This is a genomic window from Enhygromyxa salina (assembly GCF_002994635.1).
In the GTDB taxonomy this organism is placed as follows: Bacteria; Myxococcota_A; Polyangia; order Nannocystales; family Nannocystaceae; genus Plesiocystis; species Plesiocystis salina_B.
This window is the reverse complement of sequence record NZ_PVNL01000138.1, coordinates 230687-275760: the sequence shown is the minus strand read 5'-3', so window position 1 is coordinate 275760 and position 45074 is coordinate 230687. Positions and strand designations below refer to the sequence as shown.

General features: G+C 69.9%; 30 protein-coding genes and 1 riboswitch (1 of these 31 cut by a window edge). Of the genes, 10 read left to right on the top strand and 20 right to left on the bottom strand.

The genetic code is table 11. From position 1 onward, the window contains the following. The 3 genes from ENSA7_RS44645 to ENSA7_RS38050 form a co-directional block, all read right to left on the bottom strand. On the bottom strand, nt 1-4212 hold a 4212-nt coding region (locus ENSA7_RS44645; RefSeq protein ID WP_181234506.1), incomplete at its 3' end, for an Eco57I restriction-modification methylase domain-containing protein. A gap of 3 nt (nt 4213-4215) precedes the next feature. Further along, nucleotides 4216-7149 carry a helicase-related protein gene (locus ENSA7_RS38055; protein ID WP_106094329.1) on the bottom strand — a complete coding sequence of 978 codons (2934 nt, stop codon included), beginning with the start codon at nt 7147-7149 and terminating at the stop codon, nt 4216-4218. A 31-nt stretch (nt 7150-7180) separates the two neighbouring features. Continuing rightward, the gene (locus ENSA7_RS38050) at nt 7181-10399 is read right to left on the bottom strand and encodes a DNA-directed RNA polymerase subunit alpha C-terminal domain-containing protein (protein WP_106094328.1); all 3219 of its coding nucleotides are present in this window, start codon (nt 10397-10399) and stop codon (nt 7181-7183) included. Nucleotides 10400-10641: 242 nt separating this feature from the next. Continuing rightward, a riboswitch (cobalamin riboswitch) is annotated at nt 10642-10866 on the top strand. Nucleotides 10867-10933: 67 nt separating this feature from the next. Here ENSA7_RS38050 and ENSA7_RS38045 point away from each other — a divergent pair. From ENSA7_RS38045 to ENSA7_RS38035, 3 genes are read left to right on the top strand one after another with little or no spacing between them, the layout of a single operon-like run. Beyond that, complete coding sequence (locus ENSA7_RS38045; RefSeq protein ID WP_181234505.1) at nt 10934-11842, top strand: ABC transporter substrate-binding protein; 909 nt, start codon at nt 10934-10936, stop codon at nt 11840-11842. Beyond that, nucleotides 11832-12878: a FecCD family ABC transporter permease gene (locus tag ENSA7_RS38040; protein WP_106094327.1), complete on the top strand. Its 1047-nt coding sequence runs from the start codon at nt 11832-11834 to the stop codon at nt 12876-12878. Before ENSA7_RS38045 ends, ENSA7_RS38040 begins: the two co-directional genes overlap by 11 nt. After that, complete coding sequence (locus ENSA7_RS38035; protein ID WP_106094326.1) at nt 12875-13642, top strand: ABC transporter ATP-binding protein; 768 nt, start codon at nt 12875-12877, stop codon at nt 13640-13642. The genes ENSA7_RS38040 and ENSA7_RS38035 overlap by 4 nt, the downstream gene beginning before the upstream one ends. Here ENSA7_RS38035 and ENSA7_RS38030 read toward each other — a convergent pair. The 7 genes from ENSA7_RS38030 to ENSA7_RS38000 all read right to left on the bottom strand — a co-directional run bounded on the left by ENSA7_RS38030 (nt 13635) and on the right by ENSA7_RS38000 (nt 20264). Further along, nucleotides 13635-14519 carry a sensor histidine kinase gene (locus ENSA7_RS38030; RefSeq protein WP_181234504.1) on the bottom strand — a complete coding sequence of 295 codons (885 nt, stop codon included), beginning with the start codon at nt 14517-14519 and terminating at the stop codon, nt 13635-13637. The two genes, ENSA7_RS38035 and ENSA7_RS38030, sit on opposite strands and share 8 nt — an antisense overlap. 233 nt (nt 14520-14752) lie before the next feature. Continuing rightward, nucleotides 14753-15148 (bottom strand): response regulator, encoded by a 396-nt coding sequence (locus tag ENSA7_RS38025; RefSeq protein WP_106094324.1) that lies wholly within the window; start codon nt 15146-15148, stop codon nt 14753-14755. Further along, nucleotides 15145-16452, bottom strand: a complete 1308-nt coding sequence (locus ENSA7_RS38020) for a CheR family methyltransferase (protein ID WP_106094323.1) — start codon at nt 16450-16452, stop codon at nt 15145-15147. Before ENSA7_RS38020 ends, ENSA7_RS38025 begins: the two co-directional genes overlap by 4 nt. After that, nucleotides 16449-17486, bottom strand: a complete 1038-nt coding sequence (locus ENSA7_RS38015; protein ID WP_106094322.1) for a chemotaxis protein CheB — start codon at nt 17484-17486, stop codon at nt 16449-16451. The genes ENSA7_RS38020 and ENSA7_RS38015 overlap by 4 nt, the downstream gene beginning before the upstream one ends. Then, entirely contained in the window at nt 17483-19432 is a 1950-nt protein-coding gene (locus tag ENSA7_RS38010) for a hybrid sensor histidine kinase/response regulator (protein ID WP_106094321.1), read from the bottom strand. Before ENSA7_RS38010 ends, ENSA7_RS38015 begins: the two co-directional genes overlap by 4 nt. Beyond that, nucleotides 19429-19782 carry a hypothetical protein gene (locus tag ENSA7_RS38005; protein WP_106094320.1) on the bottom strand — a complete coding sequence of 118 codons (354 nt, stop codon included), beginning with the start codon at nt 19780-19782 and terminating at the stop codon, nt 19429-19431. The genes ENSA7_RS38010 and ENSA7_RS38005 overlap by 4 nt, the downstream gene beginning before the upstream one ends. Continuing rightward, nucleotides 19782-20264, bottom strand: a complete 483-nt coding sequence (locus tag ENSA7_RS38000) for a chemotaxis protein CheW (protein WP_181234503.1) — start codon at nt 20262-20264, stop codon at nt 19782-19784. Before ENSA7_RS38000 ends, ENSA7_RS38005 begins: the two co-directional genes overlap by 1 nt. Nucleotides 20265-20886: 622 nt before the next feature. Between ENSA7_RS38000 and ENSA7_RS37995 the strand changes: the two genes are divergently transcribed. Then, complete coding sequence (locus ENSA7_RS37995) at nt 20887-21681, top strand: catalase family protein (protein WP_106094318.1); 795 nt, start codon at nt 20887-20889, stop codon at nt 21679-21681. A gap of 334 nt (nt 21682-22015) precedes the next feature. Here ENSA7_RS37995 and ENSA7_RS37990 read toward each other — a convergent pair whose 3' ends face one another. The 4 genes from ENSA7_RS37990 to ENSA7_RS44640 form a co-directional block, all read right to left on the bottom strand. After that, complete coding sequence (locus ENSA7_RS37990; RefSeq protein ID WP_181234502.1) at nt 22016-23950, bottom strand: methyl-accepting chemotaxis protein; 1935 nt, start codon at nt 23948-23950, stop codon at nt 22016-22018. A gap of 101 nt (nt 23951-24051) precedes the next feature. Beyond that, nucleotides 24052-25329 carry a ferritin-like domain-containing protein gene (locus tag ENSA7_RS37985; RefSeq protein ID WP_181234501.1) on the bottom strand — a complete coding sequence of 426 codons (1278 nt, stop codon included), beginning with the start codon at nt 25327-25329 and terminating at the stop codon, nt 24052-24054. A gap of 98 nt (nt 25330-25427) precedes the next feature. Further along, a complete protein-coding gene (gene fmt, locus ENSA7_RS37980) occupies nt 25428-26387 on the bottom strand; it encodes a methionyl-tRNA formyltransferase (protein WP_244924046.1) in 960 nt (319 codons plus the stop codon). Further along, a complete protein-coding gene (locus ENSA7_RS44640; protein WP_181234500.1) occupies nt 26384-29065 on the bottom strand; it encodes a DUF4388 domain-containing protein in 2682 nt (893 codons plus the stop codon). Before ENSA7_RS44640 ends, fmt begins: the two co-directional genes overlap by 4 nt. Nucleotides 29066-29390: 325 nt before the next feature. Between ENSA7_RS44640 and ENSA7_RS37970 the strand changes: the two genes are divergently transcribed. Next, nucleotides 29391-29909: a hypothetical protein gene (locus ENSA7_RS37970; RefSeq protein ID WP_146158612.1), complete on the top strand. Its 519-nt coding sequence runs from the start codon at nt 29391-29393 to the stop codon at nt 29907-29909. A gap of 23 nt (nt 29910-29932) precedes the next feature. Here ENSA7_RS37970 and priA read toward each other — a convergent pair whose 3' ends face one another. Both priA and ENSA7_RS37960 read right to left on the bottom strand, forming a co-directional pair. Continuing rightward, on the bottom strand, nt 29933-32479 hold the full coding sequence (gene priA / locus ENSA7_RS37965; RefSeq protein WP_106094314.1) for a replication restart helicase PriA: 2547 nt from the start codon (nt 32477-32479) through the stop codon (nt 29933-29935). A 63-nt stretch (nt 32480-32542) separates the two neighbouring features. Next, nucleotides 32543-33166: a hypothetical protein gene (locus ENSA7_RS37960; protein ID WP_146158611.1), complete on the bottom strand. Its 624-nt coding sequence runs from the start codon at nt 33164-33166 to the stop codon at nt 32543-32545. Nucleotides 33167-33450: 284 nt separating this feature from the next. Between ENSA7_RS37960 and ENSA7_RS45945 the strand changes: the two genes are divergently transcribed. From ENSA7_RS45945 to ENSA7_RS37945, 3 genes are all read left to right on the top strand, one after another. After that, entirely contained in the window at nt 33451-37632 is a 4182-nt protein-coding gene (locus ENSA7_RS45945; RefSeq protein ID WP_106094312.1) for an FHA domain-containing protein, read from the top strand. A gap of 280 nt (nt 37633-37912) precedes the next feature. Beyond that, nucleotides 37913-38260, top strand: a complete 348-nt coding sequence (locus ENSA7_RS37950) for a hypothetical protein (RefSeq protein ID WP_106094311.1) — start codon at nt 37913-37915, stop codon at nt 38258-38260. A 56-nt stretch (nt 38261-38316) separates the two neighbouring features. Continuing rightward, a complete protein-coding gene (locus ENSA7_RS37945) occupies nt 38317-40797 on the top strand; it encodes an Eco57I restriction-modification methylase domain-containing protein (protein WP_106094310.1) in 2481 nt (826 codons plus the stop codon). On the opposite strand, the gene ENSA7_RS37940 is transcribed toward ENSA7_RS37945, so the two are convergent. Further along, nucleotides 40778-41200 carry a GFA family protein gene (locus ENSA7_RS37940; RefSeq protein ID WP_219908132.1) on the bottom strand — a complete coding sequence of 141 codons (423 nt, stop codon included), beginning with the start codon at nt 41198-41200 and terminating at the stop codon, nt 40778-40780. The genes ENSA7_RS37945 and ENSA7_RS37940 overlap by 20 nt on opposite strands. Before the next feature lie 212 nt (nt 41201-41412). Here ENSA7_RS37940 and ENSA7_RS37935 point away from each other — a divergent pair, with 212 nt between their 5' ends. Further along, nucleotides 41413-42960, top strand: a complete 1548-nt coding sequence (locus tag ENSA7_RS37935; protein WP_146158610.1) for a hypothetical protein — start codon at nt 41413-41415, stop codon at nt 42958-42960. Here ENSA7_RS37935 and ENSA7_RS37930 read toward each other — a convergent pair. Next, nucleotides 42957-43679, bottom strand: a complete 723-nt coding sequence (locus ENSA7_RS37930; protein WP_106094307.1) for a hypothetical protein — start codon at nt 43677-43679, stop codon at nt 42957-42959. The genes ENSA7_RS37935 and ENSA7_RS37930 overlap by 4 nt on opposite strands. Nucleotides 43680-43717: 38 nt before the next feature. Beyond that, entirely contained in the window at nt 43718-44377 is a 660-nt protein-coding gene (locus ENSA7_RS37925) for a hypothetical protein (RefSeq protein ID WP_106094306.1), read from the bottom strand. Between the two features lie 120 nt (nt 44378-44497). On the opposite strand from ENSA7_RS37925, the gene ENSA7_RS37920 reads away from it, so the two are divergent. Further along, complete coding sequence (locus ENSA7_RS37920; protein WP_244924045.1) at nt 44498-44869, top strand: phosphopantetheine-binding protein; 372 nt, start codon at nt 44498-44500, stop codon at nt 44867-44869. A 38-nt stretch (nt 44870-44907) separates the two neighbouring features. Here ENSA7_RS37920 and ENSA7_RS37915 read toward each other — a convergent pair whose 3' ends face one another. After that, nucleotides 44908-45074, bottom strand: the end of a protein-coding gene (locus ENSA7_RS37915; protein ID WP_146158609.1) for a lysophospholipid acyltransferase family protein. The gene runs 811 nt beyond the window's last position; 167 of the gene's 978 nt are visible here — the last part of the coding sequence; its start codon lies beyond the right edge, outside the window; its stop codon occupies nt 44908-44910.

Here is a 45074-nt window from a genome sequence, read left to right as displayed (position 1 = left end):
CTTGCGGGGGGACGTTTGCCAATTGGCGGTGCGGGGGTCGGGCTTGGCGGAGGGAAGGAGGGTCTTCGGGAGGTTGCGGTCCCACAGGGGGGCGTAGGCGGAGCTGAGCGCGTTCAGAAACAACGAGCGCGTTGTCATCGCATTGGCAATTTGGACGACTGGGAGCGGGATCAACGAGAGTGCTTCGGCGTAGAGGTCGTTCTTGCCAGTTGTCTTGAAGAAGAAATCGGCTGGCAAGCTGGCCCCCATGCCGGCGAGGAGCACGACCAGGGGTTCTTCCGCGGTTAGACTCAGCACCGTGTGCACATGGGCTGCGCCCGGAGGAACGAGCGCAGGTATGAGTGTTCGCTCACCTGTCGGCGCCAGCATTCGTCGGTGGACGTATCGAAAGTACTCGGTCACGGGCCGGCCGTTCCAGGTCGGTGTGCGCTTGCGATACTCGGCCGGCGAGCAGGCTGGGACGTAGTTGGTGCGGGGCAGGTAGTCTTCGCTGATCTGCGTCAGGTCGATGGCGCTGTAGTCTCCCTTGGTAGCACAACCCTCGTTGGGCGTCTTGTTGAACGGAGTGCCCACATAAATATGCGGTCCCGACACGACCCATTCTCCGAGTTTGTCGGGAAAGCGAACCTCCCGTCGAATCGTCCCGTCTCGCTGTCGGCCGGTCTCGTCGAAGCACACCGTACAAAAGTAATTGCCCGCTTCGTCTGACAGCTTTCGCGGCGCGTCGGCGAAGCGACGCAGCACCGAGAGCATCTCGCGGCTGTGAACCACGGGCAGCCGAGCCTGGGATGCAGGCGTCCCATGTGCGTCGTAGAGCTTGGCGAACAGCGCCAGCGCTTGCTCGTCGACCTTCACGAGCCGCGACGCATGAGGACGCAGATCCCAGTTGCCCTCGGTAGTCTTGAATCCTGGCACGGGGCCGTACCCGTCGTGCTCGAATGAGGATTCGAGAGTGGACGGGTGCAGCAAATTAGATACGAGGAGTACGCCTGGGCGAAACACTCCGCCCGATGTCGAGAACGCGTAAGGACGTTGGTGCCCGATCTCCGGGAAGAGCATTAATTCATTTCGGAGCCGAGCTAAAAGGAACCCACGTCCTGTGAGTTCCGTACGCAGTGCTCCCCCTTTGGGGTCATCGAAGACACCGGCCTGGTGAAACAACCCCTGAACCCCAGACGACGATAACCGCTCCCACCCCGCCGAGAGAAAGCACTTGTACAAGTTGGTCTGCACCCCCGCGAGCAGCGGATAGTTACCGACCGCGTTCAGGAACCCCAACCCCCCCATCATCTGACAAAATTCCGCCACGTACCCCGCCCGAGCCGCCGCCGACCCCAACGCCTCGTCCCGCTCATCCGCGACCTGCTTCGCGCTCAGCTTCCGCAGCTCCATCGTCGGCCGCAGATCCCCAAGGATCCCCGCCTCCTTCCACTCCAATTTAATCCAAGGCGGATTCCCCAAGATCACATCAAACCCACCCCGCCCCGCAAACACCTCCGCAAATTCCAGCTCCCAGTGCAGATACCGCCCCGCGATCACCGGCACCTCGCGCCCGGTCAGCATCGCCTCGACCTTGTCCGCCCACGCCTCACGGCTCGGCAGCCCCTTCACGTCATCGAGCGACCACGACCACAGCTCGCACCAATAATCCATGACCGCACGCAGCCGCCGCCCCGCGCTGCCGGCCCGCTGGGTCGCTTGCCCGATCAGCTCGCACTCCTCAATCGTCTTCCACCGGCTGTCCGGCCCCGCCTGGATCTCCGGCTGCCCCCACAGCTGGATCGGCTGCCGGACCCGCTCGAGCACGCTGCCGCGCTGCTCGACGTGGATTCCCCACAGCTGATCAATCGCATCACTCAGCGCCTGCAGCCGGGCGACCTCGCCCTTGCTAAACGGCTTGCACGCGGCCTTGCGCCACGCCTTGAGCTCGCCGATCTGCTCGCTCCACAGCTTCTTGACCACCTTGTCCTTCTCGTACGGGGCCATGGCCTCGTCGGGGACCAAGAAGTGATAGATGTGCCCGGCCGGCCGGGCCTCACCGGGGGCGACCCGCTTGGGCACGAGGCCCAGCCAGTTGACCGCGCCGGTCTTCTTGTTGGGCTTGCGCAGCAGATCCTCGGGCGCGTACACGGCCCGGCGCGCGCCGATCAAGCTGTTGCCAACCTTGATCCGCGGGTCCAGATACGGCGCCTCCACGCCAGGCTGCAGGACACCCAGCCACAGCGAGACCTTGCCCAGCTCGGCCGCGAGCGGGTTGAGGTCCACGCCGTAGCAGTTGTTGACCACGAAGTGATACTTCACCCGCAGCCACTCGCGCTGGTAGTCCTCGGCCGGGATCAGCTGGTCGAGCTCGGCCTGGCGGCGCTCGAGGTAGGCGTGGGCGAGCTGGCTGACGGCCTCGTTCAAGAACGCACCCGAGCCCATCGCTGGCTCGCACACGGTCAGCTGGAGGATCTCGGTGGCCGACAGCCCGGCAGACCCAGGCTCACCCGGGTCTGCGCTCGGGCCCGGGCCCGGCTGACCCAGGCGCTCTTTGAGCGTGTACTTGGTCAGGCACTTGGTCAGCACCTCGGGCGTGTAAAACGAGGCGCTCTTCTCTCGGTCGCGGCCGGCCAGGCGAAACAAGAAGGTGCCCTTGGGGTGGTGGATCTTCTTGCCGCTCTCGGTCTTGCGAAACTCGTCGTCGGCGTAGTCCCCGGCCGCGCTGCGGCCCACGTAGAACACCCGGGCGTCGTCGGCCTTGTCCTTGGGGTTTTGAACCTCGAAGGTGTCCTCTTGGGTGAAGAAGCCGGTGTACGAGAGCAGGCCCTCGTACACGGCGCCGAGCTGGTTGATCCCCAGCTGCGCGTAGCTGATCCGCCCGCGCTGGCCCCGGCCGCGGCTGGTGTCGCCCGGCTTGGACAGCGACAAGAGGGCGATGACCTGCTGCAAGACCACGTTGCGCAGCTTGACCGAGCTCAGGATCGGGGTGCGGTCGCGATCGAAGGGCGTGCGGGCCTGGTCGAACAGCGGGCTGCGCTGGGCGACCACGGTGAGGTCGACGGCGTCGGCGTAGGTGGCCTTGATGTCGCGCTGGCGCTTGACCGGCCAGCCCAGGTGCACGACCTCGAACAGCTTTTGCAGGCTGTGGTGAATGAAGAAGCCCTCGCGGGCGCGCTCGGTGTTGAGCGGGATCAGCTCGAGGTCGCGCAGCGACTCCACGCTCAGGCCCAGGCGGTAGGCGTCGGCGTTCATCGGCACGATGCCCATGTCGCCGCCGCGGGCCTCCACGTAGAACAAGAACAACAGCCGGTACAGGTAGGTGACGCAGTCGTTGGCCAGCTCGCTGGCCAGCTCGGGCCGGTCGTAGAGCTTCTCTTTGCTGACCTTGCCCTTGTAGTAGACGGCCTCGTTGCCGATCAGCTCGATCGCCTTCTGGACGCCAAACTTGAGATCCGTGCTGACCGCGAACGCGTGCTTGTGCGACTTCTCGTCGATCTGGTCGAGCAGCGAGCGGCCGCCCTCGGGCAGCAGGACCTCGCGGTGCAGGAGGCCAACCGCGGCCCGGAGCGCGGCGGCCTTGCGCTGGCCCAGCATCTCGCCCAGGGCAAAGTGGAGGTGCTGGCCCTGCGGCCACTTGTCGCGGTCGACCAAGAACACGTCGGGGCCGGCCAGCAGCAAGACCCAGCGGGGCGGCTCGTCCTGGCGCAGCAGCGGGCCGTCGAGCAGCTCGCGGATGCTGGCGCGGGGGGCCGACTGTTCGGGGTCGTCGGGTTCGTTGGGTTCCAGGCCGGCCAACCACGCGAGCGGCAGCGCGGCCAGGGGGTCGGCCTCGTCCTCGGACTCGGGGAACGGCAGCTCGATCACCCACAAGAACGGCCGGCCGTGCAGGTCAATGGCCAGGGTCAGCGGCAGCTCGGTGTCGTCGGGCAGGGCCCGGACCACGGGCGCGCGCTGGTAGCCCAGGGCCTCGAGCACCTGGGCGTGAAAGCTGGCGCAGACGCCCACGCGGGTGTCGGGGTCGTCGACGGCGCTCTGGAACGCGGCGAGGGCCTTGAAGTAGGGCTCGGCCAGGCGGGCCAGCAGCTTGGCGGGCGCTCGGGCGCCGCCGTCTTTTTCGCGGGCCGACCAGGCCGCGAACACCGGCTGCAGATCCTCGGGCAGGACCGCGTCGAGGTAGTGCTGCGAGTAGAAGTCGCCGACGTTGTGGACGTGGGTGGTGTCGATCGCCATGGCTCAGCTGCCTTTCACGAACACCGCGGCGATGCGCAGGTAGGGCTCGGCGTCGGTCGCGAGCGCTTCTTGAAACCATTGCTTGCGTTCGTGCTGAAGCCGCTCGACCCGGGCCTTTTCTTGCTCGAGCTGAGCGGCGCGCACGGCTCGCTTCTCGGCCGCGATGCGGTCGTCGAGCTGGTCGAGGCGGGCGTCGGCCCAGCTGTCGAGCCGGCGGATCTCGGCGCGGATCTTTGGCTTCAATTGTTTGGCCCGCGCGCTGCGGACCGCGGCCATGTGGGCCTTGGCCGCGTCGACGGCGAGCTCGCGCAGGCCCAGCAGCGGCGCGGTGTCGCGGGCCCGGCCGTCGTTGGCGAGCGGGCGATCCAGACCCAGCTGCGCGATCAGCTGGGCGGCCTCGATGACCGTGGGGGGCTGCTCGGCGGACGTGAAGCACAGCCCAAACCACTGGCTGATCGTCGGCTGACTGCGCTGGTTGGAGACCACGGCGTGGACCATGAAGCAGACCTGGCCGGGCTCGAGGCCCTGATCCACGCCGATCACCGGGGCCGCGTGCCGGGTCATGTGGGCGACCAGGCGATCGCACAGCCACTCGCTGATCGGGTTGAGCGGCCACAGCAGATCCCAGGCCGGCCAGTCGTGGCTGCGCTCGCGGGCCCGCTGGAACTCGCGCATGAGAAACTCGCGGTCGGTGGTGAGCTTGAACCGGCCGTCGCCGTCGCGCTGGAGCTCGGGCGGGAGCAGCTCGAACCGGCGGGCGAGGTCCGGCGGGGCCACGATCTCGAGCCCCGAAGCCTCGACGTGGGCGGTCGCGGGCTGAATGTCGTCGTAGGCCGAGGCGAGCTCGCCAAACGCGTCGAGGGTGAAGCTGAGGTCGTCGGGGTAGAGGCTGATCGACGGGGCGAGCTCGAGCTCCTGGGCCTCGCGCTCGCTCTGCGCCTGGGTGGCGGCGAGCTCGGCGAGAAAGTCGAGGCCGCTGAACGACTCGGTGGTGGCCGGATCGGGGACCTCGGGGATGATCTGCTCGGGGCTGTGGCCAGCGGCGACGCCCTCGAGCACGTGCTGCTCTTCGGAGGCGGCGTCTTGCAGGTGCAGCAGCGACTGCACGTCGCCCAGGTTCTTGTGGGCCTCGTGCTCTTTTTGGACCAGGCGATCGAGCACCTGCATGTCGGCGTCGATGCCTTCGCTGGCGGCCCGGGTCAGGAGGTAGTGGATCTGCGGCTGCTCGGTCTGGCCGTAGCGGTCGATTCGGCCGTTGCGCTGCTCGAGGGTGATCAGCGACCACGGGATGTCGTAGTGGACCAGGCGGTGGCAGTAAAAGTGGAGGTTGATGCCCTCGGCGGCGGCGTCGGAGCACAGCAGCACGCGGATCTTGCTGTCGCGGCTGCCGAAGTCCTTGACGGTCTGTTGCTGGCTGGTGTCGTCGAGGCTGCCCGAGAACAGCCGGATCGCCCCGTCGTCGAGGCCCAGCTCGCGGCCGAGCACGCGCTCGAGCATGTCGAGGGTGTGGATGCGCTCGGAGAACACGACCACACGATCGTCGCCAAAGCTGCGCAGCAGCTCGATCAGGCGGGCCAGCTTGGACGGCAGCTGCTGGGTGTCTTCGCCGGCCTGGGCCGACCTGGCCAGCTTGCTCAGCTGGCCGATGAGGGCGCGATCGTGGGCGGCCTCGGGCGAGCCGGCGCCCTTGTCTGGCTTGCTCAGGCGTGGGTGCTTGCTGCGCTCGGACAGCGTGCTCAGCAGCGCGTCGGCCGAGCTCAGCGCGGACTTCTTGAGCAAGGTCCGAAACAGCGCGCCGCTGCCCGCGAACTCGCCGGCCTTGCTCAGCCGGCCGATCGTCTTGAACTCGGCCGTGGCCAGGGCGGCGAGCAGGGCCTCTTCGGCCGGCGTCGCGCTGACGTGGTGGGGGACCAGCTGGCGATCTTGAAACGACTCGCTGACCTCGTGCTCGATGTCCTTCTTGAACCGGCGCACGTAGAGCCCGCCGATCTCCTCGTTGGTGAATTCCGACGGGTTGGTGACCGCGGTCGGATCCAGCAGGTTCATCAAGCTCGCGAAGCTCTCGGGCCGGCCGTCGTGGGGCGTGGCCGAGGTCAGGATCAGCGCGTCACAGGTCCGCGCGAGCCGCTGGGCCAGCTGGGCGCGCATGCTGGCCTGGCCCTTTTGGGTCGAGCGCTCGGCCACGTGCTGGCACTCGTCGATCACGATCGCGTCCCACCGACAGTCGTCCAAGAACCGGCGATACTTGGTGTCGCGCTTGAGGGTGTCGATCGAGATGATCACCCGCTCGTAGAAGTGGAAGGGGTTCATGTTCGCGGGGATCTGCTGCTGGACCCGCTGGATCCCGCGCGAGTCCAGGCGGACCAGCGGGATCGTGAACCGGGCCCACAGCTCGCCCTGAAACTGCTCGAGCACCGAGCGCAGCGCGACCACCAAGATCCGCCGGCCGCGGCCGCGGCGGATCAGCTCGGCGAGCAGGACCCCGACCTCGAGGGTCTTGCCCAGGCCGACGCCGTCGGCGATCAGGATCCGCGCGCGCGGCTGGGCCAGGGCCTTGGCCGCGGGGACCAGCTGATACTGGTTGACGTTCATGGCCCCGCGGTGGCCGATCGTCAGCGCGGCGCTGGTCGGCGGCGACTGCCGCAGCAGGCTCTCGAGGTACAGGCGGGTGCGTCGGTACTGCGGGGAGTCGTCGCCGACCAGCGCGGTCTCGCGGGGGTCGAGGACGGTGACCTGATCCAGGTCGTCCAGGAACATCGACTCGCGGCCCCGGACCAGGTCGCTGACGCCGACGACCCGCAGCGCGTGGCCGCCGGTGGCCGTGCCCTGGACGCTGCGGACCATCCACTCTTCGTCGCGGATCTCGACGCGGGCGCCGGCGGCGTAGCGGACCTCGGTGGCGGCAGGGGTGACGTTGGCAGCGGCGCGATCAGGCATGCGGCAGGCTGGAGCTTCGCACAGGTTCAGATCAGGTCAGGTCGAACGCGAGCTCGGCGAAGCCAAGGTGGCTGACGATCGCGTTGAACACGGCGACGTCGTCATCGAGGCCGCCGATCGTGAAGTCGAGCTCGCCGTCGTCGGCGATCTCGAAGTAGCGGGCGGCCACCCAGGCCAGGCGCAGCGCGACCGGATCACCGGAGGCTTGGGCGCGCTCGACCAGCAGGGGCAGGCCGGCGGCGAGCTTGCGGGCCTCGTTGACCGGCAGGAACTCATTGCGCTGGGTGAGCGCGGCAAACTGAGCCGCGTGAGCGTGGCAGCGCGCGAGCAGGCTGGCCCAGTCACCGGGGAGCTCCTGGGTGAGCTTGGTGTAGAGCTCGCGGGCGGCCCGGGGCAGCGCGAGGTCGCGGGCGCTGGGGAACTGGGGCGGCAGCGCCGTCGCGCTGGGGTGGCCGAGCGCGAGGGCAGCCGGCGCGGGGCTGAGGCTCGGAGCTGGCGTGGCTGCGCTGGGCTCTGAGGTGGGCTCGGGCTGCGAGCGGCGGCGCTCGATGGGCGGGATGAAGTCGTCGGCCAGGTCGGCCAGGACCACGAACTCGCCGCGGAGCCGAGCACCGACGAAGTTGGCGGTGCCAGCGATCGACGCGCGCTGGGGCTCGCGACCATGCAGCTCCCGCAGCGTCGCCAGGAACGCGTCGACCCTGGCCACGCCCTCGCCCGCGTTGAGCAGCTCGAGCAGCAGCTCGGCCTGCGTGGGGACCCGAACGCCATCCCATGAGTCCAGGCCGATCCCCGAGCGGTTGGCGATGATCGTGGGCCGGGCGCGGGCGACGACCGCGACCATTCCGGTGGTCCACTGCGCGTGTTCGGGGCTGAGCTGGCGCAGCTCGCCGAGCGCCTGATGATAGGACAGGCCGCGGCCGCGCTGACGCAGCACGACCTCGAGCAGCTCGCCGGCGAGCTGGATCGCATCGAGGCCGCCGGGAATGTCGCGCTCGATCAAGCCGAGGCGGCCATCGCCAAGCGGGAACACGGGGATCGAGGTGCGCAGCGTGTTGAAGGTGGCGTCGAGCACCTCGACCCGCTCACCGAGCCGCGCGCGGAGCTGGTCCTCGGGGATCGGGGCGCCGGCCCGGTCGAGGATCTCGACCGCCGCCGGGACCAGGTGCACACGCGTCTGCGGGACGCTGCCGCGCAGGGCGAAGCGTTGGCGGCCGAGATCTTCGACCTCCCCCGAGCGCCGGAGCATGCTGCTGAGCAGCCACGGCGTGATCCAGTCTGGCAGCCTGCCTTCTTCACCGGCGAGCTCGAGCAGGTCGTGCGCCATCCACTGGCGCTCGGGGCCTGCCCGCTCCATGAAGCGCTTCGCCAGCGGGACCAAGCGCCGCTCCCACAGCTCGAAGTCACGGAAGTGGCGCGGCAACGCGACGTGGCCGCGGGCGACGATCACACACTCGTCGGGCAGCGCGCCGCGACCAAACAGCTGGTGTAGCTCGCGCACGCTGACCGGGCCCTCGCGGGTGGTCAGGTACGCGAGCACCCGAGCGTCGCGCGAGTGGCCAAATCGCAGCACCTCCGACGGGTGATCGTCGTTGTCGACGGCCAAGCTGGCCTGCGCGCGCTGGATGAACAGGGGGCGAAGATCGGCCTCGTCCGCGAGCAGCTGCGCGCCGACCAGCTCGAGGAACGACGAGTAGGGGGCGGGCCACTCGGTGCGGCGCAGCGCCGCGGCCAGCTCCTCGTAGGCGACCTCGGGCTCGCGCTCGCGCTTGTGGGTGAGCAGGACGTCGTCTCGATCCCACGCGTAGGCGTGCCAGTCATCGGGGATCACGCGGTTGGCCAGGTAGCGAACGAACGCCGGCCGGTCGACCAGCGGCTGCAGGAAGCTGTCGTCCTCGAGGTCGCTCAGCCACAGGTAGCTGGCCTCGCCGCGGGCCGCGGTCAGCGTCGCGCGGATCCGGCTCATCCAGCTCTGCTCGGCCCGCAGGCGGGTGAGACCGCGCCCCTCGATCTGGCGGACGCGCTCGCGGGTGACGCCCAGGGTCTCGCTGATCGCCTCGAGCGTCTCGGCCTCGCCGACCGCACCGCTGCGGCGCAGGACCACCTGCGCGTCGCGGTCGGGCAGGTGCGAGAGCCGAGCCTCCCACAGCTCGAGCACCGTCGCGAACGCGCTGGGGTCGAAGCTGTGGGCGGGATCGGCCGAGGTGCCGGTCTGCAGGTGCGCGGGCGTGGGGTAGCGCTGCCAGGTCTGCAGCAGCTGCTCGAGCGACCTGGCGAGCGTGCCGGGGCCGACCCCTCGGGCCTCGCGAACCTCGGCCTTGGAGCGGGCGACCAGCTGACCGATCGTCTCGATGCCTTCGCTGTCGCAAAAGGTGTAGGTCCGGGTTGGAAGGTCGACCTGCTCGATGCTCAGCGCCAGGATGTGCGCGGGCAAGGTGGTGGCGAGCTGGTTCCAGCTGAGCTGGGTGAGGTCGATGAGCTCGGGGTCGACGGTGGCGGGGCTGGGCGCCGCGGCGGTGGCGGTGGCGGTGGCGGTGGCGGTGTCGAAGCCTGCGGGCCAGCTGACCTGACCGGCTGACAGCGCGGCCGCGAGCTCGTCGATCGTCTCACCCGGGGGCGCCTGGGACAGCAGCCCGTCGACTTCGCGCAGACAGATCTGACCGAACGAGCGCAGCTCGAGCAGACCGACGCTGGTCAGCGCGACGACCTGATGCACGAGCTCGAAGCCCGCCCGGCGAAACACGTTGGTGGTGCGCGCCGAGAGGTGAAAGCTCGAGAGCGGCCGGGCCAGCAGCTCGGCGCGCAGCTGCTCGACCGACGGCCCGCTGTGCTCGGGGGCGAGCTCGTGCCACCAGGTGCGCAGGGTCTTCGCCCGCCGCTCGGCGGTCGCGGGGGCCAGCTCGGTAGCGGTGGCCAAGAACGCCTCGGCCGAGTCGGGATCGAGACTCCACAGGCCACCCTTGCCAAACCGCGCCCAGGCGAGGCCGACCGCGCTGCGCTCGAAGCTTGCCCGGAGCAGCTCGAGCGGGTCGACGCCGCCGTGGACGAACTCGACGACCGTCGCGGTCGGCTGACCGGAGGCGTCGGTCAGGCCGAGGAGCTGGGCGGCGGCGCGATAGTACATCGCGTCACGCCCTCTATAGACGAGATCACGCAGGGCAAACTGCCGGTAGTGGAGCAGCACCGCGTACTCGAGCGCTCGCTCGATGCAGTCGGCCTGGGGGATCGCGGAGGACGGGAGTGGGTCGATCATCGGCGGCGGGGGGGACTGTTTTCAGCTCGGGCCAGCGCTTGTGGCCCGCTTGCGGATACGTTCGTAGGCTATCTGATCATCGGTCGCGAATGTCGGCGTTTGTCGCGAGGCTCGCTACCCAATTGGCGTCGCCGCGCGCGGATCCGATCCTCATCGTGGCCGATGAGATCTGCGTCTTTTGCGGGTCTACCGGTTCGCGCTGGTCCCGCGACGACGCGCTTGACCGGCCACGCTGGCCCGGCTAGTCCTGTCGCGCCGCCGGTTCGCCCCGAGTCACAACGAGGGGCGTCACAAGAGGGAATCTGGTGCGAATCCAGAGCTGCCCCCGCAGCGGTGAGCGGGAACGAGGTCCGCACGAAGGCACTGGGGATACCTGGGAAGCCGCGGGTCCAAGGAAGCCGACCAGCCACGAAGGTGGCGGCGAAGCGCCCGCGAGTCCGAAGACCTGCCGGCGGTCCGGACCTCGACACGACTCATCCCACACCTCGTCGGTCCGGGTGTATCCGCAGTCTCGTGGGGAGACGAAGGAGCATCGTGATCCCGCCCGCAATCCGTTCCCTGTTCGATCTGCTCAGCCGCCTGGTGCTGGCGCTGTCGCTCTCGTTGTCTGTGGTCGCGTGTCGCGGCAAACCCGACGAGCCAGCCGGCGCGAAGGGTCCAGCCAAGCGGATCGCCTCGCGCACCGTGTTCGCCGACGAGGTCCTGTGGGCGCTCGGCGACGAGGTCCAGGCGCGGGTCGTGGGCCTCAGCCCGATGGCCGACGATCCCCGCTACTCCACGGTCGCCGGGCGCTGGCCCGCGGGCACGCCTCGGGTCGGCCAAAACCCCGAAGAGCTGCTGGCGCTGGCGCCGGACCTGGTGATCGTCGCGAGCTTCAGCGCGCCCGAGTACCGCGCCGCGATCGACGACAAGGTTCGGGTGTTGGTGCTCGACGACTTCACGGGCTTCGCGGGCTACCTGACCAACCTCGCGCAGATCGGCGAGGCGATCGGCGCGAGCGAGGAGGCCGGGCGCATGCGTGATCGCTTCGTCGCGCGTCGGACCGAGCTCGAGGCCGCCCGGCCGCCCGTCGATCAGCGACCCACCGTCATCGCCTGGGACTACGGCTACGTGCCGGGCGCCCACACCAGCTTCGACGACGCCGCGACCACGGCCGGGTTCGTGAACCTGGCCGCGCGTGAGGGCTTAGACGGGCACCAGCGCCTCGACGCCGAGCAGCTGGTCGCGTGGGACCCGGCCTGGATCGTGGTTGGGTGCGGCGAGCAGCCCTGCGCCGAGGCGCGGACCAAGCTGGCGGCGCAGCCGGGACTGGGCAAGCTCGCCGCGGTCGCGTCGGGCCGGATCATCACGATCCCGGCCCCGTACCTGGCGACGACCGGCGAGGACATGCTGGAGCTGGCCGCGCGCATGCAGGCGCCGCTGCTGGAGCCGCATGCCGAGTAGCGCGACGGCGCCGAGCAAGACCTGGCGCTGGGTGCTGCCGTGGAGCGTGGGCGCGGCTGCGCTGGCGCTCGCGGCCGCGCTGGCGCTCACGGTCGGGCCCGGTGAGTTCGCGCTGGGCGACGTGCTCGAGCTGATCGCGGTCAAGCTGCGCGGCGGCCAGCTCGAGCCGACCGCCGAGGCGATCCTGTGGGAGCTGCGGCTGCCGCGGATCCTGCTCGCGCTGCTGGTCGGCGCCGGCCTGGGCTGCGCGGGCGCGGTCACCCAGGGTCTGTTTCGCAACCCGCTGGCCAGCCCCGGGGTGCTCGGGATCTCGACGGGGGCTGCGGCCGCGGTGATCTTGGGCTTCGCGCTGGGCGTCGACGAGCAGGGACTGTGGGTCACGCCCACGCTCGCGGGCCTCGGCGCGCTGACCATGCTGGCCCTGCTGTTTGGGTTGACCTCGCGGCGCCAAGATCTGGCCTATCTGCTGCTCACTGGGGTCGCCCTCAATGCGCTGGCCGGCGCCGCTTCGACCGTGACATTGGCCATGTTCTTGGATCGCTACGCCCTCGCACAAAAGGCCATGGCGTGGATGATGGGCAGCTTCGACGGCCGTGGCTTCACGCAATTGGGCTGGGCGAGCGGGCCGATACTGATTGGCATGGTCGCCGCGTGGGCGCTGCATCGGCCGCTGGATCTGCTGGTGTTGGGCGAAGAGACCGCGGCCACGCTCGGGGTCGATCGCGGCCGGCTGCGCTTGCTCGCGGCGCTGGTCGTGGGGCTGCTCGTGGGGACCAGCACCGCCGCGGTCGGGGTGATTGGATTCGTCGGCCTGGTGGTCCCCCACGTCGCGCGTGCGCTGCTGGGCGGGGCCGGTCACGCGCACGCGCGGCTGTTGCCGGCGAGCATGGTCGTGGGCGCGGCGTTGATGCTCGGGGTCGACACGCTCGGCCGCGCGCTCACGCCCATGTTCTTGGCCCCGGGCGCGCTGACCAGCCTGATCGGCGGCGTGTTCTTCCTGTGGCTGCTGCGGCGCCAGACCGAGGAGCCAACATGAAGCTGCGGGCCGAGGGGCTGGGCCTGCGCGTGGCCGGGCGGTGGCTGATCCGCGGCTGCTCGTTCGAGCTGACGCCGGGGACCGTGAGCGTGATCGTGGGCCCCAACGGCAGCGGCAAGACCACGCTGCTGCGGGCGCTGTTGGGCTTGATCCAGCCCGACGAGGGCAAGGTGTGGCTCGACGGCAGCCCGCTCGCGCGCCACTCGCTGCGGGCGCGGGCGCGTGCCTGTGCGTGGTTGCCTCAGCGGACCGAGCTGCCGTGGGGGATGCCGGCCAACGAGCTGGTGATGCTGGGTCGCGCCCCGCATCTGTCGGCCTTCGCGGGTCCGGGGCGGGCCGACGAGCTGGCGGTGACGGCCGCGCTCGCGCGGGTCGAGGCGAGCGATCTGAGCGTTCGGGACGTCCGCACGCTCAGCGGCGGCGAGCTCCAGCGGGTGTTGCTGGCCCGACTGCTCGCAACCGAGGCGCCGTTGTTGCTGCTCGACGAGCCCACGACCGCGCTCGATGTGGGCCACGCGCTCGCGTTGCTGGAGCTGACCCGCGAGCTCGCGGCGGCCGGGCACGGCGTGCTCATGTCACTGCACGAACTCGAGCTGGCGCGGCGCTACGGCGACCAGGCGCTGTTGCTGCGGGGCGACGACGCAGGTGGATATGTGCTGGGTTCAGTCAATGAGGTGCTCACCCCCGCCGTGATCTCCGAGGTGTTTGCGGTTGGCGCGAAGATCATTGCTGGGGAGCTGCGCTTTCACAGCACGGTCACTTAGGCAAGACCACGCGAAGTCGCGCGCCGTGGCCGAGCTCCGAGTGCACCTCGATCGTGCCACCGTGACGGTCGACGATGCCGTGAACGATCGATAACCCGAGCCCCGTACCGACCCCAATGCTCTTGGTCGTGTAAAAAGGCTCGAAGATCCGCTCGAGATCGGCGCCGGCGATACCCGGGCCATTGTCGCTGACCTCGATCCCAATACAATTATCCTCACTAAAGGTCTGCACGACGATGACCGGGGCAGCGGTGTCGAGTAGAGCGTCGCGCGCGTTGATCACCAGGTTTGCCACGACTTGCAGCAACTCGCCGCCCTTGCATGGAATTGGACAAATGTTGGGGTCGAGCCTTTCCTCGATCTGGATGCCGGACGCCGCACACTGAGCGCGGAGCACTCCCATTGCCTTGGTCACGACGTCGTTGATGCTGATCAGCGCGGCCCCGCCCGCGTCGTCCTTGCGGCTGAAGGTGAGCAGGCGACCGACGACGGTTCCGCCGCGGGTGACCTGGGCCTCGATCAGGTCGAGGAATTCGAGCGTGTCGTTCTGGTCGCCCGCGAGCACGGCGTCGCGCAGCTCGTCGAGCGTGAGCGCGATGATCTGAAGCGGCTGATTGAGCTCGTGCGCGACCCCGGCCGCGAGCTGCCCGATCGCCGCGAGCTTGGCCGCGTGGACCAGCTGGGTCTGGGCCTGGGCGAGCTCACGCAAGGCGCGCTCGTACTCGTTGCGGCTGACCACCGTGGCTTGCAGCTCTTCGCCGAGGGTGTTGAGCGCGTCGCAGATACCGTCGAGATCTTCGCGCAGTGGATCTTGGCCGGGGCAGTCGAGGCTCGCGCGAACCCTGGCGCCCAGTCGACCCTGGGCGAGGTCTCTCATCACCGCCAAGATCTCGCTGGTCTGTTTACGACAGGGAGAGTCGGACGTCGGCGATGGCTCGAGGTCGCGACCTGGCACGTTTGACAGTGTCCGTGGCTGCGAAGACATGGTCATCATTGCGATCACGCTACCAGGTTCGTCGTTTGGTGCTCGAACAGCTGACAGCTACGCAAATATGGCGCGCGCGAAACCGCGCGCCATGGCCCCGCGACCACCCATCGATCCGAATACGATCAGCGGGGGCGGACCGCGAGCTCGCGCTCGAGCACGGCGATCAGCTCGCCACAGTCTGGGGTCTTTTGGGCGCCACCGTCGGCCCCGCAGGCGAGGACCGTCGCGGCCAGCTCCTCCTGCGATCGATCACTAAACAACAGCACAATACAGGCATGCGTGCTGCGACGTCGGACCAGGCGCAGGAGCTCGGGGCCATCGAGCACGGGCATCTCGATATCCACGACCAACACATCAGGCTCGAATTCCTCGAGCATGCGCTTGCAGTCGAGCGGCGCGTCGGTCGTGGCAACCCGATAACCACGCCCTTCGAGGGCGTCTCGGATAATGTCGAGGACCAGCAGGCTGTCGTCGACGACGAGAATGGTCGCGCCTGAGGCAAGCGTGGCGTTGGTCATGGAGTGGGGTCCAGACGAGAGCGTAGCAACGCATCACTCGAATTGCGCTGGTGCGCGAGTTCGAGCGCCTCGACCCGCCAGCTCGGAAGCGCCCCAAGCAGCGTGTCGGTGCCCTCGAGTGGCGTCGTGTCGGACAGTTGCAGGCTTCGCTCCAGCTCGAGCCAGCACCGTCGCGCGGCCGGCCAGCAGCCGCGCCGTTCGTAGGTCAACGCGGCGAACAAGATCGCGGGCCACAGCTGCGGGGCCAGCAACCGTGCCCGGCGAAGCGCCTCGCTGGCGGCTTGAAACCGGCTCAACGCGTAGTTGGCCAGGCCGGCCCAAAAGTGGGCTTCTACGAGCAGAGGCTCGCGCTCGATCAGCGCCGCGACTGTCTGCAAGGCAAGCTCGTACTGCCCGGTCTGGACCGCCGCGCCCGCGCGCTCGAGCGGGCCAACAGCTCGGACCGGTGCGGGGGCCTCGGCGATGACCTGTTTGACGATCGGGGTGGCGATCGGGGTGGCGATCGGGGTGGCGATCGGGGTGACGACGACGGGGGCGAGCTCGGCGCGCGGGAGCTCAGACCGCAGCGGCGGGCTCTCGCCGAACATGAGGTCTCCGCCGCCGAGCACCAGCTGTCCCGCTGGCAGCAGCCGCTCGCGCAAGCGGGCGACCACGGAGTTCGCTCGGCCACGATCGAAGTAGATCAACACGTTGCGGCAGCAGATCAGATCAAAGCGCCGGGTCGGCGGCGGATCACACAGGTTGTGGACCGCGAACTCGACCATGTCTCTCAGGCGGGCGTCGATCACCCAGCGGCGCTTGACCCCTTCACCCTCGACTTGGAGATACCGCTGCAGCGCCGCCGGCAGCTCGCGCAGGCTCCACTGTGCGTAGCGCCCCGCCTGCGCCTGCTCGATCGCCACGGCGTCGACGTCGGTCGCGAGCACGCGCACGGGCAGCTCGAACTCGGCCGCGAGCATCGCCAGGGTCCAGGCTTCTTCGCCTCGCGCACAGCCGGCGCACCACACCTCGAGCACGCGCTCGGGCCCCTGGGCATGCCGCGCGCGCAACAGCTCAACTACCGTGTCGAGCTGACTGGGGTCGCGGTGAAACCAGCTGTGGCCAACGGTGACAGCGTGGATCAGGCGGGCGCGCTCGTCGTCGAGGCTTCGTCGCACGCGCTCGAGCAGCGCGGCCTCATCGAGATCCAGCAGCGCGACTCGATCTTCGATGTGGCGAGCCAGCGCTGCCGTCAGGCCACCGCGGCTGGGGTCGAGCCCATACTCGACCCGCAGCAGCTCGACGAGCGATGCCTGTGCGCTCAATCGGACCTCCGCACCTGCGTTCGCTCTCGAACCCAGCGAACCAGCGCGTCGTCAATTGCGTGGGTCTCGAGCACCTCGAGCGCCGAGGGCAGCGCGGCCCGGGGCATGCCCCACACTGCCGCGCTCGCGCGGTGCTGCACGATCGTCAGCTTTTCGGCCGCGAGCATGGCCGCGAGCCCCACGCTCCCATCGTGGCCGAGCCCGCTGAGCACGACCCCAGCATGTGCGCCGGGACCCGCGGCGAGTGAGGACAGCAGCACATCGACGTTGGGGCACAGCAGCGGGCTCACGGCTGGCCGGCGAGCCCGCAGCGCGCCCGCCTCCAGGACCAGATCGGCGCCGCCAGGAGGCAGCACGATCACGCCCGGCGTGGGCACGATCGGGTCGTGGGCGACGAGCACCTCGAACTTAACCTGCCCGCGCACCAGACGGGCAAAGGCCGAGCCGAAGTCGGCCGGCAGGTGATGGGCGACGGCGATCGCCGCGGGCAGATCGTACGGCAGCGCGGCGAGCACCTCGAACAAGGCTTGAGGTCCGCCCGCGGACGAGCCGAATCCAATGATCGGCGTGATGTGTCGCTCAGCCGCGATCGGGGTCGGCCACGTCGACCCGATCACTCGATCCGGGTCCGCGGGCGCGACCGGACCCACGGCGACCGCCGCCAGCCGCCGCACGCTCGCGCGCAACGCCGCGCTCGCCTCGTCGTCCCGACCCTGGATCTTGTTGACCAGCTCGAGAGCCCCGCGCGCGGTCGCGGCCACGGCGAGATCGCGGGCCTTGGCGTCGAGCCCGGTGACCACGATGATCGGCCGCGGATCCGCGCTCATGATCGCTTCGATCAGCGCCAGCCCGTTCATGCCAGGCATGTTGAGATCGACCGTGACCACGTCTGGCCTGGCGTTGGCGAGCTTGGCCAGCGCGGTCCGGCCGTTGTGGGCGGCGCCGACGACCCGAATGTCGCCGTCGGCCTCGAGCTGCTCTGTCAGCACCTGACAGCAGATCGCGGAGTCGTCGACGATGAACACCCGGATCATCGGGGCACCTCGACGAAGCGCCCCACGACCTCGAGCATGTGTTGCTCGCGGAAGTCCGACTTGACCAGGTACGCGTCGGCGCCGAGCATGGTCGCGCGCTCGCGGTCCGCCGCGGATCCCCGGGTGGTGACCATGATGACCGGCAGCTCGGAGTCGCGCTGGCGGAGTCGCTCGAGCAGCTCGAAGCCGTCCATGTTTGGCATCTCCACGTCTGAGAGCACGAGCTCGACGGTACGGCGGCCGAGCAGCTCGAGCGCCTGAACGCCGTCGCTGGCCGTGCAAACTTCCAGGTTGGCCGCGGTCAGGAGCTCGACCATCAGCTCGCGCACGATCGCAGAGTCGTCGACGACCAGCACTCGCGCGCGCCGCCGCGGCTGGGCCCGGCGCTCGCGCGTGTCGGTTCGAAGTCGCTGGCCAAGCAGGGTCGCGGGCTCGAGCAGCAGCACCAGGCGGCCGTCGTCCATCACCGCGCTCGCGTTCGCTGGGCCGACGTTCGCCAGCAGCGAGCCCAATGGCCGGCGAAACAGCTGGAACTCGCCGAGCACTGGGGGGCTCGCCAGCGCGTAGCCACGACCGGCGTGGCGGCAGCAGATCGCCACGCGGTTCTCGACGAGGTTGGCGTCGTCGAGCCCCAGCAACTGCGCGAGCGAGACCAGCGGGAGGTGCTCGCCATCGACCACGATCGTGGGGCTCTCGCCCGCGGCCTGGCGCTGGCTCAGCGCGACCACCCGGCCGACCCGTCGCGAGGGCACGCCCCACAGCGCCCGCCCGAACCCGATCACCACCACCGTCTCGCGGCTGATCGTCGCCGGCACCCGCAGCTCACAGCGAGCACCCCGGCCAACGGTCGAGGTCAGCGAGACCTCGCCGCCCAGACCTTCGATCGCGCGGCGCACCGCGTGCAGGCCGATCCCGCGGCCCGACAGCTCGCTGACCGTCTTGCTGGTCGAGAACCCGGTCGTGAACAGCAGCGCCAGCAGCTCGTCGGGGCCGGCCGCCTGCGCCTCGGCTTCGCTCAGCAGCCCGCGCTCGCGCGCCTGCTGACGGACCTGCTCGACGTCGACGCCGCGGCCGTCGTCGACGACCGCGAGCACGACCTCGGGTCCGTCCGATCGCGCGATGATCTCCAGGGTCGCCTGGCTGGGCTTGTGGCCGCGCTCGGTGCTGGGTTCGATGCCATGGTCGACCGCGTTGCGGATCAGGTGCATGAGCGGCTCTTGCAGGCGCTCGAGCAACGAGCGCTCGAGCTGCGCGCCGCCAGCATCGATCGTGACCCGCAGCGGCTTGCCGAGCTGCCGGCCAAGCTCGCGGGCGTGGTCCGAGAGGCTGTCGAGGGCCGGCTCGACCGGAACCAGCCGCAGGCTCCAGGCCAGCTCGGTCAGCTCGGCGAGCTGCTGGCGCAACTCGGGATCGAGCCCGCCCGAGCGCTCGCCGTTGGTCCCGCTCGCGTGGCCACCCACGCGCAAGACCTCGAGCCGCTCGCACAGCTCCTCGACCAGATCCACGCGGATCTGCGAGAACGCGGCCGGTGTCGCGGGCCGCGAGCTGACCGGCGGCGGGCTTGGCTCGATCGCGCTGGCGAGCACGTGCCCGCTCAACAGCGCGAGCCCCCGCTCGAGCGCTCGCTCGGCCTCGGCATCTTCGACCAGGGCTGCGTGCAGCCGCTCGTGGACCAGCTCAACCGCCGCGCGGACATGCACGAGGCTGTGCCCGCCGCCATCATCTACGAGGTGATCCTCGATCGCGTGGGCCAGGGCGGCGAGCGACGTCAGGCCCAGCATCCTGGCTTCACCCTTGAGCGTATGCAGCGGGGCCCGCAGCGGCTCCACCACCAGCGGGTCGAGCGTGTCTGCGCTCGCCAGCGCGTCGCTGATCTCGACGATGCGTGCCAGCGAACCTGTACGAAACCGGGCGAGCAGCGCCTCGCGTCGGTCGGCGCGGGTCACTGGACGGGCTCCCCGTGCCCGACGAGCTCGCTTGGATCGCAGATCAAGCTCAGACCTTCAGGCAGCTCGACGACGCCGACGATGCCGACGAGGCGGGGGTCGAGGCGCAGCAAGTCGGACAACGCCAGGGGCGTGACGTGCTCGACGAAGTGCATCGTTGCGGGCACATCGACCGCGCCGCCGCCCTGCAGCCGAAGCGTTCGTCGCGGCTGGTCGGTCGTCCGCGCGGTGGTCTGGCCGTAGAGCAGATCGGCGAGCCAGGGCGTGGCCTGGTCGGCGCCCAGCTCGATCGACGTGATCACGGCGTCGGGGATCGCCAGGCCGGCACCCGCGAGCACCAGCAGCCGCATCAGCGCACGCTCCGGTGCATGCTCGCCCACGCTTCGAGGTCCAAGACCGGGATCACGTCCGTGTCGAGGTCGCGCTCGAGCTCGAGCTCGAGCTCACCCCGGCAGGGCACGCCGCGCTCGACCAACCATCGCGTGGCATGGACCGGCTTGATCGCGTCGACGCTCGCGCGCCGCACCTCGAGCACGCGGTCGATCGTGATCACCACGACGTCGTCGTCGACGCGCAGGACCGCGTTGCGACCGCGGGTGTTGGGAGCCTCGAGCGCCGGCAGGCGCAGCGCGGGTGCGAGGTCCAACACGCCGATCGCCCGCCCGCGCCACGCCAGCGCGCCGGGCAACAGCGGCCGCGTATTGGGGATCCGCACCCACTCCCGCGGGCCGAGGATCTCCAGCACCGCGAGCGCCTCGACGGCGACGTGATGCGCCCCGAGTGCGACGGGCATCAGCGCGATCGAGCCCTGCTGTTGCGATGATGCCGTCACGATCGGGGTATGTCCGTGCACCTCGCGAACGAGCGGGGCAAACCAGCCACTGGTGAAGATTGTCCTCTAGTCGAGGGAAAGATGCGCGCTCCAGGATCCTGTTCCGCATTATTTGCGCTCACGCGCCAGCTGCCGACAGGGGGATGACTGGATCCGCGACGAACGCGCGTCGGCGGGGGTGTCACATCCCGGGCGGATAGGGCTCGGGTACCTCTCGGGCATGTCGGCGAGATCCCGAGCCCGGCGATCATGCCGATCTGTCGCAGCTCCTGGGCGAGGAGCTCGTCGCTCGCGTGCTCGGTCGGCATCGTAGGTGAGACGATAGAGACTCGACGCGGCGACTGAAACCGCAGCGTGTGCGGACGCGGGAGCTCGGCTGCGACGAAGTTTCGGGGTCCGCGACGGCGGCGGGCAGGGCAGCCGGGGTCAGAGTCGTACTGCGCGTCGCGTCGGTCTCCGCTGCGGTCGCCGCCGGGTGCCGCGTGGCGCTCGCATCGGCGAATGAACGCGTTGTTCTATTGCCGGCGCCGGTGCCACTGCCATTCTCACACATATAACAGCTCATGAACACGCTCGGAGGCAGACGCGCGAATGTGCGGAATGCCGACAAAGGAGAGTCGCCATGTCGAAACAAAACACGATACCCGTAAACCGGCCCAAACGACTTGGCGAACTGCTGGGTCTGTGGACCGGGGCCGCGATCGCGCCGATCTTCGCCGTCGGCAGCCTGCTTCGTCGGGTGCGGATGTTTCACCCGCGCGGCGTCTACTTTCGCGCCAAGGTCGAGGCCGTCAAGGATCTCGACCCGCCCTTCGACGAGATCGCCCAGGGCTTGGCCCAGGACGACGCGCTCGTGCGCCTGTCGGCCGGGCTCTATCGCTCGGATCGCGGCGAGCTCCCCGACGTGCTCGGGTTCGCGGTTCGCTTCAACGTCGCCCCGGACTCCGACTACATGGCCCAGGAGAGCTCGCAAGACCTGCTGTTGGTGACCTCGAAGTCCGTGCTGATGCTCCCGATCGCTCCATTTCGTACCAACCAGCGCGACTTCTTGGCCAATGTCTACCACGGAATGGCGAAATTCGAGATCGCGGATCAACCGGACATGCGGCTGCGGCTCGTGCCCCTGAGCCAGTCCGAAAACTCCAGCGAGGGGCGCTTTACCAAGATCAGCGAGGCCGTCGCCAGCGGTGATGTCGTGTTTCAGCTCGAGGCCGCCGCGCAGCCCCGGAGCAAGCAGTGGTTTCCGCTCGTGCGAATCTATCTGCAGGAAGAGGTGACGGTCGACGATCGCTGCACCGCGTTCTGGCCGTTCCGTACCGGGCAGAACATTCGGCCCCAGGGGTTCGTGCAGTACCTGCGGCCGATCCCCTACCTGTCGAGCCAGTGGGCGCGGCGGCTGTTCCGTCGCGGGGAGTGACCCTGGCGCTGTAGCGGCTCGTCCACGTCACCACGCTCGAGTTGCGCGCGCTCCCGAGCCCACACCAAGGCCCGCGGAGACACCGCGCGCTTCGGTTCTGGCTTCGCCCTCGCCATCCTCGACAGAGTACCTCGGTTCGCGCCCGCGACCTCGGTCTTGCCGGTTTAGGCTCAGCTTGACCGCAGACGCGGCGCACCCTCCCCCCAAACCTACCAACTAGGCGACGAGAGCGCCTGTGCCGGAGGTTCGGGTCATCCTCGATTGCTTGGGGGCAAGGTCTGGTGGCCCGAGGTCGACGCGCGCGCTCGTCGGACATGGCGACGAAGGCTTCGGATCAAGAGTCGAGCACGTCGTCGTCGAGCCGGAACCGGCTCGTGAGTCGCTCGAGCGCCGTCGCGTGGACGCGCAGCCCCTCGGCCGCGGCGCGGGTCTGCGAGGTCGCGGCCGCGGCCGCGTTGACTGTCTGAGCGACGGCGACCATGCCCCCCGACGCCTCCTCGGTGCCGATGCTCTGCTCGCGGGTGACCTTCGAGATCGCGCGCGCCGCCTCGGCGGTACCCTGGACCAGCGCACGACTGGCCTGCGTGGCTTCGAGCGCGCCCGCGCCCGCGCCTTGGATCTGGGTGATGCGACCCCGCACGTCGTCGACGGTCCCGGTCACGCGCTCGGCAAGTCGGCGCATCTCGGTGGCGACCAACGCGAACCCGCGCCCCGCCTCACCGACGCGGACCGCCTCGAGCGAACCATTGAGCGCGAGCAGATCGCTGCGATCGGCGATCTCGCGGATCAGCCCCAGCAGGTCACCAATGCTCGACACCTGGCGGTCGAGCTCGCTGCTCTTCTCGACGAGCGCGTCGGTGGTCTCGTAGGCCTGCTCGGCGTTGCTCAGCACGATCCCAGCCGAGCGGGCGATGTCGTCCGCCGCCGCGGCCAGGTTGCTGACGCTCGCGCTGACTTGGCGGACAGACGCGGCCTGTTCTTGCGCGGCCTCGTCTTGCTGAACGGTGAGCGCCTGGATCTCCATGGCCGCGGAGGCGAGCTCCAGCGAGGTCTCGCGGATCCGCGCGACGACCTCGTTGAGCTGGGCGAGCATGGCCCGAAACGCGTCTTGAAGATCGCCCGGCTGCTCGATGCGAACCCGCAGGTCGCCCGTTGCGACGGTGGTCGCCGCGGTCGCCAGCTCGTCGAATACATCCAGGACTTTGTTGAAGTTCGCGACGAGCTCGCCAAGCTCGTCGTCGTGCAGGGCCCCAAGCCGTCGAAACGAGCGGACCTTGCCGTCGGTTGCCAAGCTTCGTGCAGCCTCGGCGACCCGCGCGAGCGGCAGGCTCGTCAGCCTCGCCAGCGCCCAGTGGCCGACAGCTCCGGGGATCGGCGTGGCTGCCAGGAATACCACGACCAACAGCACGACCAGGGGGAGCTGCTCATCGACGACACGCGTGCCGTAGACCCAGCGCCCATCAGCCAGCGGTGCGGCGGCCAGGACCAGGGACTGCGATCGGTCGATCGCTACCCTTGCTGGCTCGCCCAATTCGCCCGGTGCGAGCGCGTTGGTGAGCTGCGTTGGCAGCTCGGCGGCGGTCACGAGCGCGAGGCTGTCCAGGTCTCCCGATGGGTCTCGGCCGGCGTCGACTCGAGCGGCAGCCAACGCCACATCACCGCGCAGTGTTGCGGTGGTCTCGGCGCGCAATCCATCGGACCAGACCATCAGGCCGAGCCCGAGCATGCAGACGACCACGCCCCACGACAGCGCCATTCCGATCACGACCTGACGACCAATGAACGAGCCCGGCATCCGCTCGACGAGGATCTGTCGCTCGCGCAGCTGGGCGGTGAGCTCGAGCCGAAGCTTGAGCAGCAAGTAGGCAAACAGTGGGTGAATGATCGCCGCGATGATCGGAACCAGCCCGCCGACGAACAGCCCCGCGCCCAGCAGATCCAGCCCGCCCAAGCCCTGCCGACCCGCGATGATCGCCAGCGACATGCAGGCCGCCCACCCGGCGACGTAGCCGCCGATGAACCTGCGCCCAACCGTGCCCAGCGAGCGATCGGCCTGGCGAAGCTCAGCCTCACCGAGCGCGGTGGGATCGTGCTGCCACGCGCGGACGGGTCTGAGGACCATGAACAGGTCGGCGGCCCAGGTCAGCGCACGGCCGGCCATGAGGCCCAGGAAGATCGGCAGCGAGACCAGATCGATCACCCCGACGACAAATGTGATCTGGATCGAGACCAATAGGTCCAGACCGCCGATGATCGCGATCGAACGCACGAGGATGTTGTTACTCGCATCCATTAGCGCTGATTCTACGATAACGTGGGGAGGCGGTCGCACTTCATGCGACTCTATTGGTCCGCTCTCAACATGAGCCGTTAGGCCGTACAACCGAGCACGTCGACCGGCGGCGTTTTGCTTGGCGGCTGAACCAGGAGCTGAGCGGCGAGGCGGTCGACCACGCGGCGGCGGCCGAGCGCCCACAGCTGCGCTCGCTTGCCATCTTTGAGGAGCCCGTGGGCGTCGAGATCGATGTCGACATCGAGCCGGATCGGATCACTCGCGCGGGCGAAGGTGGCGGCCGCGAGCGGACGCAGCTCCGGGTAGCGGCGCAGCAACCACGCGAGCAGCATCCAGGCGTGCTCGGCGTGGCGGGCCTCGTCTTCGGCGATCGTGGCCAGGGTCGAGGCGATCGCAGGGTCGGAGCAGGCGGCGGCCATATGCTCGAGCTCGAGGGCCGAGAGCGTCTCGCCCACGCACCCGCCTTGGATCGTGTGCTCGACCAGCTGCGCTACCGAGGTTGGCGAGCTTGTTGGCGGGATCGTGGGCATCACGACCGCGGGGTTGCGGGTGCGGGCGATCGCCCAGGCCAGATGTGCGTGGCGGCGCTCGTCGCTGGCGAAGCTGCGCGCGTCGTCGGCGAAGGGAGCCGGGGCAGCGAGCGCGTCGAGGTGATTGGCGAGCGCCTCGAACACGTCGGCCGAGGCGGCCTCGCAAGCCGCGATCCGGGCCCACGCCGACGCGGCGACGAGCGCCGGATCGGGCATGGTCTTGGGCGTCGGTTGGGGTGACGGATCCTCGAATCCAGCCGCAAAGATCGCGCGGCCGAGGCCGCTGCACTCTAGATCCGCGCCGATCCGCTGACCCTCGTGTTCATAATTGCAGGGGTACTCCATCTCGTCGGGCCAGCAGGACCCGCCTTCCGCGCAATACCAGTCGGTGATGTAGCCGACGCCTCCGCAGTGGACGGTACACGTCATATCGTCCGGGCAGGGATCGCACAGCGCGCAGTGAAAATATGCCTCGCGGCACACTTCGCGATCAGCGAAGAGCAGGTCGCAGTCGGCTCCGACGCAGGCGCAGCCTTTTACAGACTCACATCCGCCAACGGCCCACCGATAGCCCAAGACCGTGATGCAGTCTCCAGATCCAGCGGCGTCGATCTGCGCGAAGCAAATCTCGGGGTCGGGCTCGGGAAACAGGTCGCCCGGTGAGATGCCCTCGTCTTCGCTGTCACTGCCCTGCTCTGCGCCGTCCTCGTCGGGGATGTTGGGGGGTGCACACGCGGACCCCCACGAGGCGATCGCGGCGAGCAAGGCCCACTCCAGCCGTGCGCGCCGGGTCTCCATTCGGGTCAACGCGCCGCTGTCGAGCATATCCTGCCACGCTAGCATGAGCGCGGGTCGGTGTGGCGTGGTCATGCAGGATCCACGTTCTGTGGAATCGCAGCACGCCCGCGTCGTCGCGGCGCAGTTCAGCCGTGCACGCCAAGCCGCTCGTGCTCCGCGAACGGGTGCCCAGCCGCATACTCGCGCGCGGACATGCGTCGCTTCCCCGGCGCCTGCAGCTGACCAATACGCACGACCCCATCACCACAGCAAACATGCACCCCGTCATCGTCCACCCCGAGCACGGTCCCAGCCGCGACGGCGCGCTCCGGCCGCGGCCAGCGGCTAAGCCCGGCAGCGAACAGCTTGATCTGCGCCCCCCCGTGCGAACTAAACGCAGCCGGCCAGGGATCCATGCCGCGCACATGGTTCACCACCTGCACGGCGTCGCGACCCCAGTCGACCTGCCCCTCTGACTTCTCGAGCTTGGCCGCGTGCAAGACCTCGCCGTCGAGCTCGGACTGGTCCTGCGGCGGCGGCACGCTGGGAAACTCGAGCAGGAACTCATCGAGCAGCTCGCCGCCGAGCACCGCGAGCCGCTCGAACAATTCACCCGAGGTCTCCTCGACCCCGATCGGCGTGGCGCGCATGCGATAGACCGGCCCAGTGTCGCAGCCGATGTCCATCCGCATGATCGCAACGCCCGTTTGCAAATCACCAGCCAGCACCGCGCGCTGGATCGGCGCGGCGCCACGCCAGCGGGGCAACAGCGAGGCGTGGACGTTGACGCAGCCGTGCTTGGGCAGCTCGAGCACGTCGGCGCCCAGGATCCGGCCATACGCGGTCACCACGATCAGCTCGGGCGCGTAGGGCTCGAGCAGCGCGCGAAGCTTGCCTTTGCGGACCTTCGTCGGCTGCAGCACGGGGACCCCGAGCGTGGCGGCCTCGACCTTGACGGCGGGCGGCTTGAGCTTGCGCCCGCGGCCCGACGGGCGATCGGGCTGGGTGACGACGGCGACGAGCTCACAGCGACGCGCGACCGCCTGCAGCGAAGACACAGCGAACTCTGGCGAGCCCATGAACACTGTCCGCAGTCGCTCGCTCATATGCCTTCTCCGAGGTGTGCCAGGTAGGCCGAGCGCATCGAGTCGTCGGCCAAGATGTCTCGGGCTTCCTCGATCGCGGCGCGCAGCTCACGAAGCTCCCGCGCGTGGCGACGGCAGCTGTCGTGCTCGAGCGCGTCGTCCGAGAAGGTCGCGCTGAGCTCGAGGTGGGCCTGGCGGACCTCGCTGCGCGAGGCGTCGCGGCCGATCCCCAGCAGATCGAAGTAGTCGGCCTCCCGGGCCAGGCGCAGGCGCTCGAGGATCCGATCGCTGTCGACCTGGGCGGGATCCCGATCGCTTCGCGCCTGCGGCTCGGGCTGCTCGCGGAGATCCACGAAGCCCGCGAGATCCAGCGTGAACAGCAGCGCAAACAGAGCCTGCTCATCCGCGCCGTCGGCGAGCAGCGCCGCGACGCCGTGGCGACCATCAAAGCGGCGCAGCCACGACTCTTCCTCGGGGAGCAGTCGAAAGCTCTCGCCGATCTCCATGATCAGGCTGTCGAGCTCGTCGGGCGTATCGCCGCCCACGCGCAGCCGGGGCACCAGCGGCCCGCGACCGCCGACGCGACGGGTCAAACGATCCTCGAGGTCACTGGCGTCACACCGGTAGCGCACGCCGTCGAGGATCAGCGCCGCCATCGGGACCTCGAGCTGGATCGGCTCATCCGTGCGATCGCCCGGCTCGGTGCTCCAGGTGCCGTCAAACCAGATGAAGGTCGCGTCGATGACCCGGGCGAGGTGGTCGCGCAGCTGCACGTCGAGCTCGCGGGCCTTGAGAAAGCCGGCGTCGACCAACAGCTGACCGGCGCGGCGTGGCTCCTTGGCCGCGAGCCGCCGCGCGGTCTCGTACTGCGGACGCGTGAGCACCCCGCGACGCAGCAGCCCGTCAACCAGGCGATCGCTGGTGGCCGTGCTGCGGGCGAACACGGCCTCGCCGTCGTGCAGCCACAGCTGCTTCTCGACCCGCGCCCGGTTGAGGCGGAGCTTGCCGGTGAAGCGCTGATCGTGCAGCGCCCACAGCACGGTGGCGACGTCGACGTCGGCGCTGAGCGTGCCCGACTCGCGGAGGCTGGGATCGATGCGGAGGCTCGGCGTCGAGCTGCTCGGGGGCGCGGCGCGGCCACGGGTGGCGCGTGGGCGGGCCCGCGCGGGGCTTGGCTCGACGTCGCGCAGGGGACCGCGGTCGCGGCCGGCCTCGTGTCGTCGGGCGCTGCTGTCCGCGCCCGGCGACGCGTCGGGATCGGAGCCGACGCCGGGTCCGTGGGCGGGCTCGCGGCGCGGTGGCGGACGACCCAGGCGGGAGGTTGGACGCGCTGCGTCGCGGCTGTCCTCGAGCTCGCCGCGGCGCGAGTCCACGCCGCCCTCGCGACCGGTCCAGCTCTCGGAGCTGCGCCGCCGCGTGGTCGCGCTGCTGCGCTCGCGCCGGATCATCGTGGACTCGCTCGGGTCGAAGTCGTCCTCTGGCCACGGGCTGTCGCGCCCGCGCGGATCGAAGCGCGAGGTGTGGTCGGCTGGGTCCCGCCCGGTCCGCGCGGGCTCGGTGCGCACGGGCTCGGTGCGCACGAAGTCGCGGTCGGGCCGACGACCCAGCAAGACCGCGCTCGCGCGGGGGGTGTCGGGCCGCTCGAGCCCGCGCCGGAGCGGACCTTCGTGCTCGGGTCGCGCCCACGCGCGGGTGCGCTGGCCCTCGCTCTCCGAGCCCGCGTCGCTGCCCGAGGCGGGCGGATACCTGGGCTCGTCTCGCCAGCTGTGGCGCACGGATCCCGTGTCGTCCTCGGCGTCGAGGGGCCGCCGATCACGGGCGACCTGATCCGTGGTCTCGCGCCGCGTGGGTCGGGGGCGCTCGATGGCGCGGCCGCGGCCATAGCCGTCGCTGGGCGGTCCGTCGTCGACGAGCGCCGGGAAGGTCAGGCCATCGCCGCGCACACGGACGCGATCATGGTCGCGGGTGTGGTCGCGCGTGCGACCGCGGGTGTGGTCCCGGTCGCCGCCGACAAGTGGATCACTGTCGAGCATGGCGTCGCTCGGTGGATCGACGTTGGGGATCCGGTCGAGGCCCATCTCGGCCAGCTCGGGATCGGAGCGCGGGTCGTCGGAGCGCAGCGAAGCCTGCAGGCGATCGAGGGTCCGGTGCAGCTCCCCGAGCGCCGCGCCGCGCGGGCGGGCGTCGCGATCGCGATCGCGATCCCGGTCGCGATCCCGGTCGCGATCCCGATCGCGATCCCGGTCCCGGTCCCGATCGCGGTCCCGATCCCGATCCCGATCCTGGTCTTCGCTGGCGCGAGACGGCTCCCGGCCGTGGGCTCGGGAGTCTCGCGCGGGCGGCCGGACAAACTGGGCGAGGGCGTCGTGCAGCTCGGCCTCGGTCGCCGGTTCTTCGACGAAGTGGTCCGCGCCGATGTCCAGCACGTCCGCCAGATCGCGTAGGTTGCCGCCGAGCCGACCGTAGAGCACCACGGGGATCGAGGCGCCCGCTCGGGTTCGCCGCAGCCCCGCGAGGACCACGTCGGCGTCGAGGTCTCCGATACACGCGATGATCGCCGCGGGCGGCGAGCTGACCCGCACGCGCCGGTTGAGCTCACGCGGGGCGCACAGCACCACGCCGTAGCCGCTCGCGGCGATCAGGTCGGCGAGCTGCCGGCGTCCCGCCGGGTCGCCGACGATCAGGATCTCCGGCGTCACGCGACCGGACATTACCAAAGCGAGCACCCTGCACCCAGTGGGTGTGGCACTCGATTGCCGGACGGCCGTGAGCGGCCGCCCCCACCCCGTTCCCCGCGCGGAGCGCGGCCCAAGCTCGCGCGCCGCTGGGTTTGCGCGCTCGGGGTCGCAGGCGGCCCGCCGTCCAGCACGAACGGCGCGAGCCTCCAGCGAGGGGCAACGATATGAACAGGCGGACCGGGACGTCATACCCGAGTCCCACCTCGAGATGTCGCGAGATCCACCAAGCGCCCAGCACGACGGGACCGACCCTGAGCGATCCCATCAACAACGCTGGAACCACGACATGACGCGGGCGGCGGTCGGGGGCGCGCTGACCCTGGTGATCGCCACGGGGGCGGCCGGGCTGTTGGGTTTCGGGAGCTACTTCGAAGCTCGCCGCCTGGTCGAAGCGCTGCGCGCGGTGTTGCCGTTTCTCGGCTCGGCGAGCATGGGCGCGAGCGCGTCGGTCTTGGCCTTGATGCTCACCTTGCTGGGGATCAGCCGCACGGCGGATACGCGGCTCACCGAGCTGTTCTACCGGCGGATCCTGTGGATCGGGCGACAGGCCAGCGCGCTGTTCTTTGGCTCGCTGTTGCTGCTGCTGACGCTCGCGGTGCCGATCATCGAGACCGACGCGCTCGACGGCGCGCAGGACATCGTGGTCCTCCAGTACTACGCCACCTCGGTCCTGCTCGCGCTCATGACCGGGCTCGCGGTGTCGATGATCCTGATGCTGCAGAGCACCTTGTCAGATCTGATCATGGTGCTGGGGCTGCGCGTCAAGGACCACCCCCTCGTCAAGCACGACGACGACGACGAGTGACAGCTCGACCGAGTTCAGGCCGCTCACATCAGCGTGTACGGATCGACGTCGACGCGGGCCACGGTCCCGATCCGTCCGCGCCCGCGCGCGCCGAGCTCGTGGCGAAGATGCCGAAGCACCCAGCGCAGCGCGTCGCGTCGGCTGGTCCGCAGCAGGATCTGCATGCGCAGCCGCCGGTTGATCCGCTCGATCGGCGAGTCGATCGGGCCCAGCACCTCGACCCGGGTGGCGCCGCTGGCTTGCGCGACCCGGGTTGCGAGCGCGCCGACCGAGCGACCGAGCTCGCGGGCCCGCGCGTTGACCTGCGAGCGATCTTCACCGCTGATCCGCAGCAGCGCGACGTAGCCGAGCGGGGGGTTGCCGAGCTTGGCCCGCGCGGCCAGCTCCCACTTGGCGAAGCCCTCGAAGTCATGGGTGTGCGCGTACTGGATCGCCGGGTGATCCGGCGCCCAGGTCTGCAGCACCACGCGCCCAGGTCGATCCCCGCGCCCGGCCCGACCCGCGACCTGGGTGAGCAGCTGAAACACCCGCTCGGTCGCGCGAAAGTCCGGCAGCGCCAGCCCCTGATCGGCGCGCAGGACCCCGACCAGGGTCACGCCCGGGAAGTCGTGGCCCTTGGACAGCATCTGGGTGCCGATCAGCACGTCGGCCTCGCGGTTGCGAAATCGATCGAGCAGCTCGGTCAGGGCCTTGCCGCGCGAGGTGTCGCGATCCAGTCGGGCGATCCGGACCCCGGGCAGCGAGGCCGCGATCGCAACCTCGACCCGCTCGGTCCCGGCCGCGCCATGCTCGAGCTCGGTGCCGCCGCAGCTGCGACATCGCTCGGGCGCGCCCTCGATGTGGCCACACAGGTGACACATCAAGCGGTTGCGCTTGAGGTGATAGGTCATCGCCGGGGCCGAGCAGTCGGGGCACTGCTGAAACGAGCCGCAGGTGGTGCACGACAGCGCGGTGGTGTAGCCGCGTCGATTCAAGAACACGATCGCCTGCTCGCCCGCGGCGGCGGTCTCGAGCAGGCGGTTGCGCAGCTTGGCCGACAGCAGCGTGTCGCGGTCGGGCAGGTGCTCCTTGAGGTTGACGATCTCGACCTCGGGCAGCGGCCGCGGGGTCGGGCGGGTCCGCAGGGACAACAGCGAGAGCCGCTGCTCGCGGGTCCCGTGCCAGCTCTCGAGCGAGGGCGTGGCCGAGCCGAGCACGACCACCGCGTCGAGCTTGCGACCGCGGACCAGGGCGACGTCGCGGGCGTTGTAGCGGACCCCCTCGTCTTGCTTGAACGACGCGTCGTGCTCTTCGTCGACGACGATCACCCGCAGGTTGGGGACCGGCGCGAACACGGCCGAGCGGGCCCCGATCACGATCGGTCGCTGCCCCGCGCGGATGTGGCCCTGCACGTCCAGGCGCTGCTGCGGGGTCAGGCCGCTGTGCAGCACCGCGACCGCGTCGCCAAACCGAGACCGAAAGCGCTCGGCCAGCTGCGGGGTCAGGGCGATCTCGGGGACCAACACGATCGCGCCCCCACCACGCTCGCGGGCCTCGGCGATCAGCTGCAGATAGATCTCGGTCTTGCCGCTCCCGGTGATCCCATGCAGCAGCGAGGCCTCGAAGTGGCCGGCGTTCAGGGCCGCGAGCAGGCGCTCGAGCGCGGCGTGTTGATCCGCGGTGAGGGTCGGGGGCGCGGTGCTCGGGACGGCCGGCGACGCGAAGGGATCGAGCTCGCGCAGGCGCTCGGACGCAACCACCAGGCCCGCGTCGACCAGCGGGTCGATCAGCTGGCGAACCCGCGGAAACGGCCCGCGCAGCTCCGACACGGAGGTCCAGCTCGCGGGCGGCTGCAGGTCGAGGTAGTCGAGCAGGGCCCGGCGTTGCTTGCTGCGGCCGACGACCTGGGCGATCGCGGGCTCGTCGGCGCTGCCGCTGCGCAGGCGATCGGTGCGGCGATAGTGCGGCTCCGTGCGGGCGCGTCGACGCTCGGCCTCACCGGTGTCGACCTCGACCAGCCCGCGGGCAGCCAGCGCGGACAGCCGCATCAACGGCGCGGGGATCGGCGGTCCGCTGGTCTGCTTGGTCAAGCTCGCGACCACGAGCCACTTGGCCGTCGGCGTGGCGCCTTCGTCGTACAGGCGCGCGAGCAGCCGACGATCGTGCGCGTGCAGATCGGGGTCCGAGCCGAGCGCGGTCGCGCCTGCTTCGGTCAGCTGGGCCCGCCGGGCGTCGACCCCCATCGCCGAGCCCGGCAGCGCCAGCCGGTAGGTCTCGCCGAGCGGGGCCAGGTAGTAGTCGGAGATCCACTCGCACAGCGCGACGAGGTCGGCGCTCAAAGCCGGCTGCTCCGGTGGATCGAGCAGCTCGAGCAGCTCGCGCAGCGCCCCCTTCTCGGGCAGCTCGGCGACGCCTGGGCGGACCACTCCGATCAGCGCGCGGGCACCAAAGGGCACGACCACCCGGGTGCCGGGCGCGGGGATCGGCAGCTCCGCGGGGACCGAGTAGGTGAACGCCTGATCCAGCGCGACCGGGACCGCGACCGATACCAGCCGCGAAGGGTGCTGCTCGCTGCGATCCTGGGTGGCCAAGCTCGTGCCCTGTCTGGAAGTCTGGGAGTCTCGCCCGAGGTCTCGGAAGCTCGAGCTCGCGTGTCAGCGCCGCCGTCCTCGGGACCCGCTCGCGCGCGCGCGCGCGCGCTGCTGCGTTCGGGTCAGGTGCAACCCCTGCCACAGCTGACGCGCGCTGACCAGGCGCTCGATCACGCCCGCACCAGCGGCCACGAGCGCGACCACGAGCAGCCCGCGGCCGAGCCACCCCGACCACACGGCCCACAGTCCGGCCACGCCCGCCACGTCGACCGAGCGCGCCGCGGCAGCCGGCGCCGATCGCAGCCACACCAGCGCGACGACGAGCGCGGCCGCACACGAGCCAAGCGCGACCCACGAGGGGATCTCGCCGTGCTCGCGCTCGACCCCGAGCTTGCGACGGCTTTGTCGGCGACCGTGCAGCAGCATCGCCGCGCCAGCGAGCGTGGCCAGCAACCCCAGCAACGCCGCGGCGGCGAGGCTCGGATCCGGCAGGGCCGGCCCGGTCTGCGTGAACGCTCGCTCGAGCGCCGCCTCGATCCAGGCAGGCGCGTGGACCCCAAGCCCCGCGACGACTCCCCAGCAGACCAGCGCAGCCACGCCGAGCGCGAGCGAACGTGAACGTGGGCGCAGTCCGGCCGCTCGCGCAGCTCGCAGACGTTGCTCGCTCGGCGGGACCCTGGCCGACACCCTCGGGTCCTCGCAGCCCGCAGCGCCAAACGCAAGTATTGTGACCGCGGCGGCCAGCCTCGCAGCCGAGCCGACGACCAGCCCCGTGGGACAGTCCCCCGACCTGCGAACACGCCTGTGGGGTCACGGCGAGGCAGTTCCCGGGGCTAGCGATGCCTCGATCCACAAATTGGCCTCTGACCACGACCTGCAGCTGTCTGTGGGTCGTCCGTGGTTCCTAAAAGGAACGGCCCCGTGGATCTGTGGGCGCGCGCCGGGTTAGTCTCCGGCACCGAGCCATCGCCATGATTCGCATTTCGCTCAGCGAAGAGGGCAAGCCCCCGCGGCTGCTGACCTTCGACCGGCCAGCCGTGACGATCGGTCGCCGTGAAGGTAACGACCTACGCCTCCAGACCGCCGGGATCTCCGGCATGCACTGCAAGATCAGTCGAGTCGGCAACGGCTTTCAGGTCGAGGATCTCGGGTCGACCAACGGCACCTACCTCAACCGCCGCAAGGTCGTGCAGCCCAGCCCCGTCAACCCCGGTGACGAGATCGTCGTCGCCCGCTGGACGATGAAGGTCGTCGCGGATCAACAGGGCGCGGGTCCGCAGGCTGGGTTGGCGCAGCCGGTCGTCAACCGTGGGCCCGGCGGGCCTGCCCGACCGGGTGGACCCGGCGGACCCGGTGGACCGCCGAACATGCGTGGACCGGGCGGGCCCGGTGGACCGCCGAACATGCGCGGACCGGGCGGACCTCCAGGGCAGGGCATGGGCGGACCTCCGAACATGCGCGGACCGGGTGGACCCGGGGGACCCCCGCGACCTGGTGGACCTGGTGGACCACCACCAAACATGCGCGGCCCGGGCGGACCACCCGGGATGGGCGGGCCACCCAATCTTCAGGGTGGCTTCGCCGAGGGACCACCCCCGCGTCAGGGCGGTCAGACGCTGCCGCCCATGATGGGTGGCGGCGGCGGCGGCGGCATGGGTGCCCCGGTCGATGCCGGTCACACCATGCCGCCCGCGCTCGGCGGCTCCGCACCCAAGCTTCGTGGGGGCGGGCCCGCGTTCGGCGGGCCTCCCTCGTTCGGCGGGCCTCCTGGGTTGGACGGCCCGCCTGGGTTGGACGGACCGCCCGGCTTCGACGGTCCGCCCAGCTTTGACGGTCCGCCTGGGTTGGACGGCGTCGATCCTCCGCCTGCGTTTGGCATTCAAGCCGGGCCGCCCGGTCTCGACGGTCCGCCCGGTCTCGGCGGGCCGCCTCAGTTCGGTGGCGGTGGGCCCTCGCTCTCGGGTCCGCCCTCGTTTGGCGGACCCTCGGGACCTGGATCGGCGTTGGGCGGGGGGCCTCCGTTTGGCGGTGGCGGAGCGCCCCCGTTTGGCGGCGGTGGAGGGCCCTCGCTCAGCGGCGGGCCGTCGTTGGGAGCAGGTCACGGCGGCGCGCCCTCGCTCAGCGGCGGGCCATCGCTAGGGGCGGGTCACGGCGGCGCGCCCTCGCTCGCCGGCGGGCCGTCGCTGGGGGCAGGTCACGGCGGCGGGGCGGCGCTCGGCGGCGGCCCTTCGCTCGCGTTTGGTCCTGGAGGTGGTGGCGCGGGCGCGGGTGGCATGCCCAGCCTGGCTGGCGGCGCGATGGGGGCGATGCCCGGCGCCGACCCAGGCGCCGCCGGTTCACGAGTCCCGGCCCGCCCCGAGCGGCGCAAGGCCGGCGAGCCCGACGACGAGTACCTGCGCTGGGACGAGCTCGCCAACGCGTGGGACGACAGCGGTCGCAGCGACAACGTGCTGCTCGACGGCAAGAACATCAAAGAGGCCGAGGTCTGGTACGAGCGCAACCGCAACCGCGATCCCAAGCCCACGGCGCTGCACCGCGAGTTCATCGAGGCCAGCAAGAACCGCAAGCGCAAGAAGCTGATCCGGATCGCCGGGGTGATTGGCGCTGGCGTCGGGACGATCGCCGCCGGGGGGATCGTCGCCAAGCTGTTGATCGGTGGAGATCCCACTGGCAAGGGCGACGACGACGAGGGCGGCGGCGAGACCAGCGAGCTGCGCGAAGGCGAAGACCAGATCTACGAGATCGCCAACAAGGCGGCCGCCGACGCGATCGCCACCGCCGAGACCGACGCGCGCACGGCCGCGCTGATCGCCGCCGCGGCCCTGCACCTGGTCGCCGCGACCCCGGTCGTGGCTGGCTCCGATCCCGATCGCGCGCTGCGAACCAGCCTCGCCCGGACCCGCGGCCGCGCGCTGGTCGACGAGCTCAACGCCGGCAGCGGCAAGGCCGTCAGCGCCGTCGCCCTGTCTCCCAACGGCGACAAGGCCATCGCGACCGCGGGCAAGGACGCGATGGTCTGGAACCTGTCGAGCGGCAAGACCCAGCCCGTCCACCTGCGCGGTCACCAGGGTCCGATCATCTTGGCCCAGGCCACGCCCGACGGGCGCTGGCTGGTCACCGCCGCCGAGGACCGCACCATTCGTCTGTGGGATCTTCGCGCCGACGACCCCGGCACCGACACGCGGATCCTTCGTGATCACAAGGGCAAGGTCAACAAGGTCGACTTCTCGAAGGACGGCCGCTGGATGATCTCGTCATCGACCGAAGACGGGCGCCCTCGCATCTGGGATCTGCACGCCGCCGATCCCAGCAGCCCGACCGGCGCGATCTCGGGTCACGAAGGGGTGATCACCGACGTCGCGATCGCCGCTGACGGCCGCGCCGCGTACACGGTCAGCGACGACACGACCGTCAAGATCTGGGCGCTCGACAATGGTCGGGTCGGCAAGCGGGTCTCGCTGAGCGGCCACGAGGCCCCCGTGCTCGCCGTCGACGTCAGCAACGACGGGCGCTGGCTGATCAGCGGCGGCCAGGACCAGACCGCCCGCATGTGGGACCTGACCTCGTCCGCGCCGTGGCGCAACCCGGTCGTGTTGATCGGTCACACGGGTCCGATCAACAAGATCGCGATCACCCCGGACTCCAAGCTCGCCGTCACCGCGTCGAGCGACAACACGCTCAAGATCTGGGAGCTGCAAGCCAAGGACCCGGCGGCCACGGGCGTCACCTTCAAGGGCCACCAGCAGCTCATCAACGATCTGCGCGTGGACTCGAGCAGCACCTGGGCCGTGACCGCGGGCAAGGACGCCAAGGTCATCGCCTGGAACCTGGCCAAGCGCGCGCAGGTGGTCGAGACCATCGAGTTCCCCGGTCACACACGCGACGCGGGGGCCGTGGCCCTGTCCGCCGACGGCCGCTCGATGATCTCGGGCTCGATCGACGGCAACGCGTACGTCTGGGACTACCGCGGGGGGACCGACGCCTCGAACGGCAACTACTTCCCGGCCCGCCTGCACACGGGCACGATCGCCGACGTCGACATCAGCCGCGACGGCAAGCGCTTCATCAGCGCTGGCAGCGACGCCAAGGCCGTGCTCTGGGAGTTCGAGCCGAGCGGCCGCCCGTTCCCGCGCGACGTGCTGGTCGGCCACCAAAAGCCGATCAACGCGGCCGCGCTCGCGCCTGGGGGTCGCTACGCCGCCACGGCGGGGCAGGACCAGAACATCCTGATCTGGGACATCGTCAAGGACGACCCAAGCGAGAACGCCACCAAGCTCGAGGGTCACACCGGCGAGATCATGGATCTCGTGTTCAGCTCGGACGGCTCGCGGCTGTTCTCGTGCGGCACCGACAAGTCCGTGCGGGCGTGGTCGGCCGAGTCCGGCTGGGCCGGGACCGAGCTCATCGGCCACAACGACGAGGTCGTGCGCCTGGCGATCTCGCCCGACGACAGCCTGCTGATCTCGGCCGACATCACCGGAGCGCTCATGGCCTGGGATCTCAACGCGCCGCTCGGTGAGCCCAAGCAACGGTTCAAGCCGCACGAGCGCGAGATCTGGACGCTCGGGTTCAAAGAGGACGGCAGCGTGATGATCTCGGGCAGCGCCGACCGCAACGCGCGGGTCTGGACCATGAGCAGCGAGGGCCTCGCCAAGGCCACCCTGGTGCTGCGCGGGCACACCGACACCATCAACAGCGGCAGCTTCTCCAACGACGGCAGGTGGATCGCAACCGGCAGTCGTGATGGCACCGTGCGGCTGTGGGACCGCAGCTCCGACCACCCCGAAGAGAACTCTCGCGCGCTCGAGATGATCGACTCCAACGGCGTCGAGTGGGTCCGCTTCGGGCCCGACAGCAAGCGCTTGTACGCCGGCAACGGCGACGGCAGCGTCCACATTTGGTATCCCGAGCCGCTCGAAGGTCGCGATGATCATCAGCTGCTTCGCGGCCACGAGAAGAAAGTCTCGGCGATGGTCATGCCCATCGACGGCAGCTTCTTGCTGACCGGCAGCTATGACGGCACCGCGCGAGTCTGGCCAATGACTCCACCGCGCATGGTCCAGCTCGGTTGCTATGCCGCCGGGCGCAGCCCCACTGAACAAGAGTGGCAGACCTGGCTACCTGGCCAGCCCTACAAGCCGATCTGCGGCTGACCGCGTACGCGACGCGCCCCTGTCAAGGGGGGCATTTCCGCGCGAAAATCGGCCCAAAGAACAAAAAGTTGGCTGGATTCCATGGCCGATCTCGTGAGCTATCGCCCCTAGAGCGACACCGCCGCGCCGTTTCTGCGCCTGCACAGCCACTTTTTCGATCTAAAGACCATTTGCCGGCGCTTGAGATTGGCTTTTTGCCCCGCCAGAGAAGTGTTGATCGGCACGCGAAACGCTTCGAGAATAGGGCGGCTGATCCGACGCGCGCGGTTCCAGGAACCCCATGTACAAGCTCATCACCCTCTCAACGCTCTTACTCGGCCTGGCGCTCGCGCCAGTGCTCGGTGGAAGCGTCGGGCAGGACCGCCACGGACCCGCGCGTGGCGACTCGCTCCACCCTGACTATCTCGATCAACTCGAGCACGCCGAGCGGCGCGTCGGCGATCAGACCAGCGCCGTGCTCGACGCCCCGGTGGCCTCTTGCGAGTGGCGCTGCGAGGCTTGCGAGGCCGATCAGGGGTGCAGCCAGACGTGCACGGAGATCGGCAACTGCGGTAGCACTTGCAACGTCATCGCTCGCTGTGACGTCGGCTATGCGTGGGATGAAGCCAGCTGTAGCTGCGTGAATTGATCGGCGTCGCGAAGCGCGAGGGGGCTGCCGCGTCAGCATCATCGCCAACGTATGCAATGTCCGTCCTGCCCGCCGCCGACGCCATGGAGCTGCTGCGTGGGGTCGCGGGTGAGCAACCCGAGCGCGAGCCCGCGGGACTCCATGAACAGCGACTCACGCTCGTTCTGCGTCTGATCTTCTTGTACCTCGCCGAGGCCCGGTCTCTGCTCGGGACCGACCTGCAACAACTGCACACGGACCTGCGGCAAGCCAGCGATCTCCAGCGCAGCGCCGACGCGTGGCCGCGGCTCATGGGCATGTTTCGCGAGCTGCACGAGCGTCGTGGTGGTCGGCTGTTCGGGCCACAGCGGCTGTCGCTGCTCAGCGCGGCCGCCCCCCGTGACGCGACCGTGCTGGCGCTGCTCGAGCTTCTGAGCCCCTACGCCGAGGCCGACGTGGAGCTGCTTGGCCGGGTCTACGAGACCACGCGCGCGCCCGAGCAGCGACGCCGGACCAGCACCCACTACACGCCCCGGGAGCTCGCCGAGCAGATCGCCAGCCGCGCCCTCGAGCCGCTGGCGCGAGCCCGGGACCCGGCCTCGCTGCGCGTGTGCGATCCAGCGATGGGCTCGGGCGTGTTTGTGCTGGCTGCGCTGCGCTGGCTTGTCACCAGGACCGGCGCTGGTGATCACGGGCTGCGTCTGGCCCTGACCAACCTGTTTGGCGTCGACGAGGATCCCGACGCCGTCGAGCTCGGCAAGCTCTCGGTGTGGCTCGAGACGCGCGCGGGCGGGCTGCGGTTCGATTGCTTCGACCACGCGCTGCGCTGCGGTGACGCGCTAATTGGTCTGCAGGTCGAGCAGCTGCGACGCCTGAGCTGGAATGTCGAGCATCGCGGTGAAATCCCCAGCGCGGGTCGGGAGATCATCGACCGGGCGCTCGAGCGCTGCGCGAGCGTCCGCGCGCAGCTCGAGTCGGGGCGATCACCGAGCGCGGCCAGTCAGCAGGCCCAACAGGATCTCGAACCCGCGCGGGTCCTCGCCGATCACCTGATCGCGGCGTTCCTGTGCTCGACCAAGCTCCGCGAGCGCGCCCAGGCCCGGGCGCGGGTGCTCGACCACATCGGGGAGCGCGGGGAGCTCGGGGAGCTCGACCGCGCCGGGCCGCAGCCGTTTCACTGGTGCCTGGAGTTTCCCCAGATCGGACCGACCGGCTTCGACGCGATCATCGGCAACCCGCCGTTCCTCGGCAAGAATGGGATCCTCGCCAAGCGGGGCCGGCCCTACCTCGACTGGCTCAAGCTTCAGCACCCGGGGTCGCACGGCAACGCCGACTACGCGGCCCACTTCTTTCGTCGCGCGAACGTGCTGCTGGGCGCAAGCGGCGGGACGATCAGCCTGGTCGCGACCAACACGATCGGCCAAGGCGACACCCGCACGACCGGGCTCGCCGCGCTCGTGGCTGATCGGGCGTGGATCTACGACGCCGTCGAGCACCTCGAGTGGCCGGGGGCCGCGAACGTCACGGTCTCGATCGTTCACCTGGCGCGCGGGGTGTCCAAGATCAAGCCGCGGCTCAACGGCGCCGACGTGGCGTGTATCGACAGCCGCCTGCGTCCGTGCCCCGAGCGAGCGGATCCCGTCACGCTCGCGGCCAACGCCGAGCTGGCGTTCATCGGGACCTACGTGCTCGGCCGAGGCTTCGTGCTCACGCCTGCCCAGCGCGACCAGCTGATCGCCCAGGATCCCCGCAACGCCGCCCGGATCCGGCCGTATATTGGCGGCGAGCAGCTCAACACGTCGCCGACCCAGGCCGTCAACCGCTACGCGATCGACTTCGAGCAGCGCTCGCAGGAGCAGGCGAGCGCGTGGCCGCTGTTGCTCGAGATCATCCGCCGCGAGGTCAAGCCTGGCCGCGACAAGCTCGGTGACAACGCGGATGGTCGTCGTCGCAAGGCCTATTGGTGGCAGCACGGCCGCGCGACCCCTTCACTGCACGCCGCGCTCGCGCCGTTGTCGAGGTGCCTGGTCACCTCGCTGGTGAACAAGCACCTGGTGTTCGCGTTTCAGCCGGCCCGGCGGTTGTTCTCGCACAAGTTATGCGTGTTTGCGCTCGACTCCTGCGCTGCGTTCGCGGTCTTGCAGTCGCGGGTGCACGCGGCCTGGGCGTGGTTGCTCAGCTCGACCATGCGCAATGCTGGGATCAACTATTCGCCCAGTGATTGCTTTGGGTGCTTTGCGTTTCCGGTGCTCGGGGCCGAGCTCGAGCTCGCCGGGGACCGGCTCGAGCGGGCCCGGGCGCGGTACATGATCGAGGCCAACGTGGGCCTGACGAAGACCTACAACGCGCTGGCAGATCCGCGGGCCCGGGCGCCGCAGCTGGACGAGCTGCGGGCGCTGCACGTCGAGGTCGATCGCGCGGTCCTGGCCGCCTACGGGTGGGGGGACGTCGCGGTCCCGGAGTATCTCGGACCGCGCGAGGTGTTCGACCGCGAGGTGATCGAGCGATTGTTCGCCCTCAACGCAGCGCGCAGCGGGATCACCCCTCCGGCGCCGTGAACAGCGCGAGCGCCTCCGCCTCCGTCAGCCGCTTGTGCTCGCCTGCGAACGCGTACCCATCTGGCTTGCGATCGATGAACCACTCCATCTCGAGCGGGAGCCCGCTGGGCTCATCGAGCACCCCGAGCGCGATCGACATCGCCCCGTGATGCGGGCCCTCGGCGGTGATCCGATAGAACAGCGACGAGCCGCAGCGCGAACAGAACCCGCGCTCGGCCCAGCTCGACGAGCTGAACACGGTGATCGCGTCCTCGCCCTCGAAGCTGACGTCCTTGGCCATCGCCGACAGCAACACCCCGCTGGTCCACTGCCGACACATCCCGCAGTGACAGGCGCTGATCTTTGGGGCGACGTCGGCGGTGAAGCGTACCGCGCCGCACATGCACTTTCCCGTTCGTTGCATGGGCATAGCATCCCACTGGCCAGCGCGACCGCGCCAGCGCCCCGACCCGAACGGACCCGAATGCGCCCCCCAGCCACGCAGGCAGCGTGTTCGGACCCGTGACAGCATGAGTTGCGCGCAGCTCTGGCGGCGTCGGCCGAGCGCGACGGTGTTCGATCACCGCGCGTGTGATCCCGTCACGAGGCGCCCGCAACCACGCTACGCTGCGCCCCATGGCTTTTTTGGTCTCCGACGTCTCCACGGCACGCGTGTGCTCGCCGCTCGCCCTGGCGCTCGCCCTGTCCAGCGCGAGCTGTCTCGGACCCAACCCCCTGATCGACGCTGGTGAAGACGGCAGCGAGAGCGCGACGGACACGGGTGACGGGGACGGGGACGGGGACGGCGATGGCGACGGGGACGGCGACGGCGACGGGGACGGGGACGGCGATGGCGACGGCGACGCCGGCAACTGCGACAACGGCGTGCTCGATCCCGGCGAGTCCGATGTCGACTGCGGCGGCGTGTGCAGCCCCTGCGCAGACGGCCTGGCCTGCGTCGAGCCGAGCGACTGCGCGTCGCAGGTGTGCGGTGACGGGCTCTGCCTGGCCCCAACCTGCGATGACCTGGTCCACAACGGCGACGAGCTGGACGTCGACTGTGGGGGTCCCTGTCAATTTTGTGAGCACAGCCCGCTGTTGAGCGAGCTCGATGACTTCGAGGGCACCGGGGCCAAGCACCCGCAGGTTGCGATGTTCGCCGACACCAGCTTCGCGGTGACCTACACCGGTCCGATGCTGGCGCGCGCGCGATGGTTCAACGAGGACGGACAGCCAAGCGGCGCCAGCGTGAGCCTCAGCGACACGGTCATGTACAGCGCCAGCGACCCGCTCCGCCTGGTCGCGGGGGTCGACATGGACCACCCGATCCACGCGCTCGAGCCTGGCGTCGACCCCATGAGCATGTCGCCGGACCTGTTCTTGATTCAGCGGGGACCCGTCGACCCCGTGAGCCAGTCGCGGGTCAACGCCCTCAACAAGAGCGTCAGCGTGGGCGACCTGAGCCTCGATGACAGCCGGGTGACGATCACCTGGCTGCAAGACAACCAGGTGCTCGTGCGGCGGTGGGACTACGACGTCGGCGGTGGCACGTGGATCGACATCATGCCGTTCATGCCCGAGACCGAGCCCAACACCTACCACGCCCGGCAGCCAGTCCTGGGCCGCAACAGCGCGGGCATGGTGGTGCTCGCCTGGATCCGCTGCCCGATCATGAACGACTCGACCTGCTCGGTCGCCGTGCGTCGGTTCGACGCCGGCTGGATCGACCCAGCCCCCGTCATCGTCTCGACCGCCACCGAGTACTATCTCAACCCGCAGGTCGCGGTCGCCGAAGACGGTCGCACGGCGGTGTTCTGGGTCCGCCTCGACATCGACAACATCACCGCGCGCGCGCGCCTGCTCGACGAGGACTTCGCGGTGGTCGGCCAGCAGTGGGATCTGCAGGACAACCTGGCGCTCGCTTCCTACGGCGACGTCGCCGCGCTGTCGGACGGCAGCTTCGCGTTTGCGTGGTCGGACCGGGCCCAGGAGCGCGTCCGCCTGCGCCGCTACATCGGCCCCAACCAACCCATGCTGCCCGAGCTCGACGACGAGGCACCGTGGGGGGACGTGCCTGTGCCCGACACCGTCAGCCTCTCGAGCGTGGGCAACCGCCTGGCCGTGGTCTGGTCGGGGACCGTCGACATGGTCTCGCAGATCCAGGGCCAAGTGCTCACTTTTTAGCCGGTCTCGGCGACCAGCAGCTGCTCGGTGTCGTGGGCCGTCGAGGGCGCGTCCAAGATCTCCCCGTGGGCCGGCACCATCACGGTGGGCGGGTGCTTGCGAATATCATCGAGCATCGCGCGCAGCACCGCTCGCTTGTCCTTGGCGATGACCATGTGCGCGAGGTGAAACACGCGGTACCCCGGCGCGCTCTTGGTCAGCGTGAACGCCATCCGAATCAGGAATTTCGCCGGCAGGTCGCCGATGTTGGCGAGGATGTCCGACGCGTACCAAACGTAGCCGCCGTCGACCTTCACGCGCGCCCAGGTCTCGCCGCACTTGCTCGCTGGCGACTCGATCAGCGCGAGGTCGTCGCCCAGCAGCGGCTGCAGCGCGGACAGTGGCTCGAGCTCGCCAGCGTTCTTGGACTTCTTGGCGATCCGCTCGGCCGCGCCCGGGGCCGCAAAAAACCGAGCCTGGGGGAACAGCTCGCGCCAGCGGCCGAGGCCCATGTGGTGGTGGCCGTTGTTCGTGGCGATCGCCTCGACCTCGCCGAAGCTCGCGAGATCCTCGAGCTGCTCGGCCGAGACCCTGGGCGGCGGGCTGATCACCAACAGGCCGCCGCTCGCGAGCTTGGCGACGAAGCAGTTGGAGGTCGCGCCCGCGCCAAACTCATAGGTGAGCACGAGGACGCCGCGGTCGGCGTCGATGATCTTCCAGCCGTGTGGGGTGGTCTGCATCGCCCGGATGATGAACCATCTGAAGTCGCGTCGTCAGTCTAGCCGGGGACTATCAGCAGCGTCGTGGCCGAGGCCTGGAACAGCGGCTCGAGCTGATGGTAGCTGCGCTGCTCGGTCAGAAACCCGATCGTGTGGATCCGTCCGTAGCGCTCGGTCATGCGCAGGTACACCCGCACGCCGCCCCAGACCGGGTGGTTCGGGAAGCGCATGACCAGCGAGATGTCATCGCCCTCGTCCGAGCCGTCGACGACGTCGATGTCGGGGTGGTCGGGGAAGTTCAGGTTGGAGAACAGCCGCTCGCGTGCGGCCGCGAGCCCCTTGTTGCCGAGGTTTCGCTGGCTGTCGACGAACACCGAGGCCGCCAGCCCAGACTCGCAGCCCATCGCGATCGGGCTGTGGCTGCGCGCGAAGCTGGGGCTCTGCTCGGGCACCTGCTCGCCCTCGACCCCGGGCGGGAGCCGAACCAGCACGCGGTCGTCGAAGAAGGCCGTCGGGGCGTCGCCGACCACGGCCGGGCAGGCTGGACCCAGCTCGACGACCCCGGGCGGCGCAGCCCCGCGCTGCTCGATGAACACGGCCGGCGGCGGGGCAACGCCGAGCTCGGGCAGCGGAGCGACGCTCGGGGTGTGGCCGCAGCCGGCGGTCGAGATCAGGATTGACAGGATCAGGAGCGAGGCTGGGACGAACCTGACGGGCATTGGGCGAGGGACGCACGATCGCGGCCGAGGTTCCCGGACGCTGCGCTGTGCGACCCGTGGTGCGCCCCGCGCTAGCTTGGACCCATCGAGAGGCCGAATTCGACCCCCGGAGGCCGGCCCATGCCCGGCGTCAGCTGGACGCCCACGGTACCGCCGACTACCATCATCGCGCCCATGCCCGGCGACGCCGCACGCAAGATGACCCGGGAGCAGCTCGAGGTGGAACTCAAGGTCCTGATCATCGACGCCCTCAAACTCGATGAGACGTCGCCGGAGGACATCGACAGCGAGGCGCCGCTGGCCTCGGCGGGGGTCGGGCTGGACTCGATCGACATGCTCGAGCTCGCGATGGCCGTGCATCGCCGGTTCGGGATCACGACCGAGGGCGACGACGCGGCGAATCAGCGCATCTACACGAGCGTGCGCAGCCTCGCGGAGTTCCTCGAGCAACAACAAGCACGGGGCGCGGCGCTGCGCCCAGTCGCTGGCTAGCCAAGCGGGAGGCGGGGGGTTGCGATGACGACCCCGGTTCACGAGCCGTCGCCGCTGTCCTGAGCGGCAACGAAGCCGTTGACCTGCTCCCACTGCCCGTGCAGCCACACGATCCGGTCGTCGCGGCCCTCGGGGATCTCGCGCGCGGGGACCCTCCAGAACCGGACGCGGATCACGGTGCCGATCAGCTGCCCGCGGAGCAGTG

Bases quoted from the DNA above. Each gene is read 5' to 3' on its own strand.
- ENSA7_RS38055 (WP_106094329.1), bottom strand. From the start codon at position 7,149: ATGCCTGATCGCGCCGCTGCCAACGTCACCCCTGCCGCCACCGAGGTC.
- ENSA7_RS38050 (WP_106094328.1), bottom strand. From the start codon at position 10,399: ATGATCGACCCACTCCCGTCCTCCGCGATCCCCCAGGCCGACTGCATC.
- ENSA7_RS38040 (WP_106094327.1), top strand. From the start codon at position 11,832: ATGCCGAGTAGCGCGACGGCGCCGAGCAAGACCTGGCGCTGGGTGCTG.
- ENSA7_RS38035 (WP_106094326.1), top strand. From the start codon at position 12,875: ATGAAGCTGCGGGCCGAGGGGCTGGGCCTGCGCGTGGCCGGGCGGTGG.
- ENSA7_RS38030 (WP_181234504.1), bottom strand. From the start codon at position 14,519: ATGAGAGACCTCGCCCAGGGTCGACTGGGCGCCAGGGTTCGCGCGAGC.
- ENSA7_RS38025 (WP_106094324.1), bottom strand. From the start codon at position 15,148: ATGACCAACGCCACGCTTGCCTCAGGCGCGACCATTCTCGTCGTCGAC.
- ENSA7_RS38015 (WP_106094322.1), bottom strand. From the start codon at position 17,486: ATGATCCGGGTGTTCATCGTCGACGACTCCGCGATCTGCTGTCAGGTG.
- ENSA7_RS38005 (WP_106094320.1), bottom strand. From the start codon at position 19,782: ATGCGGCTGCTGGTGCTCGCGGGTGCCGGCCTGGCGATCCCCGACGCC.
- ENSA7_RS37995 (WP_106094318.1), top strand. From the start codon at position 20,887: ATGTCGAAACAAAACACGATACCCGTAAACCGGCCCAAACGACTTGGC.
- ENSA7_RS37985 (WP_181234501.1), bottom strand. From the start codon at position 25,329: ATGCTCGACAGCGGCGCGTTGACCCGAATGGAGACCCGGCGCGCACGG.
- fmt (WP_244924046.1), bottom strand. From the start codon at position 26,387: ATGAGCGAGCGACTGCGGACAGTGTTCATGGGCTCGCCAGAGTTCGCT.
- ENSA7_RS37970 (WP_146158612.1), top strand. From the start codon at position 29,391: ATGACGCGGGCGGCGGTCGGGGGCGCGCTGACCCTGGTGATCGCCACG.
- ENSA7_RS45945 (WP_106094312.1), top strand. From the start codon at position 33,451: ATGATTCGCATTTCGCTCAGCGAAGAGGGCAAGCCCCCGCGGCTGCTG.
- ENSA7_RS37950 (WP_106094311.1), top strand. From the start codon at position 37,913: ATGTACAAGCTCATCACCCTCTCAACGCTCTTACTCGGCCTGGCGCTC.
- ENSA7_RS37945 (WP_106094310.1), top strand. From the start codon at position 38,317: ATGTCCGTCCTGCCCGCCGCCGACGCCATGGAGCTGCTGCGTGGGGTC.
- ENSA7_RS37940 (WP_219908132.1), bottom strand. From the start codon at position 41,200: ATGCAACGAACGGGAAAGTGCATGTGCGGCGCGGTACGCTTCACCGCC.
- ENSA7_RS37935 (WP_146158610.1), top strand. From the start codon at position 41,413: ATGGCTTTTTTGGTCTCCGACGTCTCCACGGCACGCGTGTGCTCGCCG.
- ENSA7_RS37930 (WP_106094307.1), bottom strand. From the start codon at position 43,679: ATGCAGACCACCCCACACGGCTGGAAGATCATCGACGCCGACCGCGGC.
- ENSA7_RS37925 (WP_106094306.1), bottom strand. From the start codon at position 44,377: ATGCCCGTCAGGTTCGTCCCAGCCTCGCTCCTGATCCTGTCAATCCTG.
- ENSA7_RS37920 (WP_244924045.1), top strand. From the start codon at position 44,498: ATGCCCGGCGTCAGCTGGACGCCCACGGTACCGCCGACTACCATCATC.